The sequence below is a fragment of the Stenotrophomonas sp. K-6 genome, assembly GCF_056861555.1.
Map to the genome: position 1 here is coordinate 1,177,739 of NZ_JBSPUC010000001.1, position 45,149 is coordinate 1,222,887.

The 45,149-nt window shown below is 65.9% G+C and carries 40 protein-coding genes and 1 pseudogene; 21 read left to right on the plus strand and 20 right to left on the minus strand.

Annotation, left to right across the window (positions count from 1 at the left end; genetic code table 11):
- Positions 1-26: 26 nt before the first annotated feature.
- Positions 27-641: a ribosome biogenesis factor YjgA gene (gene yjgA / locus AC13F7_RS05175; RefSeq protein WP_481468806.1), complete on the minus strand. Its 615-nt coding sequence runs from the start codon at positions 639-641 to the stop codon at positions 27-29.
- Between the two features lie 68 nt (positions 642-709).
- On the opposite strand from yjgA, the gene pmbA reads away from it, so the two are divergent.
- Positions 710-2,077 carry a metalloprotease PmbA gene (pmbA, locus tag AC13F7_RS05180; protein WP_482999447.1) on the plus strand — a complete coding sequence of 456 codons (1,368 nt, stop codon included), beginning with the start codon at positions 710-712 and terminating at the stop codon, positions 2,075-2,077.
- A gap of 78 nt (positions 2,078-2,155) precedes the next feature.
- On the plus strand, positions 2,156-2,533 hold the full coding sequence (locus tag AC13F7_RS05185) for a DUF4870 domain-containing protein (protein ID WP_088434456.1): 378 nt from the start codon (positions 2,156-2,158) through the stop codon (positions 2,531-2,533).
- 102 nt (positions 2,534-2,635) lie between these two features.
- Here the strand turns inward: AC13F7_RS05185 and AC13F7_RS05190 are convergent, their stop codons facing one another.
- From AC13F7_RS05190 to AC13F7_RS05210, 5 genes are all read right to left on the minus strand, one after another.
- The gene (locus tag AC13F7_RS05190; protein WP_482999448.1) at positions 2,636-3,514 is read right to left on the minus strand and encodes a polyprenyl synthetase family protein; all 879 of its coding nucleotides are present in this window, start codon (positions 3,512-3,514) and stop codon (positions 2,636-2,638) included.
- On the minus strand, positions 3,511-3,765 hold the full coding sequence (locus AC13F7_RS05195; RefSeq protein WP_123730589.1) for an exodeoxyribonuclease VII small subunit: 255 nt from the start codon (positions 3,763-3,765) through the stop codon (positions 3,511-3,513). Before AC13F7_RS05195 ends, AC13F7_RS05190 begins: the two co-directional genes overlap by 4 nt.
- 36 nt (positions 3,766-3,801) lie before the next feature.
- Positions 3,802-5,091: a tRNA lysidine(34) synthetase TilS gene (tilS, locus tag AC13F7_RS05200; RefSeq protein ID WP_482999449.1), complete on the minus strand. Its 1,290-nt coding sequence runs from the start codon at positions 5,089-5,091 to the stop codon at positions 3,802-3,804.
- Positions 5,092-5,157: 66 nt separating this feature from the next.
- Positions 5,158-5,676: a WG repeat-containing protein gene (locus AC13F7_RS05205; RefSeq protein WP_482999450.1), complete on the minus strand. Its 519-nt coding sequence runs from the start codon at positions 5,674-5,676 to the stop codon at positions 5,158-5,160.
- Between the two features lie 41 nt (positions 5,677-5,717).
- Positions 5,718-7,430, minus strand: a complete 1,713-nt coding sequence (locus tag AC13F7_RS05210; protein WP_481468796.1) for an alkaline phosphatase — start codon at positions 7,428-7,430, stop codon at positions 5,718-5,720.
- A 149-nt stretch (positions 7,431-7,579) separates the two neighbouring features.
- On the opposite strand from AC13F7_RS05210, the gene AC13F7_RS05215 reads away from it, so the two are divergent.
- The 7 genes from AC13F7_RS05215 to AC13F7_RS05245 all read left to right on the plus strand — a co-directional run bounded on the left by AC13F7_RS05215 (position 7,580) and on the right by AC13F7_RS05245 (position 15,132).
- On the plus strand, positions 7,580-8,908 hold the full coding sequence (locus AC13F7_RS05215; protein ID WP_481468794.1) for a dicarboxylate/amino acid:cation symporter: 1,329 nt from the start codon (positions 7,580-7,582) through the stop codon (positions 8,906-8,908).
- A gap of 556 nt (positions 8,909-9,464) precedes the next feature.
- The gene (locus tag AC13F7_RS05220) at positions 9,465-9,995 is read left to right on the plus strand and encodes a hypothetical protein (protein ID WP_482999451.1); all 531 of its coding nucleotides are present in this window, start codon (positions 9,465-9,467) and stop codon (positions 9,993-9,995) included.
- Complete coding sequence (locus tag AC13F7_RS05225) at positions 9,992-10,630, plus strand: hypothetical protein (RefSeq protein WP_482999452.1); 639 nt, start codon at positions 9,992-9,994, stop codon at positions 10,628-10,630. Before AC13F7_RS05220 ends, AC13F7_RS05225 begins: the two co-directional genes overlap by 4 nt.
- Positions 10,631-10,674: 44 nt before the next feature.
- Positions 10,675-12,153: an adhesin gene (locus AC13F7_RS05230; protein ID WP_482999453.1), complete on the plus strand. Its 1,479-nt coding sequence runs from the start codon at positions 10,675-10,677 to the stop codon at positions 12,151-12,153.
- Positions 12,154-12,297: 144 nt separating this feature from the next.
- Positions 12,298-12,996 carry a C39 family peptidase gene (locus tag AC13F7_RS05235; protein ID WP_429000516.1) on the plus strand — a complete coding sequence of 233 codons (699 nt, stop codon included), beginning with the start codon at positions 12,298-12,300 and terminating at the stop codon, positions 12,994-12,996.
- A gap of 9 nt (positions 12,997-13,005) precedes the next feature.
- Positions 13,006-13,770, plus strand: a complete 765-nt coding sequence (locus AC13F7_RS05240; protein WP_482999454.1) for a hypothetical protein — start codon at positions 13,006-13,008, stop codon at positions 13,768-13,770.
- Between the two features lie 48 nt (positions 13,771-13,818).
- A complete protein-coding gene (locus tag AC13F7_RS05245) occupies positions 13,819-15,132 on the plus strand; it encodes a hypothetical protein (RefSeq protein WP_481468786.1) in 1,314 nt (437 codons plus the stop codon).
- Between the two features lie 58 nt (positions 15,133-15,190).
- Here AC13F7_RS05245 and AC13F7_RS05250 read toward each other — a convergent pair whose 3' ends face one another.
- From AC13F7_RS05250 to AC13F7_RS05260, 3 genes are all read right to left on the minus strand, one after another.
- Entirely contained in the window at positions 15,191-16,528 is a 1,338-nt protein-coding gene (locus tag AC13F7_RS05250) for a sigma-54 interaction domain-containing protein (protein ID WP_482999455.1), read from the minus strand.
- A 248-nt stretch (positions 16,529-16,776) separates the two neighbouring features.
- Positions 16,777-17,538 carry a C40 family peptidase gene (locus AC13F7_RS05255; RefSeq protein WP_481468950.1) on the minus strand — a complete coding sequence of 254 codons (762 nt, stop codon included), beginning with the start codon at positions 17,536-17,538 and terminating at the stop codon, positions 16,777-16,779.
- Positions 17,539-17,684: 146 nt separating this feature from the next.
- Positions 17,685-18,224, minus strand: coding sequence for a C40 family peptidase (locus AC13F7_RS05260; protein ID WP_481468782.1), 540 nt, complete (start codon positions 18,222-18,224; stop codon positions 17,685-17,687).
- A gap of 111 nt (positions 18,225-18,335) precedes the next feature.
- On the opposite strand from AC13F7_RS05260, the gene AC13F7_RS05265 reads away from it, so the two are divergent.
- From AC13F7_RS05265 to AC13F7_RS05290, 6 genes and pseudogenes are all read left to right on the plus strand, one after another.
- Entirely contained in the window at positions 18,336-18,815 is a 480-nt protein-coding gene (locus AC13F7_RS05265) for an FKBP-type peptidyl-prolyl cis-trans isomerase (protein ID WP_019182632.1), read from the plus strand.
- Positions 18,816-18,898: 83 nt separating this feature from the next.
- A pseudogene (locus AC13F7_RS05270) lies at positions 18,899-20,309 on the plus strand (DUF418 domain-containing protein).
- Entirely contained in the window at positions 20,306-21,661 is a 1,356-nt protein-coding gene (gorA, locus tag AC13F7_RS05275) for a glutathione-disulfide reductase (protein WP_482999456.1), read from the plus strand. The pseudogene AC13F7_RS05270 and the gene gorA overlap by 4 nt, the downstream one beginning before the upstream one ends.
- A 121-nt stretch (positions 21,662-21,782) precedes the next feature.
- Entirely contained in the window at positions 21,783-22,703 is a 921-nt protein-coding gene (locus tag AC13F7_RS05280) for a DMT family transporter (protein ID WP_481468948.1), read from the plus strand.
- An 11-nt stretch (positions 22,704-22,714) separates the two neighbouring features.
- Positions 22,715-23,062: an MGMT family protein gene (locus AC13F7_RS05285; RefSeq protein ID WP_481468947.1), complete on the plus strand. Its 348-nt coding sequence runs from the start codon at positions 22,715-22,717 to the stop codon at positions 23,060-23,062.
- 89 nt (positions 23,063-23,151) lie between these two features.
- Positions 23,152-23,826: a rhomboid family intramembrane serine protease gene (locus AC13F7_RS05290; RefSeq protein WP_482999457.1), complete on the plus strand. Its 675-nt coding sequence runs from the start codon at positions 23,152-23,154 to the stop codon at positions 23,824-23,826.
- Between the two features lie 100 nt (positions 23,827-23,926).
- On the opposite strand, the gene AC13F7_RS05295 is transcribed toward AC13F7_RS05290, so the two are convergent.
- The 4 genes from AC13F7_RS05295 to AC13F7_RS05310 form a co-directional block, all read right to left on the minus strand.
- Positions 23,927-25,939 (minus strand): M13 family metallopeptidase, encoded by a 2,013-nt coding sequence (locus tag AC13F7_RS05295; protein WP_482999458.1) that lies wholly within the window; start codon positions 25,937-25,939, stop codon positions 23,927-23,929.
- A 144-nt stretch (positions 25,940-26,083) separates the two neighbouring features.
- Complete coding sequence (locus tag AC13F7_RS05300; protein WP_482999459.1) at positions 26,084-28,192, minus strand: M13 family metallopeptidase; 2,109 nt, start codon at positions 28,190-28,192, stop codon at positions 26,084-26,086.
- Positions 28,193-28,420: 228 nt separating this feature from the next.
- Positions 28,421-31,288, minus strand: coding sequence for a TonB-dependent receptor plug domain-containing protein (locus tag AC13F7_RS05305; protein WP_482999460.1), 2,868 nt, complete (start codon positions 31,286-31,288; stop codon positions 28,421-28,423).
- A gap of 189 nt (positions 31,289-31,477) precedes the next feature.
- Complete coding sequence (locus AC13F7_RS05310) at positions 31,478-33,472, minus strand: S9 family peptidase (protein ID WP_482999500.1); 1,995 nt, start codon at positions 33,470-33,472, stop codon at positions 31,478-31,480.
- A 208-nt stretch (positions 33,473-33,680) separates the two neighbouring features.
- Here AC13F7_RS05310 and apbC point away from each other — a divergent pair, with 208 nt between their 5' ends.
- Entirely contained in the window at positions 33,681-34,538 is an 858-nt protein-coding gene (gene apbC, locus AC13F7_RS05315) for an iron-sulfur cluster carrier protein ApbC (protein ID WP_482999461.1), read from the plus strand.
- A gap of 100 nt (positions 34,539-34,638) precedes the next feature.
- A complete protein-coding gene (dcd, locus tag AC13F7_RS05320; protein WP_019182646.1) occupies positions 34,639-35,211 on the plus strand; it encodes a dCTP deaminase in 573 nt (190 codons plus the stop codon).
- Between the two features lie 151 nt (positions 35,212-35,362).
- Here the strand turns inward: dcd and AC13F7_RS05325 are convergent, their stop codons facing one another.
- The 3 genes from AC13F7_RS05325 to AC13F7_RS05335 are packed head-to-tail and all read right to left on the minus strand — an operon-like array spanning position 35,363 to position 36,642.
- Complete coding sequence (locus AC13F7_RS05325) at positions 35,363-35,530, minus strand: LiaI-LiaF-like domain-containing protein (RefSeq protein ID WP_019182647.1); 168 nt, start codon at positions 35,528-35,530, stop codon at positions 35,363-35,365.
- A 15-nt stretch (positions 35,531-35,545) separates the two neighbouring features.
- Entirely contained in the window at positions 35,546-35,968 is a 423-nt protein-coding gene (locus AC13F7_RS05330; RefSeq protein WP_481468939.1) for an HIT domain-containing protein, read from the minus strand.
- Entirely contained in the window at positions 35,965-36,642 is a 678-nt protein-coding gene (locus tag AC13F7_RS05335; protein ID WP_482999462.1) for a dienelactone hydrolase family protein, read from the minus strand. The genes AC13F7_RS05330 and AC13F7_RS05335 overlap by 4 nt, the downstream gene beginning before the upstream one ends.
- 204 nt (positions 36,643-36,846) lie before the next feature.
- Between AC13F7_RS05335 and rimO the strand changes: the two genes are divergently transcribed.
- Together rimO and AC13F7_RS05345 are read left to right on the plus strand one after the other, a co-directional pair.
- On the plus strand, positions 36,847-38,211 hold the full coding sequence (rimO, locus tag AC13F7_RS05340; RefSeq protein ID WP_179458327.1) for a 30S ribosomal protein S12 methylthiotransferase RimO: 1,365 nt from the start codon (positions 36,847-36,849) through the stop codon (positions 38,209-38,211).
- Positions 38,208-39,041 carry a DUF3025 domain-containing protein gene (locus AC13F7_RS05345; protein WP_482999463.1) on the plus strand — a complete coding sequence of 278 codons (834 nt, stop codon included), beginning with the start codon at positions 38,208-38,210 and terminating at the stop codon, positions 39,039-39,041. Before rimO ends, AC13F7_RS05345 begins: the two co-directional genes overlap by 4 nt.
- Positions 39,042-39,112: 71 nt before the next feature.
- On the opposite strand, the gene greB is transcribed toward AC13F7_RS05345, so the two are convergent.
- Complete coding sequence (greB, locus tag AC13F7_RS05350; RefSeq protein WP_482999464.1) at positions 39,113-39,616, minus strand: transcription elongation factor GreB; 504 nt, start codon at positions 39,614-39,616, stop codon at positions 39,113-39,115.
- Between the two features lie 55 nt (positions 39,617-39,671).
- Positions 39,672-41,177 (minus strand): helicase HerA-like domain-containing protein, encoded by a 1,506-nt coding sequence (locus AC13F7_RS05355; protein ID WP_482999465.1) that lies wholly within the window; start codon positions 41,175-41,177, stop codon positions 39,672-39,674.
- Positions 41,178-41,298: 121 nt separating this feature from the next.
- On the opposite strand from AC13F7_RS05355, the gene AC13F7_RS05360 reads away from it, so the two are divergent.
- Positions 41,299-42,903, plus strand: a complete 1,605-nt coding sequence (locus AC13F7_RS05360) for a transglycosylase SLT domain-containing protein (RefSeq protein ID WP_482999466.1) — start codon at positions 41,299-41,301, stop codon at positions 42,901-42,903.
- A 114-nt stretch (positions 42,904-43,017) separates the two neighbouring features.
- Positions 43,018-43,359 (plus strand): ribonuclease E inhibitor RraB, encoded by a 342-nt coding sequence (locus AC13F7_RS05365; protein WP_176989277.1) that lies wholly within the window; start codon positions 43,018-43,020, stop codon positions 43,357-43,359.
- Positions 43,360-43,446: 87 nt separating this feature from the next.
- Here AC13F7_RS05365 and asd read toward each other — a convergent pair whose 3' ends face one another.
- Positions 43,447-44,289, minus strand: a complete 843-nt coding sequence (asd, locus tag AC13F7_RS05370) for an archaetidylserine decarboxylase (protein ID WP_481468930.1) — start codon at positions 44,287-44,289, stop codon at positions 43,447-43,449.
- Positions 44,286-44,936 carry an SCO family protein gene (locus tag AC13F7_RS05375; RefSeq protein WP_482999467.1) on the minus strand — a complete coding sequence of 217 codons (651 nt, stop codon included), beginning with the start codon at positions 44,934-44,936 and terminating at the stop codon, positions 44,286-44,288. Before AC13F7_RS05375 ends, asd begins: the two co-directional genes overlap by 4 nt.
- Between the last annotated feature and the right edge of the window lie 213 nt (positions 44,937-45,149).

The following is a 45,149-nucleotide window of genomic DNA, read 5'->3' on the forward strand; positions in this document are numbered from 1 at the left end:
TGGCGCCGCGGCGTGAGCGCCGGGACTCAGTCCTCGGCGTTCTCGTCGCTGTCGCTGTCCGTGTCGACCGCCTCATCCAGCGCGTCGTCGGACGCGGCGTTCACGCCTTCCAGGCCGAGCGCGGCCGGCAGCAGCAGGGTGCGCAGCACCTGGAAGATCTCGCGGTAGGCGCGCGGCGGCTTGTTCTTGGCCTTCTCGGCCTGGGCATTGCGCACCAGCGTGCGCAGTTCCTGGCGGTCGGCATGCGGATACTCGTCCAGCAGGGCGCCCAGCGCCTTGTCGCCGTCCTTGAGCAGGCGCTCGCGCCAGTCTTCCACGCGGTGCATCGTCGCCACTTCACGGCGCGAGGTCTCGCTGTTGGCATCCAGCGCGTTGCGGATCGCATCCAGCACGGCGTCGTCTTCGCGGCGCATGTGCTTGGCCAGGAACGCCAGCTGGCGCTTGTGGGCGATATGCGCGGTGATGCGCTTGGCCTCGGCGATGTGCGGCAGCAGGTCTTCGGGCACCGGCAGGCGCGCCAGCTGGGCCGGGGTCAGCGAGACCAGCTTCTCGCCCAGGGCCAGCACGTCCAGCGCAGCCCGACGGTTCTGGCTGCGGCTGATATCAAGGAATTCACCGGTTTCTTCGTCGCGTCCGCGCATCGTCTTATTTCCACATCCGTAAACTGTGCCGGCGTCGCGCCGGGCACTCACCTGTACAGGATAAAGCATTGAACGTGATCTCCCCTGAAGTCTCCCCGGCTGACGACAGCCTGCAGCGCCTGGAGCAGCTGGCCGACATCTCCCAGCGTCTGCTGGAGCGCGCCAAAGCCCTGGGTGCCACCCAGGCCGAGGTCAGCTGCAGCGATGAGCGCGGCCTGGATGTGAACGTGCGCCTGGGCGAGGTCGAAACGGTCGAGTCCACCCGTGACCGCGGCATTGCCGTGACCGTCTACTTCGGCCAGCGCAAGGGCAGCGCCAGCACCGCCGACCTGCGCGAGAGCAGCCTGGAGTCGACCGTGGCCCAGGCCTGCGCGATCGCCCGCCACACCGAGGACGACGAGGCCGCCGGACTGGCCGAGGCGGCCCTGATGGCCCGTGAGTTTCCGGATCTGGACAGCTGGCACCCCTGGGAACTCAGCGCCGATGCGGCGCTGGATCTGGCCCTGGCCTGCGAAGCGGCCGGTCGTGAAGCCGACTCGCGCATCAGCAATTCCGACGGTGCCTCGGCCGCGACCGCGCAGAGCCTGTCGGTGTATGCCAACTCGCATGGCTTCATCGGCCGCGAGCGCAGCAGCCACCACTCGATCGGCTGTGCGCTGATCGCCGGGCAGGGCGATGGCATGCAGCGCGACGGCTGGTACAGCAGCGCGCTGGCCCGCGAGGATCTGGACGATGCCGCCTCGATCGGCCGCCGTGCCGCCGAGCGCACCGTCGCCCGGTTGGACCCGCGCTCGATGACCACGGCGCAGATGCCGGTGCTGTATTCGCCGGAGGTGGCCCGCTCGCTGATCGGCCATCTGCTCGGCGCGGTCTCCGGCGGCGCGCTGTACCGTCGCGCCAGCTTCCTGCTCGACAGCGTCGGCACGCGTCTGTTCCCGGACTGGTTCGGCATCGACGAGCTGCCGCTGCTGCGCCGTGGGCTGCGCTCGGCCGCTTTCGATGGTGATGGCGTGGCCACGCGTAATTCGGCGCTGATCCGCGATGGCGTGCTGGAGCGGTACATTTTGGGTAGTTACTCGGCGCGCAAGCTCGGCCTGCCGACCACCGCCAACGCCGGTGGCGTGCACAACCTCAAGGTCACTGCCAACGCGGGCGATCTGGTCTCCATTGCCCGGCAGATGGGTGATGGACTGCTGGTCACCGAACTGATGGGGCAGGGCGTCAACAGTGTCACCGGTGACTACTCGCGCGGCGCTGGCGGCTTCCGCGTGGAGAACGGCGAGATCACCTACCCGGTCGATGGCATCACCATCGCCGGCAACCTCAAGGATATGTTCGCCAGCATCGAAGCGGTGGGCACGGACATCGATACGCGCTCGCATGTGCATACCGGTTCGATCCTTGTAGGACGAATGACCGTAGCCGGTAACGATTGACGTATTCTATGGGGGCTGCCCTGGCAGGCGGGGAGCCTGCCGCGTGCAATACCCATTACCTCGAACAAGGAGTTTCACGTGAGCGATTTCGACAACGTCACCACCCCCCCGCCGCCGGTGAGCGCACCGGCCCCGGCCGAACAGCGCACCATGGCCCTGGTGGCCCACCTGCTGGGTATCTTCACCTGGTTCCTCGGCCCGCTGATCATCTGGCTGATCAACAAGGACGACAGCAGCAAGAGCTTCGTCACCGACCAGGCCAAGGAAGCGCTGAACTTCCAGATCACCATCACCATCGCGATGCTGATCTGCATCGTGCTGACCATCGTCATCATCGGCGGCCTGCTGGCCCCGATCGTCGGCCTGCTCAACGTGATCTTCTGCATCATTGCAGCGGTCAAGGCCAACAATGGCGAAGCCTATCGTTACCCGTTCGCCCTGCGCCTGATCAAGTAATCGATCCGCAGTGCTGGAACGAACAACGCCCGGGATTCCCGGGCGTTTTTTTGTGTCCTGGCGCTGTAGAGCCACGCCATGCGCGGCTGACTGCACTATCGCTCAGTGATCCCGCTCAACCGCCAGCCTGGCCAGCGCACGCAGGGCATCGGCCGTCTCGCCATACCCGGCCAGACCGTCGAACAGCTGCTCGCTCAACGTACGCAGATGCGCCTTGGCGCCGTCCATGCCCAGCAGCGCCGGGAAGGTCGACTTGGCCTGCGCCTCGTCCTTGCCGGCGGTTTTGCCGAGCTGTTCGGAACTGGCCTCGACATCGAGGATGTCATCGCGCACCTGGAAGGCCAGGCCCAGCGACGCGGCAACCGTATCCAGCGTCGCCAGATCGGCGGCCGGTGCGTGCCCGCACAGCGCGCCCATGCGCACCGCGGCGCGGATCAGCGCGCCGGTCTTGAGCGCATGCATGCGTTCAAGATCCTGCAACGGCTGCTGGTGGCCGGTGGCGTCGATATCCAATGCCTGGCCGCCGCACATGCCGGCCGCGCCGGAGGCGTGCGCCAGGGTCTGCAGGCAGTCCACGCGCAGCTGCGCCGGCAGCGCCGCATCGGCCAGCAGGCCGAACGCACGCGTCTGCAGGGCATCACCGGCGAGAATCGCGGTGGCTTCATCGAAAGCGATATGGGTGGTCGGGCGGCCGCGACGCAGGGCGTCATCGTCCATCGCCGGCAGATCGTCGTGCACCAGCGAATACGCATGGATCAGTTCTACCGCCATCGCAGGCGCATCCAGCGCGCGCTCGTCAGCGGTGAAGATCCGGCCGCTGGCATACACCAGGAGCGGGCGCATCCGCTTGCCGCCCCCGAGCACCGCATAGCGCATCGCCTGATGCAGACCACGCGGGGCGTCGGATGGAGAGGGCAGGTTGGTGTCGAGCTGGTGTTCGATCCGGTCGCGCCACCGCGCGAACGTGGCCTCAACCGTCATGGCTGGGGCGGGTCGAAGGGTTCGGCGGTCTCGGGCTGGGCCGGATCGCTGAGCAGGCGCACGCGCAGTTCGGCCTGTTCCAGCGCCTGCTGGCACTGGCGGTACAGACCGACGCCACGTTCGTAGGCGCTGAGCGATTGTTCCAGGCTCATTTCGCCGGTTTCCATCTTCTCCACCAGTTGCTCCAGCTCTTCCAGCGATTGCTCGAAGTGGGCGACGGGGGAGGTTTCATTGGGGGACTTTTTTGCCATGCGACAAGTGTGGGCCGCTGGCCCGGCGGGGTCAATTCACGCCGCGCCCGGGGTCCACTGCAAGTGCGCATGATGGGCCAGCAGCCACGGCTGCAGGGCCGCGCCGATGACGCGGTCGCCCGCGGCCAGCAGCGTGTCTTCATCGAACAGCAGCGGCAGCTGGCGGCGTTGCCACGGCGGCAGGCCCTGCTGCTGCAGCAGATCCTTCAGTGCGTGGGAATGCGTGCGCCCCGGCAGCTGGATGCGCTCGCCCCCGCGCCGCGCACGGATCTGCACGGGCGTATCGAAACCGTCGGTGGTGCCAGCCAGGCGCAGTTCGCCGCCATCGGGCAGCGCCAGCGGCGCACGGCCATCCCAGTGCACGCTCCAGTCGGCCGGCAGCGCCAGACTGGCCGAGAGCAGGTGCAGTTGCCCGCGCCAGCGGCGGATGCGGGCACCCTGCCAGGCAAACTGCGCGTCGGCGTGGTGCGCGGCCGGGAGCAGCTCACGTTCAACCGCTTCCACGCCAGCGGCGGGAAGCGGCGGCAGGCCACTGCCACGCACCCAGTGCCGCAGCAACCGCGCGCGCCGCTCGACCGGTTGGCGCATCAGACGCGCGCAGTCGATCACGCCGGGGCCGACACTGCAGCGTTCCAGCGCATCGCGGTCGGCACTGTCGAGCAGGTGCTGGGACTGCGCGGACAATGCTGCACTGCGTGCGAATGCGGCATCGGCCTGAGGCCAGCGCTGACGCAGTTGCGGCAGCACGTGCAGGCGCAGGAAATTACGGTCGGCGTCATCGCTCGCGTTGCTGGGGTCTTCGATCCATTCCAAGCCTTCGGCCTGGGCATGCGCACGCAGGCTGCTGCGCGGAACCTCCAACAATGGCCGCCACACGGTGCCGGCGCCGAACGCGCTGGTGACCTGCATGGAGGCCAGCCCATCCACGCCGGAGCCGCGCAGCGCCCGCAGCAGGAAGGTCTCGGCCTGGTCATCGCGATGATGGGCCAGTGCCAGCCGCTCGCCAGGCAACAGCTGTGAAGCGAATGCGTCGCGTCGGGCATGCCGCGCGGCAGCTTCCAGCCCTTGACCCTGGTGACGGGGCACCTGTACGCGGATCACCCGCAGTGGAATGTTCCAGCGTGCGCAGACCTGCGTGCAGTGCACGGTCCACGCATCGGCCTGCTCCTGCAGACCGTGATGGATGTGCACGGCGCGCAGGCCGGCGGTGCGCTGGGCCGCCGAGGTGGCCAGCCAATGCAGCAGGACGGTGGAATCGAGCCCGCCGCTGAAGCCCACCAGCACGGGGTGGACGACAGAGGGCGGTGGCGGCAGCAGGGACGTCATGGGCAGGGCGATCTCAGGCAGGCCGGCAGTATCGGTGCTGCGTGGCGAGGATGCCACGCGCGGGGATCACGGCGTGTCGGCATCCATCGCCGGGCGCCCCTGCCGATCAATGCGATACCAGGTGCCGCCGACCATCGCGATGTGGCCATGATCGTCCGGCGTACCCGGGCGGCAGCCCTCGCAGACGCGGGCAACGCCGTCTTCGAAGGCCCAGCCGAAATCGAACGTGGCCGGGAACGCCTGGCGCAGTTGCGTATCGAAATAGCCGATGCGTTGCCCGACACGGCCGCGCACCAGCCCCTCCACCACGTAGTCCGGGCCGTTGTCGAAGGTGATCACCGGCAGCTGCCGACCGTCGGAACGGACATAGTGGAATCCGCCGCCGGCATAAACGGCGGCCAACCCGTCCTGATCGTAGGGCAACGCCGCCAGCGCCGTGGCATCCAGCATCAGACGCCCATCGCGCCACTGGCAACCGGCCAGCGGTTGCAGGCCCTCTTCCTCGGTAAGCACGGTGCACGCGCTGCCGGTGCCCCACGCCGTGGCGGAGGCCAACAGGCCGGCTGCCAGCAGCAGGAGCCGCACGTAGCGGCCCCTGTTCGTCGTGTTGCAGGTCGGCAGACGCATTATTGGCTGTCGCCGGCCTGGCGCTCGAACGCGGTCGGCTTGGGCAGTTCGACCGGCACGCCCTTGGCGTCGCAGGTGCCTGCCTCGCACAGGCGCTGACGCAGGCGCGGGGTGGCCTGCACGATCATGTGGTAGATCGTGTTCTGCTCCATCGTGCCGCGCACGGCCTTGCTGCCCGGGCCACGCGCCCAGATGCCGACGTCTTCGCCGCCATGCGATTCGCTCTTGGCCGGCACCAGCGCTTCCTGCATGTAATCGGGATGCTCGGTATCCACCGCGGTCAGGTCGGGCCGGCCGGTGGTCGGGTCGAAGCTGCTCGGGTTGTGCGGGTACCGCTTCGGGCCGCCCGGCTGCTGGTTGGTGGCACCGGTGTAGCCCGGGCCGTTGGCGTAGGTCAGCGTGGTGTAGGGCAGGCCCAGGCCATCGCGCGCCAGTTCCAGCTTGCCCGCACCGTCTTCGCCGCCCTTGTCCTTGACCTTGCCCAGGATCGGATTGCCACGTGCCGGGTAACCGACGAAGTTCAGCGTGTGCGAATGATCGGCGGTGACGATGATCAGCGTGTCCTGGTCGGAGGTCGCCTCGACAGCCGCGCGCACCGCATCGGACATCGCCACCGTATCGGTCAGTGCCCGGTAGGCGTTGCCGCTGTGGTTGGCGTGATCGATGCGCGCGCCTTCCACCATCAGCACATAGCCTTCCTGGTGACGCGACAGGTTGGCGATCGCCGCCTGGGTCAGCTCGGCCAGGCTCGGCTCACCGGCCGGATCGTCTTTGCGCTCGGCTTCATAACGCATGTGGTCCGGCTCGAACAGGCCCAGGATCGCCGGTGCCTTCGCGGCTGCCTGCAACTGCTTGGCATTCCACACGTAGGCACCCTGCGGGTGGGCCTGCTGCCACTCGGTCACCAGGCTGCGCCCGTCCAGGCGCTGGCCGACCTTGTCGTCGTATTCCGGGTCGCGTTCTTCCACCGTGGTGAACTCACCGCGGCCGCCGCCCAGGGCGACCAGCGGGCCGCGCCCGAAGCGCGAGGTCGATAGCAGTTGCTGGGCAATATCGCGGCAACCTGCGGCCTTGGCCTCTTCGGGCACGTCGGTATCATTTTCCCAGTTGCGCTCCGGCGAGTGGGCGTAGGTGGCCGCCGGGGTGGCATGGGTCAGGCGTGCGGTGGAGACCACGCCGGTGGCCATGCCGGCGCTGTCGGCCAGCTGCAGCCAGGTCAGCAGCCCCTTGTTCAGGCTGTCGGCGCAGTCATTGCGGGTGCCCGCGCTGACACCGATCGCGCCCATGTGGGTCTTCACGCCGGTGGTGATCGCCGTCATCGTGCCGGCCGAATCCGGCGTCTGCGAATCGGTGTTGTAGGTCTTGCTGAACGCCGTGGCCGGGAAGCGCTCCCAGGACAACAGGTTTTCCTCGCCCGGGCGGCCATTGCGCTGACCTTCGAAGATGCGCGCCGCCGCCACCGTGGTCAGGCTCATGCCATCGCCCAGGAACAGGATGACGTTCTTGGCCTTGCCGTCCATCGCCCCGGTGCTGGCTGCACGCGCCGCGCCGCTGCGGTACCACCACTGCGGGGTTTCCCCGGCGGGGTGGGCAATGGCCGGCACATCGACCTGGACCGCGCCGGCAGCAGCGCTGGAGGAGGGAGCGGTACTGGCGCAGGCGCCGAGCAGCAGGGTGGTGACGGCGGCCACCAGAGGCGTGAAACGGGACATGGACGGGCAAATCTCACATGTGAAACGGGCGTTCATTATGCAGAACGCTGCAAGGCACGCCGATGACACGCTGATTTTCCGTGTACGCCTCGTTCCGACGCCCCGCTTGGGCTAAGGTGCCTAGCTGTCAAATCATCTCTGGAAAGCGCATGAAGCTGGTCTCTGCCTGGCTGCGGATCCCCTTCTGGCAACGGGTCCTGGGCGGCTTCGTGCTGGGTGCCCTGGCCGGCTGGCTGCTCGGGCCCGCCGCTGAAACCTGGTTCGGCCCGCTCGGCGATCTCTACGTCACCCTGATCAAAATGATCGCGGTGCCGCTGGTGTTCTTCGCCGTGATCAACGCCATCTCCTCGCTGCACGGGCAGAAGTCCGTCGCCGCCCTGGGCGGGCGCACCTTCCTGTGGTTCATCATCACCGCCGCCCTGGCGGTCTGCGTGGGCCTTGCCGTGGGCACCGTCATGCAGCCCGGCAGCGGCGCGCTCAGCCTGAGCATGGACCACGGCTACACCCCCCGCGAAGTACCCAGCGTGATCAAGGTGCTGATGGATGTCGTGCCCTCCAACGTGTTCTACGCGTTGACCGGCATCGGCACCCGCATCAACAGCGCCGGTGAAACTGTCCTGGCCGCCGGGCGCGGCTCGATCCTGCCGGTGATCTTCTTCGCCGGACTGCTCGGTTTTGCCATGGTCAAGCTCGGCGACAAGGTCAGCGAAGCACGCAAGCTGACCGGGCAGATGAGCGAGATCATGATCCAGGTGACCCGCTTCGTGCTGGAGATCACCCCGCTGGGCACCTTCGGCCTGATCGCCGGCCTGGTCGGCAGCTACGGCTTTGAAAAGCTGCTGCCGCTCGGCAACTTCGTGCTCGCCCTGTACATCGCCTGCGCCGTGCACATCGTCGTGGTCTACGGCAGCCTGCTGCTCATGCACGGCCTGAACCCGCTCAAGTTCTTCCGCGGCGCCGCCCCCGGCATGCAGGTCGCCTTCGTCAGCTCCTCCAGCTTCGCCGCCATGCCCGCCGCGATGCGCTCGATCACCCACAACCTCGGCGTCAACAAGGACTACGCCTCCTTCGCTGTCCCCCTAGGCGCCAGCATCAAGATGGACGGCTGCGGCGCGATCTATCCCGCCTTGTGCGCGGTCTTCATTGCCCAGTACACCGGCGTCCCGCTCAGCCCCGAGCAGTACATCGTCGTCCTGATCGCCTCGGTCCTGGGCAGCTTCGGCACCGCCGGCGTCCCCGGCACCGCCGTCGTGATGGCCACCGTCGTCCTCAGCGCCGCCAACCTCCCGCTGGAAACCATCGGTTACCTCTACGCCATCGACCGCATCCTGGACATGATGCGCACCATGACCAACGTCACCGGCCAGATGCTGGTCCCGGTCATCGTCGCCAAGGAAACCGGCCTGCTCGACCGCGCGGTCTACGACAACCCATCCACCAACCTCGGTGTGGACGAAGGCGAAGAACGAACGTCCTGATGCAGGCACCAGATCAGAACAAAGAGACCGGCGAAAGCCGGTCTTTTTTTTCCGCTTGGGGTCGTCGCGAGCGTTACGCCCCGAAACGACCGGCAGGCCCCTCGGCAAATGTCCCCCGGCCGCCGCCTGGCGGCGACGGCCTCCTCCTTGATTTTGCCCAGGAGCCTGCCGGCCGCTTCGGGGCTCGTGCGCGGTGGTAGGTGTACTGCAAACCGGTGCTTGCCGTGAGGCGCCAGTGGCCTGGCCCATCGCTCGGCGCACCCGCCGCCTCCGCCAGTAAATAGTGAAGCGATACGCTCGTCAGCAAACCATCCTGAACCCGCACCGTAACCGCGTGTATCACCCGGTGTAACACCTTTGATACACCCGCACCACGCCTGCCTCTCAGCGCAACCCCATCCACCGCCCGACCTATTCATCCGCCAAAGCGCTAACGCCGCTGTAACAGCAATGTTGCGTGCGATTAACCCCAACCGCACGAAAGCCCAGCAAACACGGGCATCCGGAACTTGGCACGAATGCTGCTCCACCCCTCCGCATGTAATCGGAGGTCGCCATGGACAGCGTTGCCGCACACCGCACACGACACACCCCACTCTGGCTGCTCGCCGTTGCACTCATCGTGCCGGTGGCCGCCAACGCCTCCGGCGCACGCCAGGGCGTCAAGGCGCAGCCCGGCGAAATGGTGCTGCTGCGCGATGTCTCCGCGCGGCCTGCCTACCGCCCGGCACCGCCCGGCATGGCGCTGATCGCCGATCCGTCGCCAAAGCGCGAAGTCGGCCAGGCACTCGGCACCTCCACCGGCATGGACGAACTCAGCGACGACGACTACGCCTCGCTCGGTTCCAACACCGGTGCCGGCATCCCGCGCAGTGCCACCACCATCGAGCGTATCACCGGCCATACCGTCAACGGCACCCTCGGCAAGGTCACCGACAGCGGCATGCTCTCCAGCGGGCAGCTCAGCAACACCATCGGGGGCCCCATGGGCGCGGTCGGCAACGCCACCCGCGGCATCGGCGACCAGGTGCGCGGCGCACTCGCGCAGTTCCCGCTCGGGCAGCCTGCAGGTGGGCCCGGCAAATGAACATCGCCCTGCGCAACATGGTGCTCACCAGCCTGCTGCTCGCACCACTGGGCGCGCACGCCCAGCAGAGCAGCGATTATGCGGCGATGCTCTCCTACCTCAATCAAAGCCGCATCGACGGCCGCACCCTGGCCGGCACCGATGGCGCCATCACCGTCAACATGGCTGCCGGTGATCTCAACCAGCAGGCCAACCTGATGGGCATCGCCAACGGCCGCAACGCCCACATCAATGTGGATGCGCGCCAGCAGCAATCCAACAATCTCAGCCTCAGCGATACCGCCATGGACGCCAGCGCCACGCTTGGCGGCCAGGCACTGAACGGCGCGCGAGGCGTCGCATCGATCAACCAGGCCAGCGGCAACGGCAACGCGACGCTCAACGTCGTGACCGCCACGCTGGCGCAACAGGGCATACGCGAGACGAACGACGAGGCTTTGGCCGCGTCGGGCGCACTCGCGTCAGCAGGGGGGCAGGGGGCCGTCAACAGCGGTCGGTCGGCCGGAACTCGCAGGGTGGCGGTCGAAGCCTCCGCGCTGCAGGGATTCGACGGCGTCCTGCAACTCAATCAGATCGCGGGATCCGGCAACGCCACCGCAAACCAACTGAGCATTTCGGTGCAGTCCACCCCGTGAGTAGTCACATCCACCCGATTGTCTGTGATGAGAGAGAGGGCACCATGAACACCAACATGAAACGGACCGTACTGGCCATCGCCGTCGCCGCTGCATCCGCCTCCGCCGGCGCCAATGGCTGGGGCAATGACCGCGACAACCAGAACCAGAGCGCCAACATCAACCACCTGCACAACGTGGCTGAAACGCGCACCAACACCAATACCGATACCAACACCGAAACCAATACCACCACCAACACCGATACCGATTCGCGCACCTGGAACCGGACCTGGAACAACACCCGCAACAACAACAGCACCACCAACACCACCATCAACGACAACGTGACGAGCAACACCAACGTCACCAGCAACCGCAACGTGACCAGCAACCGCAACGTCACCGAGAACGTCAACAAGACCAGCAACATCCAGGCCGACGAACGCCAGGAAAAGAACAATCATGGCGTTGACGTGAACATCGAAAAAGACCTGCGCCTGAGCTCGGACATCAGCTTCTCGGGTGATCCGGAAATCACCGGTTCGATCGACATCGATTCGGCCGCTATCGCCGTCATCGACAACCGCCAGTCCGTCACCAACAATCTGGCCGGCAATACCTTGGTGACCAACAGTGCCTCGATCGCCGACGACGTCGGTGCCGATGCCTCCGGCAACCTGGGCTTCAACGTCGCCGCCGGTGACAACAACGCGCAGGACAACGCCGCGTCGCTGTCCGCGGCCGATGCGTCCTTCAGCTTCGGCATGGCCGATGCGGAAGTCTTCGTCAACCAGTACGGCGGTGGCAACACCACCCTCAACTCGGGCGTGACCAACGCCGCGGGCCTGGGTGGCAATGCCTTCAGCGGTGCGTCCGGCAACATCGGCGCCAACGTCGCCTCGGGCAACAACAACGAGCAGAAGAACGCGCTCGCCGCCTCGGTCGCCACCAGCGCCTATGCGACCTCGAGCATCAGCTCCAACCAGGTGTCCTCCGGCAACACCGTCAGCAACGCCGGCTACCTGCAGTCGATGACCGACACCGTGGACGTGAGCCTGAGTGGCCGCGTCGCCGGCGGCACGTTGGCCGTGGGTGCGGGCCGTTACAGCGGTTCGGGGAGTGCCTACCAGAAGGACAACTACTACCTGGATACCTGGAGTGGCGCGCTGGATCACCCGAGCGGCAGCGAAACCGGTCATATCGACATGGATAGCGATATCCAGAATGCCACCGCCAACCCGAATCGTCCGGGCGTGGGCGGCATTGCGTTCGACACCGAAGAGCGCGGCACCAGCCAGTTCGTTGAACTGGGCGTGGCCGACCTCTACGCGAGCCTGAGCGGCACCGTGTCCACCACCCGTTGGGTGAACGTGGATGCCACCAACACCGCGGCATTGTCCGGCAGTGCGTTCTCCGGCGCCTCCGGCAACATCGGGGTGAACGTGGCCTCCGGTACCGGCAACCTGCAGGCCAACAGTCTGGCCCTGGCGGTTGCGCAGCCCTCCACCGGCGGCGGTGGTGGCGGCGGTCCGGAACAGTAAGTCTGTCCGTTTTCGCAAGCAGTACGCGTTGAGCGCAACAAACCCGGTCATCCGCCAATGACCGGGCTCCCCGGGAGCCCCTGTCCCTTCTCCCCCTTGGGGCAGGGGCTCCTTCCTGAGCCGGAGTACTGCATGTCCAGTCGTATGCGCACGTGGATGCTGGTGTGGACACTGTCGATGCTGATGATGCCGATGGGCAGCGTACGCGCCGGCGATGTCGGCTTCAGTGGCGTACTGCCCAATGGGGCGGTGCTCACCCAGCGCGTGGAAAGCATGCAGGAACGGCGCTTCCGCAACGTGGTACGGCAACACACCGATTACAGCTGTGGCGCAGCTGCCCTTGCCACGATCCTGCGTTACGCCTACCACCTGGAGGCGGATGAGAGCACCGTGATCGAAGGGATGATGGGGGTCTCGGATCCACAACTGGTCCACCAGCGCGGCTTCTCGCTGCTGGACATCAAACGTTACGTCGAATCGATGGGCATGCGCGGACGCGGCTACCGCGTCAACGAAGAGCGCCTGCGCTCACTGCGCGTGCCCGGGCTGGTGCTGATGGATGTGCGGGGCTTCCGCCACTTCGTGGTCCTCAAGCAGGTCCGTGGCGATCTGGTGGATGTGGCCGACCCGATCCTGGGCAACCGCAGCATTCCCGTCAGCGAATTTCTCCAGGCGTGGCCGTCGCGCGCCGTGTTTGTCGTGATCGGGAGTGACTTCGATCGCAACACGGCACTGCTGCAGCCCGGCGAACGGCCGAGTGCCCGTTCGCTGTATGCCAGGCAGGGACCGATCACCGACGCGGAACTGGTCGATTTCGGATTCACCCATGCCGATCTGTTTTAAGGAGGCACCATGAACATCGCAACCTGGACGCCCGGCATCGTGCTGCTTGCCCTGTTGGGCATTGCGCCGGCACATGCCGACGACAGCCGGCCCGGCAAGGGATTGAGCGAAATCCCCGATCCGGAATTGAATCTCATGCGGGGGCGTTACACCGTCGGTGGCAACACCGTGGCGTGGTTCGGCGTCACCATGGTCTCGCAATGGCAGACCGCCGGCGGGCAGTCCGCACAGAGTGCGCTGAAGCTGGGCATGGATTTCAGCCACGGCGCCAGCACACCGAAAATCAGCTTCGCACCGAGCGTGAGCGTGACCGCCGCCGATGCGCCGCTGCCGGTGACGCCGGGGCGCAGCGTGGACTCCAGTGGCCTGCAGAACGTGGCCGGCCTCAGCCAGAGCATCCAGGTGGCCGGCGACGCCAACCTCGCCAGCAACGCCACCCAGCTGACCGTGCGCGATGGCGTGGCACCCACGCCCACCGGCGAAAGCGTGAACCTGGCCAGCGTGCAGCAGGGCGGTGTCAGTGCGCTCGCCCAGCTGGAAGGCAACACGGCCAAGGTGCAGTTGCAGATCGAGGGTGTCGGTGCGGTCCAGCAATGGATCCGCAACGGCAGCGTCGGCCAGAGCATCGCGCTGGGCAGTGATGGACAGTCGGTCACCAATCGGCTGCAGATCGACCTGGTGAGGCAGTCGCTGGCCAACAACGTTCCGCTCAATCAGAACGTGGCGCAGGCGATGACGCTGGTTCGCGGCGTAGGCATGGGGCCGGGCCAGTGATCCATCGGCCCGGCAGGGGGAGCGTCAACACAACAGTGGGCCAAGGCAATGCACACGATGATCCGCGCAACACCGCTGGCGCTGGCGGCGCTGGCACTCATGGCGGCTGCGTCCGCCCAGGCACAGGCGCAACAGCCTGCGCCCAATGACGAGGCCGATGTCAGGGCACTGATGGCGCAGCTGGAAAGCCTCAAGGCCAACTACGCGCAGGAAGTGCGACGTCTGCGCGAGCTGGACATGCAGGTGCAGGCGATGCAGGCAAGACTGACCGGCAAGACCGCGCCGGTCGCCGGTGCTGCTCCCCCTCAACAGGCCTTGCCGGCTGGCACGCCCGTAGCGCCGCCCAGCGCCGACGGTTACGCCAGTTCGGCGGCCGAAGCGCAGCAGGCCAAACAGGAATCGCGGCGCAGCGTGGATGACGTCAAACAGCAGCAGGCCGCGCTGTTCAGCCGCCGCTTCACGATCGAAAACAGCCTGTCCTACGCGCGCTATGACCGCAAGCAGCTTAGCCTCAACGGCTTCCTGGCGCTGGACGCGATCTTCCTGGGCAACATCGCCATCGAGAATGTCGAGTCGGACACGCTGACCTACAACCTGGCCGCGCGCTGGGGTGTCAGCCCGCGCCTGACCTTGAACCTGGATGTGCCCTACCTGGCCCGCAAGACCGTGTTCCAGAAAGGCGGTGCCGGCGGTTCTGCCGCGGCCATCGCGCAGGAGGAAACGACCGGCAATGGCATCGGCGACGTTGGCGTGAGCGCCAACTACCGGCTGTTTGCCGAGCGTGGGCGGCTGCCCGAAACCGTGCTGACCGTGGGCGCGACCGCGCCGACCGGGCGTGCGCCGTATGGGCTGGACTGGAAGGTGCTTGAACGCGATGACGATGACTTCATCCGTTTCGCGGTGCCCGAACAGCAGCCCACCGGCAATGGCGTCTGGCAGGCCAACGTCGGCCTGTCGGCGGTGAAGACCGCCGACCCTGCGATCCTGTTCGCCAACATCGGCTACATCCATTCCTTCCCGCGCAGCTTCGATGACATCGACGCCAACCCGGACACCACCAACCCGGGAGATGTGAAGCTGGGCGGCTCGTACTACTTCGGTGCCGGCGTGGCGTTCGCCTTCAACGAGCGCACCAGCCTGAGTATCTCCTTCAGCGACAAGCTGAGCGCGCGCGCGTCCACGCGCTACAAGAACGGCCAGTGGCTCAAGGTGATCGGCAGCGATGCCAATGCCGCCACGCTCAACCTGGGCATCACCTATGCCCTGAACCAGAAGACCACGCTGGTCAGCCTGCTGGGCATCGGCCTGACGCCGGACGCACCGGACTTCACCTTGGCCTTCAAGGTGCCGTACAGCTTGTAAGCCGACGGTAGGGTCGCGCAGTGCACGGGTTCGATGCGATGGTCTGCGGGTCTGCGGGTCAGCGCAGTTCGGGTAGTGCGAGTTGGTGCTTGCGGCAGAGCCGATAGACGGTCACCCGGGAGACCTGCATGTGGCGCGCGCAGGCGGTGATGTTGAAATCGGCCTGGCGCAGCGCATGCAGCAGCGTCTCGCGTTCGGCCACCTGCTTTGCACCCTGCAGGCCACGATCGACCGTCGCCTGCAGTGGTTGGGTCAGCTCCAGATCCGCCGCGGTGATCAGCTCGGCATCGCTGACGATCGCCGCGCGCTGCACCCGGTTGAGCAGCTCGCGCACATTGCCCGGCCAGCCAAACCGCTCCAGTGCCTGGACCGCATCGGCGGTAAATCCGCGCGCACGGGTGACATGGCGGTGCCGGAAGCTGGCGAGGAAGTGGTGCGCCAGCAGCGCGATGTCGCTGCCGCGCTCGCGCAGTGGTGGCAGTGGCAGCCGCAGTACGTTGAGGCGATAGAAGAGGTCGCGACGGAAGTGACCCTGCTCGACCGCTTTCTCCAGATCCACGTGGGTGGCGGCGAGCACGCGCACATCCACCTCCAGCGGCCGGTTGCTGCCGACCCGTTCCACCGTGCCTTCCTGCAGTACGCGCAGCAGATTGGTCTGCGCGTCCAGCGGCAGATCGCCGATCTCGTCCAGGAAGACGGTGCCGCCACTGGCCGATTCGAACAGGCCCAGGCGACGGGTGGCCGCACCGGTGAAGGCGCCGCGCTCATGACCGAACAGTTCGGACTGGACCAGCGCTGCCGGGATCGCGCCGCAGTTCACCGCCAGGAATGGACGCGCATGGCGCGCGGACAGTGCATGCAGGGCCTGGGCGGCCAGTTCCTTGCCGGTGCCGGTTTCGCCGGTGATCAGCACCGGCAGATCCACCGGTGCGTACTTGCGGATCGCCGCACGGGTCACCTGCAGGACGGCGCTGTCGCCGATCAGGGACTGCGGGCCGTGGGTGGCGGGCAGGGGTTCGGCGCCGGCGAGCTGCTGCAGCCGCTGGACGACGCGGGGCAGGTCGATCGGGGCGGTGTAGGTGTCCACGCACGCGGTGAGCAGTGCATCGAGCACCGGCGAGGGGCGAAGTGGGGCAGCGGGCAGCAAGGCCAGCAGGCGCATATGACGATGGTCCACCAGCAACTGCTGCAGATGGGCCAGGTTGGCCGGGACCACGGTGCGCAGGTCCAGCAGGCCCACGACCTGGTCGCTGCCGCGCATGCCGATGCCCGCGCATTGTTCCGGGGCCACGCCCCGCACCTGCCAGCCGGCCGCAGCCAAGGTGGCCCGTTCAAGCGGGTGAGGTTGCCCAAACCAGATCACACACCGGGCAGGAAAATCGGGGACAGCCGCCATGCGTCACCTTGTCGACGAGAAGCTCGGGCGGTGTCTGCTGCCTGATCGGTTGCCGCGCACGTGCCGCCCCACGTCCGGGTCCTTCCCCCGCCACGGCGCGGGTGCGCTGGGCGCGTCGCCCGCCGGAAAAACGGCGGTGACAGAGAAAGGAACGCGGGTTGGGCCGGGCAGCGGCCATCGCCGGGCGGCCCAAAGAAAAAGGCCGCTGCAGGGCAGCGGCCTTCGATCTGTGGGTTCAGCAGGGCGCGTCAGAGATCGACGCGGCGGGCCTGCATGAACTTGCCGCCCCAGTACCCGCTGACCAGGCTGTCCACGCGGACGTCCTTGCCGGTGCTCGGGGCATGCAGGAAGCGGCCTTCACCGACGTAGATGCCGACATGGTCCACCCGGCCCTTGCGGCCGAAGAACACCAGATCGCCAGCGGCCAGGGCGTTGCGATCATTGATCAGCTCGGCGGCGCCGTCATGGGCCATCTCGCGCGACACGCGCGGCAGCTCGACGCCCAGCGCAGTCCGGAACACATAGCCGACCAGGCCACTGCAGTCGAAACCGCTGTCCGGCGAGGTGCCGCCCCAGCGGTACGGGGTGCCGAGCAGGGTCATCGCACGGCGCAGCAGGGACTGGACCTTGCCGTTCTCGGCGGCGTCGCCGGCCACGGTAATGGCACCGGTGCTGGCATCGTAATTGGCGAGCAGGCGGCTCAGATCACCGGCGAACATCGCCGAGCGGTCCATGAGGGGAATGGTGTCATTGGCCGCCAGGTGCGGAAGCAGGGCGGCGAGGGTGGCGCTGGCAGCGGCATCGGCCTTGCTGCGGGCCGGCGCATCAGCCTTGGGCTTGGCCGGCGCGGGTGACTCGGATGCGACGGTGACGGGGGGTGCAGCGACCTCGGGGCCCGTCGTCGGTACGGACTGGGCCCATGCCGGGAGGCTGGCCAGGCAGAGCGCTGCGGCGATGAAGGCGGGTCGGGCGCGACGCCGAAGGGCGGCGGTCTGGCCTTTGCAACTCAGGTCGTCTGTCGTCACGCGGCGGTCACTGAATAAAAACGATGGGTGATGATGCCGTGTAAGCGCGGTGATTAGGTACAAATTCCGTTAATTTTTCGTTTACAGCTGTGTGATGTGCATCACAAATTTGTCCCTTACCCCTGTTCAGCTTAGTTAAGGACGCGTTTCGCCCCGGTGTAGTGGTCTTTCCAGTACGGTCCGCCCAATGAGTCCAGCCGGACCGTGCCGCCGGTGCTGGGGGCGTGCACGAAGCGGCCTTCGCCCACATAGATGCCCACGTGGAAGACGTTGCCCTTGTTGCCGAAAAACACCAGGTCGCCGGGCGCCAGGCGCTTGGGCTCGATCTTCGGTCCCTGCACGGCGGCCAGATCGCGTGAGGTGCGGGGCAGGCGCAGATCCAGCATCTCGCGGTACACGTAGGCGACCAGGCCGCTGCAGTCGAAACCGGATTCGGGTGTGTTGCCACCGTAGCGGTAGGGCGTGCCGACCAGGCCGATCGCACGCATCAGCACCGCGTTGGCCGCCTGCGGGTCGTTCGGGGTCACGCTGGGCCAGACCTGGGTGGAGGCGGGCGGCGGGGCCGGACGGGTGGTCTTGCCGCCGCCACAGGCACTCAGCAGGGCGATGATCGCCAGCAGGGCCAGGTGGCCGGGCAGGCGGGTCAGGCGCGAAACTGGCGTCATGTGCATGTTGTCCGGATAATGCGCGACCTTAGAAGGCCGTCATGATGGCGGCGTATCCGGCAGGCCACAACCCGCCTCACCCGTCTGCCCTCGGCAGTCTCCAGACCAGAGTTGCGCATGAAGATCGAAAAAGACCGCGTCGTCCGTTTCCATTACACCGTCGCCGAGCAGGGCCAGGAGCCGATCGAGAGCTCCAGGGACCGTGATCCGCTGGCGATCCTGATCGGCCACGGCAACATCATCCCGGGCCTGGAAAACGCCATGATGGACAAGGAAGCCGGCGCCACCTTCGAAGTGGACGTCAAAGCGACCGACGCCTACGGCGAGCGCCGCGAAGGCCTGACCCAGCGCGTGCCCAAGAAGCACTTCGGCACCAGCAAGCTGGTGCCGGGCCAGCAGGTCGTGCTGCAGACCAACTTCGGCCCGCGCGCGGTCACCGTCGAGAAGGTCGGCATGAGCGTGGTCGATGTCGATCTGAACCACCCGATGGCTGGCAAGGACCTGCATTTCAACGTCGAGATCGTCGACGTGCGCGAAGCCAGCAAGGAAGAGATCGAGCACGGCCACGTGCACGGCGATGGCGGCCACCAGCACTGAGTGCTGCAACCCCGCGTTGATCCAACGGCCCGCTTCGGCGGGCCGTTTTCGTTTCTGCGGCAGGCTTCCACGCGCACGGCATAATGGCGGACCTGGTCAGCGGATTGCCTGTGAACGCAGCTTCTTCTCCTTTGCAGCCGGTAGGCGCCCACGAGCGCATCGCCGTCATCGACATCCTGCGCGGGTTTGCGCTGCTGGGCATCCTGCTGATGAACATGGAGGCCTTCAGCGGTCCGCTGGACCTGTCCTTCACCGGCATCGATCCGCACTGGCAGGGCGCGGATTACTGGGCCGACGCGGCCATCTACGTGCTGGTTCAAGGGAAGTTTTTCACCCTGTTCTCGCTGCTGTTCGGCGCGGGGTTCTCGGTCATGGCGCAGCGCGCAGAATCGGCCGGCCGCGCATTCGTGCCGTTCTATCTGCGCCGCAGCGCCGCGCTGCTGCTGATCGGTCTGTGCCATGCGCTGCTGGTGTGGTCCGGCGACATCCTGGTGATCTACGCCTTGATCTCGATGCTGTTGCTTGCCTGTCGCGAGGCGCCGCGCAGCTGGCTGCCGGCGATGGGCGCGATCAGCTACCTGGGCGCAGTCGCCCTGGTGCTGCTGCTGGGCGCGCTGATGAGCTGGATGGCCACCATGGAACACGCGCAGGACTCGCTGCGTGAGGCCATCGCGCAGGCCCAGCGGACCATCGAACTGCAGCGCCAGGCGTACGCGCATGGCAGCTGGGGGGAGGCGGTCGGCCAGCGCCTGCGCGATCTCGGCGCGATGTTGTCAGGCATCTTCGTGATCGGCCCGGAAGTGCTTGGCATGTTCCTGATCGGCAGCTGGTTCGCCCGCAGTGGCGCGCTGGCTGAGCCCGAGCGGTTCGCACGGCTGTATGCGCGGCTGCGCTGGATCGCCTTGCCGGTGGGCCTGGTGCTGATGCTGGGCAGTGCGATCTGGCACCCCTATCAAGCGCCCGGCACGCTCGATCTGCGCGGCGGCGTGGCGTATGCAACCAGTGCGCTGGCCGGGCTGCTGATGTGCCTGGGCTATCTGGCCTGGATCGTGCGCTGGCGTGCGCGCCTGCAGGTGCTGGCCCCGATGGGGCGGATGGCGCTGACCCATTACATCGGCCAGTCGCTGGTCTGCACGTGGGTGTTCTATGGATACGGACTTGGCGCGTTCGAAACACTGCCGCGCCTGTGGCAGATTCCGTTTGCGCTGTCGCTGTTCGCGCTGCAGGTGGCGATCAGCCATGTATGGCTGCACTACTTCCGCTTCGGGCCACTGGAGTGGTTCTGGCGTGCAATGACCTATCTGCAGTGGCCGCCGCTGCGTCGGGCCTGAATCCGTAGGCGCCACGCGGCACCCTCACGTCTGGATCGCGGCCGGACATGGCATGCTCGGGACGCGCATGCGCGTCGGCACCGGCCAGTGGACGGCAGACCGGATCCCCGGCCGCACGCAGGCGATCGATCGTGCCCCTTACCGAGTTGAGCGATACCAATGACGACGCAATACGACTATGACCTGATCGTGCTGGGCGGTGGTTCCGGCGGCCTGGCGGCAGCCTTCCGCGCGGCGCAGCACGGCCAGCGCGTGGCGATGCTGGAGCCGGGCGAACTGGGCGGCACCTGCGTCAATGTCGGCTGCGTGCCGAAAAAGGCGATGTGGCTGGCGGCCGATCTCTCCGGCCGGATCGGCCTGGCCGCCGCAATGGGCTTCGATGTGCCGGTGCGCCCTTCGCTGGACTGGAAAGAACTGGTGGTGCATCGGCAGGCCTATATCGCCAACATCCATGCCAGCTATCTCAAGCGACTCAATGAGAACAAGGTGGTGCGTGTACCGCGCCGTGGTCGGCTGGTGGATGCGCACACCGTGGAGTGCAGTGATGGCGTGCGCATCAGTGCGGCGCACATCCTGCTCGCGACCGGTGCGTATCCGCAGCGGCCGGAGATTCCCGGCGCCGAACTGGGACTGGTGTCCGATGACTTCTTCAACCTCTGCGGCGCGCCCGAACGGGTCGCGATCGTGGGCGGTGGTTACATCGCGGTGGAGCTGGCCGGGCTGCTGCAGGCGCTGGGCAGCCGCGTGACGCTGCTGGTGCGCGGTGAACGGCTGCTGGAGCGCTTCGATGCAGAACTCACCGAACAGCTCGCCGAGAATCTGCGGCACCAGGGTGTGCAGGTCCATTTTGGCTATCGCCTGCGCGAGCTGCAGCGTGATGGCGATGCCGTGGTCGCGTTCGGTCATGATGGCCCGGCCGACGGTCATTTCGATGCAGTGTTCTTTGCCACCGGGCGACGCGGCAACAGTGCCGATCTGGGGTTGGAAGCGCTCGGCGTGGTGATCGGTGACAAGGGCGAGGTCGAAGTCGACGCGTGGCAGACCACCGCAGTACCCAACGTGCACGCAGTCGGCGACATTGCCGGCAAGGTTGGCCTGACCCCGGTGGCGATCGCCGCAGCGCGCAAGCTGATGGACCGCCTGTTCGGCGGTCAGCCGCAGGCGAAGATGGACTACGAGAATGTGGCCAGTGTGGTGTTTTCACACCCAGCGCTCGGTGCGGTGGGCTTGAGCGAAGAAGAGGCCTGCGCCAAGTACGGCGACGTCCGCGTGTACCGCAGCAACTTCCGCCCGATGCTGCAGGCCTTGGCCGATGGCACCCAGCGCAGCCTGTTCAAGCTGGTCTGTGTGGGTGAGGAGGAGCGTGTGGTCGGTGTCCACCTGCTGGGTGAGTCTGCCGATGAAATCCTGCAGGGGTTTGCACTGGCGGTGAAGATGGGCGTGACCAAGGCCCAGTTCGACGACACCGTGGCGATCCATCCAACCTCCGCAGAAGAAGTCGTACTGATGCGCTGAACGCGCATCGGCGGCGTGCAGCTGCCGAAGCCGCAGCAGGGATCCGGTAGTGCCGCCACGCATGCGACAATGGCCGCCCCACCTACTGCCCAGCCGCCCTGCGCGGCTGTCCGCCGTCCTGATGTCCTCTCCCGCCTCCTCGCTGCCCACGTCCTCCAGCCGTATCGCCGCCGGCGGCATCGCACTGGCCGCGATTGGCGCGATCGCGGCCTCGGGCAAGGCGGTCATCGTCAAACTCGCGTATCGGCATGGGGTGGATGCCACCACGCTGCTGGCGCTGCGGATGCTGATGGCGTTCCCGCTGTTCGCGGTGCTGGCGGTATGGTCGGCGCGGCGCGCGCCGGCATTGTCATGGGGCGACCGGGGGCGCGTGGTGTGGCTGGGCTTCACCGGCTACTACCTGTCCAGCCTGCTGGACTTCCAGGGCCTGCAATACATCAGCGTCACCCTGGAACGTCTGATTCTGTACTTGAACCCGACGCTGGTGCTGCTGATCAGCCTGGTCCTGCTGAAAAAGCGCCCCGGTCGCTGGCAGGTGGCGGCGCTGGTGCTCAGTTATCTGGGCGTACTGCTGGCCTTCGGCCATGACCTGCAGCTGGAAGGCGGGCGCATCGTGCTGGGCAGTGCATTGGTGTTCGCCAGTGCGCTGAGCTATGCGCTGTATCTGTTCGGCAGTGGCCAGGTGGTGGCCCGGATCGGCGCGATCCGGCTGACCGCCTATGCCAGCTGCGTGGCCTGCGTCCTGTGCGTGCTGCACTTCGCGGTGCTGCACCCTATGTCCGCGCTGGGCCAGGCGCCCACGCCGGTGTACTGGCTGTCGCTGATCAACGCCACGGTCTGCACGGTGCTGCCGGTGATGGCGATCATGCTGGCGGTCAAGCGGATCGGCTCGTCGCTGGCCGCCCAGGTGGGTATGCTCGGTCCGGTCTCCACCATCGTGATGAGTCTATGGCTGCTCGACGAACCCATGGGGCCGTGGCAGATACTCGGCACGGCCCTGGTCCTGCTCGGCGTGCTGCTGGTCAGCCGGGTGCGCGCGTGAACGCGGCCGCCGTGGGCGATGACCCGGCGGCGCAGGCGCGTGCACGGATTCTGGCGGTGATCCGTGCGATTCCGCGTGGGCAGGTCATGGGCTACGGCCAGGTCGCCGCAAAGGCGGGGCTGCCGGGCAGGGCGCGGCTGACCGCACGCGTGCTTGGCATGAATGACGATCCTGAGCTGCCGTGGCACCGCGTGCTGCGCTCGGACGGGCGCATTGCGATGCCCGAAGGCTCGGCTGGGTGGAAGGAACAGAGCCAGCGGCTGCGCGCCGAGGGCGTGGTGATCGAGCGGGGGCGGGTGAAGGGCATGCCGGTGGCCGGCGCCAACGATCTGGATGCCGCCCTGTGGGGACCGGGCTGACGCTGCCTGTCGGTTGAACGCGGGCGCCGCCACGCAGATTGCGGCCGGGCGCTGCGGCTATGATGGGCGCAGTTCCAAAGGATGCCCCCATGTTTCCGCGACTGCCTACTGTCACCAAAGCGTTGTTGATCGCCAACGCCGTGCTGTTCCTGCTGCAGCAGCCGTTCCTGCTCGGCAACGGCACCTTCGAGCCTTTCATGCTGCAGCCGTTGGGCGGCGGCTTCGATCCGTTCTCGCCGGGCGGCAACTTCCAGCCCTGGCAACTGCTGACCTATGGCTTCCTGCATGGCAGCTTCGGCCATCTGTTCTTCAACATGCTCGCGCTCTTCATGTTCGGCGCACCTCTGGAGCAGACCTGGGGTGAGAAGCGCTTTTTGATCTATTACCTGGTGTGTGTCGCCGGTGCCGGTCTGTGCCAGCTGCTGGTCGGGCTGATGCTGGCCGATCCGGCCACGGTGCTGGGGGCATCCGGCGGCGTGTTCGGCCTGCTGCTCGCGTACGGCATGCTCTTCCCCAACCAACGGGTGATGCTGCTGTTCCCGCCAATCCCGATGAAGGCACGCACCTTCGTGATCGTGTTCGGTGCGATGGAGCTGATGCTGGGCGCCACCGGCTGGCAGCCGGGCGTGGCCCACTTCGCGCATCTGGGCGGCATGTTGTTCGGCTGGCTGCTGATCCGCTACTGGCGCGGCCAGCCACCGTTCAACAACCGCCGCCCGCCGGGCCCGCCGAAGCGACCCAATCACCTGCGCAGCATCAAGTGAAGCAAATAACAGGGACGGAGGTAGTTAATAACCACCTCCGTCCCCGTTAAATGAAAAGGGCGCCCAGTGGGCGCCCTTTTCGTTTGCTACATAGCCAGGCTCAGCGCCAGACCTTGATCTGGTCGTTGTCCACGCGCTGCATCGGCTGCCCGGGCTTGCAGGTGAAGGTGGCACCGAAGGCCGGCAGGTTGGACAGCGGGCCGTTGGTGCGCCAGCGGCCCGGGGCCAGGATGTCCGAGGTCAGGCGCTGGGCGGCGACGTTCGGCGACAGCTGCTGCGGCCACAGGCTGGCCCAGCCGCGGAAGAAGCCCTGCTGCGCGGCCGGCTTGGCGGCCGGTTCTACGGCCTTGTAAGCCTCCCACGCCAGTTCCAGGCCAGCCAGGTCGGCCAGGTTCTCTTCGCGGGTGAGTTCGCCGTTGACCTTGGCACCCTTCACGCCCGGGTAGTCGTAGCCGCTGTACTGGGCGGCGACGCGGTTGCCGAACAAGGTCCAGGCGGTCTTGTCGGCCGGGGTCCACCAGCTGCGCAGTTCGCCCTTGGCATCGACCAGCGCGCCCTTGGCATCGATTGCACGGGTCAGCTCATGGGCGACCAGCGCACCGTAGCTGCCAAACAGCTCGGCGGTATCGCCCTTGGCGTTGAACACCGGACTCTGCAGCACGGCGGCAGTGACGATCAGGCGGTTCTGCGCGATGTCATACGCCAGTGCCGGCTGCTGCGGCAGCACGTCCCAACGACGGTCGGCGTTGCCCTTGCCGATGCGCTTCATTTCTTCGCGGTGGCGCCAGGTGGAGGCGATCAGCATGTTGCCGCCGAAGCTGCCGCGGCCCATCGGCTGCACGGTGTAGTCCAGATCGCGCAGCGGAGTGCCGATCTCGATCTTCAGCGCGGCCAGCTTGGCCTGTGCTTCGGTCTTGGCCTCATCGCTCATCCAGGCGCTGCGCTTGACCGCATCGATCTGCACTTCGCGGATCTTGTCCACCACCAGCGCCGCCTTGCGACGGTCATCGGCCGACAGGTGCTTGGCCGCGTACTCGCGACCCACCATCGGGCCGGCAGCGACGTTGATCGCGTCCAGCACCTGCTCCCAGCGCGCCGGCGGCAGGGTCTGGCCACGGATCACACGGCCGCGGAATTCGAATTCGGCATCGCGGTAGGCCTTGGACAGGTACGGGGCCATCGCATCACCCACGCGCCAGCGCAGATAGACCTTCCACTGTTCCGGCTTGAGGCGGGTGACCATGCCATCGAGCTGCTTGAACAGTGCCGGATCGGACAGCGAGACCAGGTCGTCGTTGACGCCCTGCGCCTTCAGGAAGGCCTCCAGCTGCAGGTTGCGGTAGCGGCTGTTGAGCTCCTTGGTGGAGATCGGTGCGTAGTTGTTGAACGGGTTGTTGATGCCCGCCAGCGACTGCGCATTGCGCGCCAGTTCGGTTTCCAGGGCGATCACCGACTGCGACTCGGCATCGAGCTTGTCGGCCGGGGTGCCGGTCAGCGCCAGAACCTGCTTGACGTAGTTGCGGTAGCGACCCATCAGCGCGACGGTGTCGGCGTCGGTACGGGTGTAGAACGCCGGGTCCGGCAGGCCCATGCCGCCCTGCATGAAGTAGCCGATGTGGCGGTCCAGCGCCTTCAGGTCCACGTCCGGGGCGAAGTTGAAGGCCACCGGGATGCCGACCTGGTGCAGCGCAGCGATCGAGGCCGGCACGTCCTTGGCCTTCTTGATCGCGTTGATGCGGGTCAGCAGCGGGGCGATCGGGTTGGACCCGTCGGCTTCCACCGCGGCCTCGTCCAGGCCACTGGCCCAGAAGTCGCCCAGCAGCTTCTGCACGTTGCCCTGCGGCGCCGTCATCGCGCCATCCAGCAGCTCGCGCTGCTGCTGGCGGGTGCGGTCGGCCAGCTGGCCGAGCGCGGTGGTGGCGCCGGTCTGCGGCACCGGGTTGGCCTTCAACCAGGTGGCATTGGTGGTTTCGTAGAAGTCGCTGCACTGCGCGCTGACAGCCGGCGCACGGGCGGCGGCCTTCTTCTTCGGCGCGGCGTGCGCATCGGGAGCAGCGACCAGGGTGACCAGGCTGATGCCCAGGGCGATGGCAAGCGGACGGAGGTTGGACATGTAAAGCGAATCCAGCGGAATTGGGATCGCGCGAGTGTACCAAGCAAAGCGAAAAGAGCGTGATGGGCAGCGGCCGCCCCAAAAGCAAAGGCCCGGAAGATTCCGGGCCTTTGCATGCATCACCTCACGCGTCGGCGTGATGGCTTACCAGATCACGACCTGCTGGTCGCCGGCGCGCACCATCGGCGAACCGGCCTTGCACTGGAACGCAGCGGCGAAGGTCGGCAGGTTGGACGGGGCACCCATCGCACGGAACTGCGCCGGGGCATGCGGGTCGGTCGCCAGACGGACCTTCATGTTCTCCGGGGTGTACTTGGTGCGCCACACGGTGGCCCAGTTGAAGAAGAAGCGCTGGTCGCGGGTGAAGCCGTCGACCTTCGGGTCTTCCTTGCCGGCCGAGGCCTTCTGCAGGGCGTCGTAGGCGGTGGCCAGGCCACCCAGGTCGGCGATGTTCTCGCCCAGGGTCAGCTTGCCGTTGACCGGCTGGCCGTCCACCTTGTAGCCGTCGAACTGCTTGATCAGCTTGCCGGTCAGGCCGCTGAAGTTCTTGGTGTCCGCCTCGGTCCACCAGTTCTCGAAGTTGCCGGTCGGCCCGAAACGGCTGCCCTGGTCGTCGTAACCGTGGGTCATTTCATGGCCGATCACCGCACCGATGCCGCCGTAGTTCAGTGCATCATCGGCCTTCGGATCGAAGAACGGCGGTTGCAGGATGGCGGCCGGGAACACGATCTCGTTCTGCAGCGGGTTGTAGTAGGCATTGACCGTCTGCGGGGTCATGCCCCACTCGGTCTTGTCCACCGGCTGGCCGATCTTGGACAGCGCGAACTTGTAATTGAATTCGTTCGCCGCGCGCACGTTGCCCAGGTAGCTGTCGCGCCCGGTGCTCAGGCCGCTCCAGTCACGCCACTTGTCCGGGTAGCCGATCTTCGGGGTGAAGGTTTCCCACTTGGCGATCGCCTTGGCCTTGGTCTCGTCGCTCATCCAGGTCAGGCCCTGGATGCGCTCCTTGAGCGAGGCGGCCAGGTTCTTGACCAGTTCTTCCATCTTGGCCTTGGCTTCCGGCGAGAACGCGACCTTGACATACAGCTGGCCGAACGCATCACCGGCATCGTTTTCGATGGTGCCCAGCACGCGCTTCCAGCGCGGCTTCTGCTCCTTCTGACCGTTCAGGGTCTTGCCGTAGAAGTTGTAGTTCTCATTGACGAAGGCATCGGCCAGGTACGGCGAGGCGCTGTCCACGGTGTGGAAGCGCAGGTAGGCGCGCCACACCGACGGATCGGTGTCGCCCAGCGCCTTGCTCACTTCCTGGTGGAAGCTCGGCATGGCCAGCGAGAACTTCTCCGGCGCGGCGATGCCCTGGGCCTTGAAGAACTCGGTCCAGCTGAAGTTCGGGGTCAGCTTGTCCGCATCGGCCACCGTGACCGGGTTGTAGAACAGCGAGACGTCGCGCGAGAGCTCGACGCTGGACTTGGAGGCCTTGGCCAGGCGGGTTTCGAACTTGACCACATCGGCGGCCTGCTTTTCAGCATCGGCCGTGGCCACGCCGGCCAGTTCCAGCACCTTGGCCACGTGGGCCTGGTAGGCCTTGAGCTTGTCGGCGTTCTTGGCGTCGGTGTAATAGGTGGTATCCGGCAGGCCCAGGCCGCCCTGGCTGGCGTAGGCCAGGTTCATGCTGGAATTCTTGAAGTCCGCTTCCGGACCGAAGCCGAACAGCACGTTTTCGCCCTTGGCCGCGCTGGTGCGCAGGTAGTTGGCGATCGCGTCCTTGTCCTGCAGGCCGTCGATGGCGGTCAGGTCGGCCTTGATCGGCTCGATGCCCTGGGCATTGATCTTGGCCTCGTCCATGCCGGTGGCCCAGAAGTCGCCGACGATCTTCTCGATGCCCACGGGGTTCTTGACCGCCGCGACCTGCTCGGCGAGCTGGTGCTGCACGGCCACCGAGCGCTCGTCCAGGATGGTGAAGGCGCCCCAGCTGGTGCGGTCGGCCGGGATTTCATTGGCGGCCAGCCACTTGCTGTTGACGTAGTCACCGAACGCACCGCAGGCGTCCATGCTGGTGTCCAGATCGGACGGGTGGAAGGCGTTGTAGGCCGGCAGCTTGCTCTCGTCGAGCTTGTACTCGGTGGCGGCGGGGGCCGCCGGCGCGGCGGTGGAGGCGGCGCTGTCCGGGGCGGGGGTTTCGTTCTTGCCGCAGCCGACCAGCGCGGCCGAAACGGCCAGGGTCAGCAGTACCAGTTTGGGTGTACGAGTCACTTTGTTTGGCCTCCAGGCCGCGTTATAGCTGAGAAAGGCCCCGCAGGGGCCGTAGGGCGGACGATACGCCTTCAACCCTGCCCGCAAGGGTGTCGAAGGTCATGTTGGGACGCAAGTGGGCGGATGGGCAGGGTCGGCAAAGCGGCCACATACTCCGTTCGACTTACGCCCATTAAAAAAGGAGGCGACCGGGGGTCGCCTCCTTCAGGTGTCACACTGCGATGCCTATCAGAACTTGTACTTCAGACGCACGTACGGGGTGCGGCCGTAAAGATCGTACTGAGTGGCGAACGCAGCCGTGTTGCCGTAGCGCGTACCGGCGCCGGTGGAAATCAGCGCAGGCTTGGTGTTGAACACGTTGGACACGCCCACCAGGATTTCCCAGTCCGACTGCTCGTAGCTCACCGAGGCGGTGTGGTACAGGCGAGCGTCGGCAGTCAGGTCGCGATAGGAATTCGGACGACCTTGGTAGGTGAACACATTGTCCAGATCCTTATTCTCGGTCGAACCGATGTACTGGGTCAGCCAGTTGTAGCTCCAGTCACCACGGGTCAGGGTCAGGCCCAGATTGGCCACGATGTCCGGTCGGCCGATGTAGCCAAGCTGATCCGAATCTGCCAGGCCACTGGCCTCGGCCGTGTCGAAGATCTGTGCCACGTCCTCGATGGTGTAGGTGACCTGGGTGTCGATTGCTACCGTACCGAAGCCGAACTCGCGCTCCCAGTTAGCCGTCAGGTCCCAGCCGCGCGTACGCTGCTGGTTGATATTGAGGTACTGGGCGTAGATTTCGCGGATCGAGTTGGCATCCGGACCAGTGGTCGGGTTGCGCACCAAAAGATCGCAGTAGCGATTCGGGAAAGTGCTGGAGGTGTAGCAGCCATCCACGATGTCGGCCGAACCCAGCGCGGTGATCTGTCCTTTGACCTTGTAGTCGAAGTAGTCGATCGCAATGCTCAGATCAGTGAAGGACGGCGTGAACACAATCCCCGCACTCTTGGCCCGCGAGGTTTCCGGCGAGAGGTTGCCCGCGCCGCCGCTGGTGAACACCGTGGCGCTGGAGCCTGCACCGGTGTAATCCGACGGAATGCCTGCCGCGCCGCAGTTGGTCTGCAGGTTGGTGTTGCTGCTTTCGCCCCAGCGGATGCATGGATCGATCGCCGTCTGAGCCTGGAAGCCGGTCTGGTTGCCCAGATACAGCTCATAAAGGCCTGGTGCGCGATACGACGTGCCCAAGGTCCCGCGCACACGGAACGCGGAATTGATCTGCCAGTTCAGGCCCAGCTTCCAGACGGAATCGCTGCCATCGACCGAGTCGTATTCGAAGATACGGCCGGAGGCGTTGGCGCTCAGCGATTCGATGCCAGTAATGCCCTTCAGCAGCGGAATGTCAAACTCGACGAAGGCTTCCTTGACCTTGTCCTCGCCCTTGGTCTGGTCGGCGGTGGATGCGCCCCACAGATCCTTGTACTCAACGCCCGGCTGATCGTTGATCTTGTAGTTGCGGTACTCAAAGCCGATCGCCGTGCCCACGGCGCCGGCCGGGAGGTTGAACAGCTCACCCGTGAAGACAGCATTGATGCTGTACTGATCGTAGGTGGTCTTGCCCGGGGCCCACACACCCAGAATGTCGACCAGCTCATCAACCTTGGCACCGCTCAGGTAGCCCGGGTCGAAGTAGTTGGCTGCCGGCGTTTCGCCAGCGCCTTCAGTGAGCAGGTCACCGGTGATCGAGTTCTTGATGCCCAGGGTGTTGTACTTGCCGCTGGAACGGCTGTAGTTGCCGTTGACTTCCCAGCCCCACGTATCGGTGCCCTTGAACAGGCCATCGAACTTGGTGGCGCCGTAGAAGTAGTCGACTTCGGTGTGCGACTGCGACTTGAACGGCAGGACTGGCTGGGCGTAGCCGTTGGTGGTGCCCGGCGCTTCCACGGTCGGGAAGAACTGGCGCCACTGGAAATTGTCAGTGGTGCGATTGTTGTAGAGGAACTGGGTCTTCCAATTGAACGAATCGAAGCCGAAATCGGTGGCCAGGTAAGCCGACTTGCGCTCCTGGCGGTTCATGATGTGGCTTTCGCCCCAACGCGAGAAGTTCAGCGGTTCCTGGTAGAACGCAACCGGGTTGCCACCGGCATAGGTCTGGTTGGCACGCGGGCGATAACCGGCGAACGGACCGACCGTGCTGCCATCGGCAGAAGGCACGTAGCGGATCGGCGAATCGTATTCGTCGATGACGTTGTGCAACATGTTGTTGCAGTTCGCCAGCGGGGTGCCGGCGTTGATGGAACGATCCTGGCGATCAATACGGTTGCCGTCGGCATCCTTGATCAGGTCTTCGCCGCACTTGAGGTAATCGCGGTCACCGCGGGTCAGCTCGTTGTGGCGGTACCATTCGACCGCAGCGACCACGCTGCCGGTTTCGAAGTTCCAGCCATTGGCCAGCGACGCGGCGAACACTTCACCGCCACCCTGGGTCGGGATGCGCGAGGTCACGGTCAGTTCCGGACGATCGAAATTCTTCTTGGTGATCAGGTTGACCACGCCGGCGACGGCGTCGGAACCGTAGATCGAGGACGAGCCGTCCTTCACGATCTCGGCGCGCTGCAGCACCGCGGTCGGGATCACGTTCAGATCGAAGGCGCCCACGGCGCCGCGGGTGCCGGCCGGACCAGGACGCTGGCCGTCGAGCAGCACCAGGGTACGGTTCGCGCCGAGGCCGCGCAGCGAGAACGTCTGTACGCCAGTTCCGCCGTCGACGACGAAGCCGCCGAACTGGTGGGTGATCTGCGTTTCCGCCGCGCCGATGGCCGAGCGCTGCAGGAATTCGCCAACGTTCACCTGACCCTGAGCGGCATTCTTCTCAGTGTCGATGGTGAACACGGGGGAGGAGGTCTCGTAATCCGCACGGCGGATCAGGGAGCCGGTGACAGAAACTCTGTCCAGATCCCGGGTCGTCGGCTGAGAGGTGGCGGCCGTCGACGTAGGCGTGTTGCTCTGATTGCTCTCCTGCGCGAAAGCAGGGGTGGCGCTGAGGCAGGCCAGCACGGCGAGGGTCAGAGGGACACGGCTTGGCGAGAGGTGGCGATTGGCTTTGCGCATTGCGTTGACTTCCCAGTTGTTATGCTCCGGTTAACCGAGTCTATGTGCGGATTTAGTTAAATGCAACGTAAATGTTCTAACATTTTCATCACAGTGTCGTAATCACCAATTCAGCTTCACGGACAAAAAAAGCTCCGGCGAGGTGTCCGCCGGAGCTCTTGATCTTTTGATGTGCTGGCCGGATGAAAGTTAGAGGCCGCCCGGGCCGCAGTCCTTGGCCAGGAAGTCGGACATCAGCGGCAACGTTTTTTCATAGTGGCTGGGATACCAGGGCATGCTGTGTGGCATGTCCGCGATCAGCTCGAACTTTGCAGGCACTTTGCCCTGTACCGCGTTATAGAAGCTGCGCGCGTGGAAGGACGGCGTGCGGACATCGCGGTCGCCCACGTACAGGAGGACGGGGATGGTGGCTTTCGCGGTGTTCTGCATGGGATCCATTCCCTTCACTGTTTGGCCTTGCAGGATCCGCTGCAGGCGGTTCTCGCTCCAGGAAACGCCCAGCCGCGCCAAGTCGGTCACCGGTGCACCGGCGATCGCACATTGGTACGGCGAGGGGCTGCGCACGGTAGCCGCTGCTGCGGCGAATCCGCCGTATGAGTAGCCGAAGATCGCAATGCGCTCCTTCGCCGCGATGCCTTGCTCCACCATGTACGCTGCAGCGTCGTCGTTGTCGTCCTGCATCTTCTGGCCCCACTCACGGTCACCGGCAATCCAGTGCTCACGGCCGAAACCGGTCGAACCGCGGTATTGCGGACGGATCACCGCATAGCCGCGCGAAGTGAAATAGGGCACCCATCCCGAGCGGTCCCAGCCTGTGTAATCGCGCGCCCACGGCCCGCCGTGCGGATGCACCAGCGTGGGTAGCGCGGTGCTGCCTTCTTTCCACCCGACCGGTAGGTCGATGATGGCAGGAATCTTGCGGCCATCACGTGCGGTGTAGGTCACCCAGCGCTGCTCGCCGATCTGCTTGCCATCGATCCACGGCCGTTCGCTGCCAAGCGTGGTCACGCTTTTATGGTCGCGAAGTACGTAATAGCTGACTGGCGACTGCGCGCTCTCGGTGGTGAACAGCACGCGCGATAGATCGTCGTTGTAGCCGGTGATAGTGACATCCAGGCCGGGGTATGCCTGCTTCAGTCCATCCTGCAACGCTTTCATCTGTGGGTCGACGTAGATCGTTTCACGCGTCGGGCCGTCCACGTGGAAGCCAAGCACCTGGTTGAAGTTGCTCGGGCGCGTGCCCAGTACCAGGCCTCCGATCGGATAGGTAGGGTGCGCGGCCAGCGGCTCCGGATCGAACTGACGGGTAGACGGGTCGTACAGGCGTGCCTGTACTTGCGGGGAAAATCGGTCGGTCAGGATGTACAGCTTCCTCGACGCTTCGTCGATGCCGATGACATCCATGGTGTAACGATCGGTCAGCTTGGTGGTGAGTGGATCGTGCTTCTCGAACTGCCCTGAGGTCGGGTTCTTGATCAGGATCTGCTGCTCATACTCATTGGTGCCAGCTGGCTCGATCTGCACGCGGGTCAGAAGCTCCCCATCACGTGGATTGAACAGGCCTGGCGAGGAGCGGGCGCCGCCGCGGAACAGCAGCTCGGTCTTGCCTGTGCGCAGGTTGAAGAGGTAGTAGTTGGCCGATAGGGTGGTCTGGTTTACTTGAGAAATGACGACCTTATCCGGGTCCAAGGGCAGGGCATGTACCAGGGAGGCGGAGCCGGCGATTTCCAGGCAGCGCTGGGTCTGCTCACTGATGCCCAGCTTGCGGGTGTTGTCGGCGAACGCCTCGTCGAACTTGACCTGGCTGGCGTCGGTCAGGTACGCCTTGGTCAGGAAGGTCTTCGTGGAGCCGATTGAGTTCCCCTCGCCGCAGCCGGCAAGCTGCGCAGTGAGTTCCTGGCGGCTCAGCACCAAATTCTTGCCGGCTTTCAGCGCACTGGCAGCGACAAATTTCATTCGGTCTCCGGAGGGAGTGATTGCCACCGGCCCGGCTTCGAGCTTGTCCATATCCCAGTTGGCTAGCGCGGTATCGCCGTTATTGCTGCCCGGAGCAGCGATGATGGCAACCAATTGCTTGCCATCGGCGCTCATGGTGACCGACTGAATGGCCGGAATCTTTGAAAAATCACCGACTGGAAGCTGGGAGGCTGTCGCTATCGAGACAGAGAGGGAGAGCAGGGACATGGCGGCGCTGAAACGCAGCGTACGGTTGATGCGCATGAATTGAGGCGTCCATTGCAATGATGTGACGAAGATGAACGATGCGTGAGTGTGAGTCAACGTTCTTTGGGGACGGTCGGACGACATGGAGGAGGAGCGCCTTGCAAACTGATTGACAGGCCTCAGCACGCGTATCATCTCCCGGCCATCCCCTTTTCTCGGAGTATCCGCAGTGAGTGCCAGCCAGTCGCGTCGTCCCCATGCCAGCCAAGTGCAGAAGGGGTTGTCGCCGCACCCGCGCGTGCGCAACGTGATCGCGGTGGGCTCGGGCAAGGGCGGCGTCGGCAAGTCGACCACAGCGGTCAACCTGGCCGTCGCGCTGGCCAAGCTCGGTGCGCGCGTGGGCCTTCTGGACGCGGACATCTATGGCCCCAGCGTACCGGCGATGCTCGGCTTGAGCGGCCGTCCGGAAAGCCCGGACAACAAGTCGATCGAGCCGATGCGCGCGTTCGGGGTGGAGACCATGTCGATCGGTTACCTGATCGAGGACGAGACGCCGATGATCTGGCGCGGTCCGATGGCGACCTCGGCAATGACCCAGTTCTTCAACGACACGTTGTGGGACGATCTGGATTACCTGCTGATCGATCTGCCGCCGGGCACCGGCGACATCCAGCTGACCCTGACCCAGAAGATTCCGTTGGCCGGTGCGGTGATCGTCACCACGCCGCAGGACATCGCCACGCTGGATGCGAAGAAGGCGCTGAAGATGTTCGAGAAGGTCGAGGTGCCGGTGCTGGGCATCGTCGAGAACATGGCCGTGCATACCTGCAGCAACTGCGGCCAGGTGGAGCATCTGTTCGGCGAGGGCGGCGGCGAGCGTATGGCTGCCCAGTACGGCGTACCGCTGCTCGGCTCGCTGCCGCTGGAAATCGGCATCCGCGAGCAGGGCGATGCTGGCACGCCGATCACCGCCGCCGCACCGGAATCCCTGGCGGCCCAGGCCTATCTGCGCGCTGCAGAGCGCCTGATCGAGGAAGTGGGCAAGCGCCCGCGCGCCAGCATTCCGATCCTGTCCTCGCTGATCTGAGCCGGGGCGGTCGCCGCGGCGGCCCCGCCTGCGCGTGCCGGGGCAGGGGGGCTGCGGCATAATGGCGGCCCCGAACCGGCGCAGCCCAGGACCCCCTTACATGAGCATCAAGAGTGACCGCTGGATCCGTCAGATGGCCGAGCAGCACGGCATGATCGAGCCGTTCGAAGCCGGCCAGGTCAAGCAGGCCAACGGCCAGCGCATCGTCAGCTATGGCACCTCCAGCTACGGCTACGACGTACGTTGCTCGCGCGAGTTCAAGGTGTTCACCAACATCAACTCCACCATCGTGGACCCCAAGCACTTCGATCCGGGCAGCTTCGTGGATATCGTCGGCGATGAGTGCATCATCCCGCCCAACAGCTTCGCGCTGGCGCGCACCGTGGAGTACTTCCGCATTCCGCGCGACACCCTGGTGGTGTGCCTGGGCAAGAGCACCTACGCCCGCTGCGGCATCATCGTCAACGTGACCCCGCTGGAACCGGAATGGGAAGGCCACGTCACCCTTGAGTTCAGCAACACCACGCCGCTGCCGGCGCGCATCTACGCCAACGAAGGCGTGGCACAGATGCTGTTCTTCCAGGCCGACAAGGACGATATCTGCGAAACCTCGTACAAGGATCGCGGCGGCAAGTACCAAGGCCAGACCGGCGTCACCCTGCCGCGGACCTGATCCCACGTCCCGGTGGTGCCGGCAAACCTACCGGTAGTGCCAGCCCACCTACCGGTAGTGCCGGCCGCTGGCTGGCACCAGACAGGACACAAGAAAAAAGCGCGGATCACTCCGCGCTTTTTTTTGATCCGTTGCCGGCCAGCGGCCGGCACTACTTGCCGCGGCCGAACAGCAGGCCAATACCAACGGCCACCAGCACCACCGGCCACCAGGTGAGGATCAACTTCCCCATGTTCATGTTGGTCCAGCCCAGGTTGCTGGCCAGCAGGAACAGGCCGACGAGGATCAGGACGATGGCGGCGACAAGGTTGGAACGCATCAGGGGCAGGGTCCGCTAGGGCTGGGGCGAATATCCTAGCCGTTCCTTCCAGTGCGCGACACGCTCGGCAAGCACCTGTGGCTCAAAACGATGTGCCTGCCCCTGGCCCCAGACGGGGCCCGGCCACGCCGGATCGCCGACATGGCGCCCGATCACGTGGAAATGCAGCTGACGCACGATGTTGCCCAGCGAGCCGATGTTGATCTTCTCGACCCCATCGGTGCCTTTGAGCGCCTTGCACGCCCGGTTCAATTCGGTGCGCAGCTTGTCCTGCTGCTCGCCGTCCAGATCAATCCACTCGGTCACGCCACTCAGGCGCGGGACCAGGATCAACCAGGGGTACCTTTCATCGTTCATCAATCGCACTTGCGATAACGGCCCTTCTGCGACCAGTACGCTGTCGGTGGCCAGGCGTGAATCCAGTTCGAACTCGCTCATCCAAGATGCTCCGCAAAGAAGTCCAGGGTGCGTTCCAGCGCCAGGTGGGCGCTGTCTGGATCATACGCATGTCCGACGCTGCGGTTGAAGGCGTGATCGGCCGGGTAGACGAAGGTGGCCATCTGCGGCAGCTTCTCGCGGTGGGCCTTGATCGCCTCCGGCGGGATGCTCTTGTCCTGCGCGCCGAAGTGGAACATGACCGGCGCTTTGGGCGTCTCGTCCAGATAGTTCACGTTGCGGGCGCCGTAATAGCTGACCGAGGGCAGCCCCAGGCGCAGGGCCGAGAGCAGGGCGATGCTGCCGCCCCAGCAGTAGCCGACGGTGCCGACCTTGCCGGCCGGGGCCAATCTCGAGGCGGCCGCCCGCACGATCTCCAGCGCCTTTTCGACCCCGAGCGCGTCGACCATGGCCAGGCCGGCGGCGACACCATCACTGTCGTAAGGCAGTTCCGGCGGTTCGGTGCCGTCCGGGGCCGACTCGGCCAGATCGAAGAACGACGGGGCCAGCACGGCATAACCCTTGGCGGCGTAATCGTCGGCCACCGCCCGGATGTGCGGGTTGGCGCCGAAGATCTCCTGGATCACCACCAGGCCCCCGCGCGGCTTGCCTTCCGGCGTCGCCTGCCAGGCGCGGACCGGTCCGTAATGCGTATCGAGTGTGATCCACTCACCCATGGTGCGAGACTCCCGTTGGTTCAGGCATTCATTATCGGCCCCGCGCGGGTTAGCGCGATGTCAGCGGGAATGCCGGATCTGGCGGGATGGGCCCGATCCGGTTCAGGGGCGCGGGCTGAACGCCGGTATACTTGCCGCCGTTTCCGGCCCCAGGTCCCCACGCCATTCCGGCATGGGCCCAGGCCCCCAGAGTCCTTGCGATCCATGTCCCAGCTGAACCCCAAAGTCGGCTTCGTCAGCCTTGGCTGCCCGAAGGCCCTTGTCGATTCCGAGCGCATCCTCACCCAGCTGCGGTCCGAGGGCTACGACATCGTTCCCTCCTACGATTCGGCCGACGTGGTGGTGGTCAACACCTGCGGCTTCATCGATTCGGCCGTGACCGAGTCGTTGGATGCGATCGGCGAGGCGATGAACGCCAACGGCAAGGTGATCGTCACCGGCTGCCTGGGCAAGCGCCCGGAGCAGATCCGCGAGGCCTACCCGAACGTGTTGGCGGTGTCGGGCCCGCAGGACTACATGAGCGTGATGGAGGCCGTGCACGCCGCGCTGCCGCCCAAGCACGATCCCTTCGTGGATCTGGTGCCCGACTATGGCATCAAGCTGACCCCGCGCCATTACGCGTATCTGAAGATTTCCGAAGGCTGCAATCACACGTGCAGCTTCTGCATCATCCCCTCGATGCGCGGCAAGCTGGTCTCGCGCCCGGTCGATGAAGTGCTGCGCGAAGCCGAACGCCTGGTGCGCGGTGGCGTCAAGGAACTGCTGGTGGTCTCCCAGGACACCTCGGCCTATGGCGTGGACGTGAAGTACGCCGAGCGCATGTGGCGCGACAAGGCCTACCAGACCCGGTTGAAGGCGTTGTGCGAAGGCCTGTCCGAGCTCGATGCCTGGACCCGCATGCATTACGTCTACCCGTATCCGCATGTGGACGAGATCGTGCCGCTGATGGCCGAGAACCGGATCCTGCCGTACCTGGACATCCCGTTCCAGCACGCCAGCCCGCGCATTCTCAAGCTGATGAAGCGCCCGGGTGCGGTCGACAAGACCCTGGAGCGGGTGCAGCGCTGGCGTCAGCTCTGCCCGGACATCACCGTGCGCTCGACCTTCATCGTCGGCTTCCCGGGCGAGACCGATGCCGAGTTCGAGGAACTGCTGAGCTTCCTGGACGAGGCGCAGCTGGATCGCGTCGGTGCGTTCGCCTACTCACCGGTCACTGGCGCGACCGCCAACGATCTGCCCGGTGCAGTGCCCGAAGAAGTGAAGCAGGAGCGTCTGGCCCGCTTCATGGAACGCCAGGCGGAGATCTCCGCCGCTCGCCTGGAAGCCAAGATCGGCACCGTGCAGCAGTGCCTGGTCGATGCCATCGAAGACGGTATCGCGGTGGCCCGTTCGAAGGCCGATGCGCCGGAGATCGATGGCCTGGTGCATATCCAGAATGCCGACGAAGCCAAGCTCCGTGTCGGTCAGTTCGTGGATGTCGAGATCACCGAGAGCGACGATCACGACCTGTTCGGTGACGCGATCATCGCGGCAGAAGCGCGCAAGCCGTTCGATCTGCAGGTGCTGTGATCGCAGTGGCGACGGCTGCCGATATCGGCGGTCGTCGCCGTTTCATCGCCCCGGCGCGAGATGCGGTGGATGCGGCCTGTTTTGCACAGCCGATCTACGCCGGGCTGGGCGACGTGCAGGATCTGATGGTGGCGCCGAACTGGCCCACCGTTGCATCGCTTGACGCACGCCTGGCGTTGCCGGACAAGCATCTGGTGGAGCAGGACGAGACGCTGCTGGCCGACGGCCTGCACTATGAAACCCGTATTGCCGAGCGCGGCCAGATCGCCACCCGTGCAGACAACTGGCACGACCTGTTCAACGCCCTGATCTGGGCGCGTCACCCCGACATCAAGCGCGCGCTCAACCGGCAGCAGTGCCGGCACATCGCGGCGATGGCGCCTGGGCAGCGCAACCGCGCGCAGGCCGCGTTGACCCAATTCGACGAGGGCGGCGTGATCGTGCGTGTGCGCGAACCGACGCTGCTGCGTGCGTGGGACCGGCATGATTGGGCGGCGCTGTTCGTGGACGGGGCAGAGCAGTGGCGACACGGCGGCATCGCCGTCGCCGCCGTGATCGGGCATGCGCTGCTGGAGCAGGCCTTGGTGCCGGAGCGCCTGCTGGTCGGCAAGTGCGTGGTGGTGAAGGGCGATGACGATGCCAGTGCGATTGCGTTGGTCGCGCAGGCAATCGCGGACGGTGTGCTGCTCAATGATCCCCTGGAACTGCGGCCGCTGCCGCTGGCCGGGATTCCAGGGTGGCACGCGCGGCAGGACGCGGGCTTCCATGCGCGGGCCGACTACTTCCGCCCGTTGCGCGAGGGCCGTGCGTATCCTGCAGCGCTGGGGTGATGCGGCGGCTGCTCTACCCCGCTGGTTTCCGGCGTTACGTGTAGATCCACGCCATGCGTGGATGCACCCTGTCAGCCGGGGTACGCCACCGACAGGATGGCAAACCCATGGCGGCCGCTGGGCAGCTCCACCTCGAACTCATCGTCCACGCGCTTTTTCAACAACGCGCGCGCCAATGGCGAATCGATGCTGATCCAGCCCGCACCGGCATCGGTCTCGTCCGGGCCGACGATGCGATACACGTGGATGTCGCCCGAGTCGACGTTCTCCAGCTCGATCGTCGCGCCGAAGAACACCGCGTTTGGATCGGTCGGGGCGGTCTCCACGATGCGCAGTGCTTCCAGTCGCTTGGTCAGATAGCGCACGCGCCGGTCGATCTCGCCCAGCTGCTTCTTTCGGTAGGTGTACTCGGCATTCTCTGAGCGGTCGCCTTCCGCAGCGGCTGCGGCCAGGGCCTTCACTACCTCCGGGCGCTTGTGCCGCCACAGTTCGTCCAGCTCGGTCTTCAACCGCTGATGGCCCTGTGCGGTGATCAGGGCCGTGCTTTTTTCCGCGGGGGGACGCCAACGCGACATCAGGTCTGCTTGTGCTCGTCAAAAGGTGCCGCGCCACAGGGCGCGACACGAAGTATCAGCGCTTTCCGCCGAAAATACCGCCCAGCAGGCCACGCACGATCTGGTTGCCCAGCTTGGTGCCGACGGTGCGCGTGGTCTGCTTGGCCATGGTTTCGATCATGCCCTGGCGGCGCTTGGTGCCGAAGATCGCATCCTTGATGCTCTGGCCGAAGCCGCCTTCCTGCGCCTCGTCCTGCTGGCGCGTACGGGCCTTCGGTGCATCGGTCTGCTCAACGGTCTTCTGCGCGCGCTGCGCCAACAGTTCGGCTGCCGATTCGCGGTTGATCGCAGTGTCGTAGCGGGTGCCCACCGGGCTGCCGGCGCGTACCTGCGCACGTTCGGTCTCGGTGATGGCACCCATCCGGCAGCGCGGCGGCGCGATCTGGGTCTGCTGCACGGGCGAGGGAATGCCCTTGTCCTGCAGCGTGGACACCAGCGCTTCACCGGTACCCAGCTTGGCCAGCGTGGCGGCCACATCCAGCTTCGGGTTGGGCACGAAGGTTTCGGCGGCGACCTTCACTGCTTTCTGGTCGCGCGGGGTGAACGCACGCAGCGCGTGCTGCACACGGTTGCCGAGCTGGCCGAGGATGTTGGCCGGCACGTCATCCGGGAACTGCGAGCAGAAGTACACGCCCACGCCCTTGGATCGGATCAGGCGGACGACCTGTTCGATGCGCTGCACCAGTGCCGGCGGTGCGTCATCGAACAGCAGGTGCGCCTCGTCGAAGATGAAGACCAGTTTGGGTTTTTCCAGATCGCCGACTTCCGGCAGCGTTTCGAACAGCTCCGAGAGCAGCCACAGCAGGAACGTCGAATACAGCCGCGGCTTGAGCACCAGCTGGTCGGCGGCGAGGATGCCGATCACGCCGCGGCCATCGTGGTTGACGCGCATGAGGTCGGCCAGCTCCAGCGCAGGCTCGCCGAAGAAGGCTTCGCCGCCGTCCTGCGACAGGCGCAGCAGCGAGCGCTGGATCGCCGCCACCGTCTGTGCGCTGACCAGCCCGTATTCGGTGGAGATGTCCTTGCGCTCCTCGGCGACCAGGCCGAGCAGGGCACGCAGGTCCTCCAGATCAAGCAGCAGCAGGCCGCGGTCGTCGGCCAGCTTGAACACGATGTCCAGCACGCCGGCCTGGGTGTCGTTGAGTTCGAGGATGCGTGCAAGCAGGGTCGGGCCCATCTCACTCACCGTGGTGCGCACCGGGTGGCCGAGCTTGCCGTACAGGTCCCAGAAAACGGTCGGGCTGGCGGCGGGCGCGTAATCGGCCACGCCGAGGTCGGTCGCGCGCCGCAGCAGCGCCTCGGTCCCGGCGCCGGCCACGGCCAGGCCGGACACGTCCCCCTTCACATCGGCCAGGAACACCGGCACGCCGATCCGCGAGAAGCCCTCGGCCAATGTCATCAAGGTGACGGTCTTGCCGGTGCCGGTCGCGCCGGCCACCAGGCCGTGGCGGTTGCCCAGCCGCGGCAACAGGGTCACGGGGATGTCGTCGGTGATGCCTTTGCCGAGCAGAATCGGGTCCATGGTCAACTCGCAGTGTGAATAGGCGGAATTCTAAATGTCGGCATGGGCTGGCCGGCAGACGGGTTGCCCCGATGCAAGCGGCGCGGCTACTCTGCCCCATCGTTCGCACACAGTGCCAAAAATGCCCGTTCCTGTCTTGCTTGTCCGTGGTTGGCCGCTGTTGGCCGTTGCCGCGATGCTGTCGATCGTCCCCGAGGCCCATGCCCAGCGCGTCTCCGCCCGCGACAAGGCCAAGGTCGAAGCGCTCGACCAGCGCATGACAGCCGCCGAGCGGCGCTACAACGCTGCGCTGGTGCTGGTGAACAACGCCGACCCCAAGGGCACCAACGAGGCCGACGCCGCGCTGGAGGACATGGAGGATGTGATCAGTGCCTGCGTGGCCCAGAAGGGCTGCCAGGTCAGCAATCTGCTGCCGACCTACAAGCGCCTGCTCAAGAACAACGCCGACAGCCAGCAGGACAGCGAGGACGGCACCGTCATCGCCGACGGCACCCTGCTGGAGGCCGACCCGGACCATGTCGGTCCGCTGGCCGCCGATGTGCCCGAAGCGGCGCGCGCCGCAGCGCTGCTCAATGACAAGCGGCACGCCTTCGACACCATGGTCGAGTACAACCCGGCCGTGCAGGCGGGCATCCGCCGCTGGCTGACCGACATGCGCCCGGCGCTGCTCACCAGCTATGAGAACTACCAGAACCTGCGTGCGGTGATGTGGCCGGAGTGGGAAAAGCGCGGCCTGCCCGAGGCGCTGCTGTTCGGGATCATGGCCAAGGAATCCAACGGGCGTGTTCACGCCTCCTCGCGCGCCGGCGCCGCCGGGCTGATGCAGTTCATGCCGGCCACCGGCCGCCGTTTCGGGCTGGGCCCGGACGGTACCGGCTTCGATACCCGCTTCGACGCCCGCAGCGCGGCCGAGGCCAGCGCGACCTACCTCAACGAACGCATGCGCGAGCTCAACAACAGCGTCGAGCTGTCGCTGGCCGGTTACAACGGCGGCGAAGGTCGCGCCATCCGCGTGTTCCGCCAGAACCCGGGGCAGGGCTTCTGGACCGACAGCGTCTACAACCAGTTCCCGGGCGAGACCAAGGACTACGTGCCGATGGTGATCGCCGCGGCGTGGATCTATCTGCACCCGCAGCAGTACGGCGTGGAATTCCCGAAGATCAGCGCGCAGCCGGCGACCATCCGCCTGGCCAAGTCGACCACGATCTACGAGCTGACCATCTGCCTGGGCAGCACCGGCACCCGCGACGGCTACATGCGCGCACTGCGCAACCTCAACCCACGCTATGAGGCCGACGGCTGGATTCCGGCCGGCACCATCATCAACGCGACCACCCGCATCGCTGGCCTCTACAACCGTTTCTGCGTCAGTGGCCCGCGCGCCGATCTGGCCCGCACCCTGATCACCGCCGATCTCAACGCGGCGATCGTTCGCCCCACGGCGGTGAGCTACACCGGCAACGTGGCGGTCGGCAGCGTGGTCCCGGTCGCCCAGGCCCAGGCGATGCCAGCGGTGACCCCGGCCGCCCCGGTGGCGGTCCCGGCCGCCAAGCCCAAGGCCAAGCCGGCGCGCAGCTACAAGGTCGGCAAGGGCGAGACCCTGGGCAAGATCGCCGCCAGGTTCCAGTGCGACGTGCCCACGTTGGCGCGGGCCAACGGCCTCAAGGCACCGGCCTATTCGCTCAGGCAGGGCCAGAGCATCAAACTGCAGGGCTGCGACAAATAAGCCATAACCGGGTAGGCTCGCCGACATCCCGCCTGCGGCCGCCCGGCCCAGCACATCCATCGCAGCGTCGGCCACGTGCCGGCGCTCGCCGCAACACGCATACAGGACAGCCAGATGGATATCACCGCAATCAACGAGATGTTCGCCAACATCCGTGAAAACACCGATTGGGACCTCAACGGCCCGATGCTGTGGGGCTACTTCTTCGTCAACACCACCCCGGAGCCGCTGCACGGCCTGGGCGAGAAGCTGGTCGAACTGGGCTACACCCTGGTGGAAGTGTTCGAACCGGATCTGGAAGAAGGCGAAGCCCCGTACCACGTGCTGCACGTGGAGCGCGCCGAGGTCCACACCGAAGCCTCGCTGGATGCCCGCAACCACGAGCTGCAGGCCCTGGCCGAAGCGAACGGCGTGGAAGACTACGACGGTATGGACGTAGGCCCGGTCGAGATCTGATCGGCGCGATCCGATCGAAACGGACACAACGAAAAACGCCCCGGGAAACCGGGGCGTTTTCATTGGTGCGGATCGCATGGTCTACCGTTACTTCAGGGTGGCCAGTGCCTGCCCCAGCTGCACGGCATGCTCGGCATCCAGATGCGGCGCGAAGTCGGCCACCCCCGGCGGCAGCAGCACGATCACGGTCGAGCCGTAATTGAAGCGCGCCATCTCCGCGAAGCGCTCCAGGGTGATGCCCTTGCCGCGGTAATCCTTGCGCGTGATCGTATCGCCGTAGGCCGGAATCTCCTCGCCGCCCCACACCGTCTCCACGCCGGAGACCAGCAGCGCGCCGACCATCACCGAGACCATCGGGCCGAAGTCGGTATCGAAGTGACAGACCAGGCGTTCGTTGCGGGCGAACAGCCCCGGCACCGTGTTCACCGCGGCCGGGCCGACACTGAACAACCGCCCCGGCACATGCACGGTCTCGCGCAGGGTGCCGGTCCACGGCATATGCACGCGGTGGTAATCCTTCGGCGACAGATACACCGTGGCGAACAGGCCGTGGTGGAACACCTCGGCATCCTTGGCATCGCCCAGCAGCTCGGCGGCAGTGAAGGATTGGCCCTTGGCCTGGAAGATGCGGCCATCTTCGATCTTGCCCAGCTGGCTGATCCGGCCGTCGGCCGGCATCACCAGCGTGCGCGGATCGGCATCGGCCACGCGCGCGCCCGGCTTCAACGCACGGGTGAAGAACTGATTGAAGGTCGGGTAGCTGCGCGGGTCCGGGTTGGCGGCTTCGGCCAGATTCACGCCGAACTTGGCGGTGACGGTGTCGATCAGCCAGCGCGAGACCCGCGGGTTGCTGGAATACGCCAGTCGGCGCGCCATCGACGACAGCAGACGATGGGGCAGGGCGTAGCTCAGCGTGGTCATCAAACTCATGGGGCGGATTTCTCGGTCAGCAGTTGCAGGTCGCGGGCGATCGCCTGCGCTTGGAAAGGAGGGCGGATCAGGCCGGCCAGGCGACCTTCCGGATCCAGCACGGCCAGGCTGGCCGAGTGTTCGAGGGTGTAATCCTCGGGATTCTCATCGAAGTGCTTGCCCGGCACCTTCTGGAACACGAAGCCCAGCGAGGTGGCGAAACGCTCCAGCGAGGGCACATCGGCCGTCGCGGCCAGGGTGTCCTTGTGGAACGCGTGCACGTACTCGCCCAGCCGTGCCGGCGTATCGCGCTCGGGATCGACCGAAATGAAGACCAGCCGCGGGCGCAGCGTCTCGGGCAGGGCCTCCCATTGTTTCTGGGCCTGGGCCAGATCGGCCAGCGTGGTCGGGCAGACATCCGGGCAGAAAGTGAAGCCCAGGAACACGAGGGTCCAGTGGCCCTTCAGCTCGCCCGGGATCAGCCGGGTGCCATCGGACTGGCTCAGATTGAAATCGGGCAGCGGTCGCGGCTGCGGATAGAACGTGATCGACTCGGTGGCGGGGCGGTCACCGCCCGGCTTGGGCGCGAAAACCTTCTGCGCCACGACCAGCCCCAGCCCGGCGGCGAGGGCGATCAGCAGGATGATGCCGACATTGCGGTTGAACATAAGGGCCCCGTCCCGGAAGTGGCCACCATGATAGAGGGATGCGGGCTGTGGAGCGAAGCTGCCGACTTTCGGCTCAGGGCGTCGGCACGGGTGGGTTTCCGGGACCCGCCGTGAATCCATCCCTGGAGTGATGCGTGATTCGTGCGCAACCCGCCTTGGCCTTGGCTGTTCCCGAAAGAACCAACTCACTGTCAACGGCGTGGTGGGGGTGGG

Coding starts and splice junctions, on each gene's coding strand:
- AC13F7_RS05235 (WP_429000516.1), top strand. CDS start 12,298: ATGCGCACGTGGATGCTGGTGTGGACACTGTCGATGCTGATGATGCCG.
- AC13F7_RS05280 (WP_481468948.1), top strand. CDS start 21,783: ATGTCCTCTCCCGCCTCCTCGCTGCCCACGTCCTCCAGCCGTATCGCC.
- AC13F7_RS05220 (WP_482999451.1), top strand. CDS start 9,465: ATGGACAGCGTTGCCGCACACCGCACACGACACACCCCACTCTGGCTG.
- AC13F7_RS05375 (WP_482999467.1), bottom strand. CDS start 44,936: ATGTTCAACCGCAATGTCGGCATCATCCTGCTGATCGCCCTCGCCGCC.
- yjgA (WP_481468806.1), bottom strand. CDS start 641: ATGCGCGGACGCGACGAAGAAACCGGTGAATTCCTTGATATCAGCCGC.
- AC13F7_RS05225 (WP_482999452.1), top strand. CDS start 9,992: ATGAACATCGCCCTGCGCAACATGGTGCTCACCAGCCTGCTGCTCGCA.
- AC13F7_RS05330 (WP_481468939.1), bottom strand. CDS start 35,968: ATGAGCGAGTTCGAACTGGATTCACGCCTGGCCACCGACAGCGTACTG.
- AC13F7_RS05240 (WP_482999454.1), top strand. CDS start 13,006: ATGAACATCGCAACCTGGACGCCCGGCATCGTGCTGCTTGCCCTGTTG.
- AC13F7_RS05190 (WP_482999448.1), bottom strand. CDS start 3,514: ATGACGGTTGAGGCCACGTTCGCGCGGTGGCGCGACCGGATCGAACAC.
- AC13F7_RS05335 (WP_482999462.1), bottom strand. CDS start 36,642: ATGGGTGAGTGGATCACACTCGATACGCATTACGGACCGGTCCGCGCC.
- AC13F7_RS05260 (WP_481468782.1), bottom strand. CDS start 18,224: ATGCACATGACGCCAGTTTCGCGCCTGACCCGCCTGCCCGGCCACCTG.
- AC13F7_RS05305 (WP_482999460.1), bottom strand. CDS start 31,288: ATGCGCAAAGCCAATCGCCACCTCTCGCCAAGCCGTGTCCCTCTGACC.
- AC13F7_RS05210 (WP_481468796.1), bottom strand. CDS start 7,430: ATGTCCCGTTTCACGCCTCTGGTGGCCGCCGTCACCACCCTGCTGCTC.
- AC13F7_RS05265 (WP_019182632.1), top strand. CDS start 18,336: ATGAAGATCGAAAAAGACCGCGTCGTCCGTTTCCATTACACCGTCGCC.
- AC13F7_RS05295 (WP_482999458.1), bottom strand. CDS start 25,939: ATGTCCAACCTCCGTCCGCTTGCCATCGCCCTGGGCATCAGCCTGGTC.
- AC13F7_RS05355 (WP_482999465.1), bottom strand. CDS start 41,177: ATGGACCCGATTCTGCTCGGCAAAGGCATCACCGACGACATCCCCGTG.
- AC13F7_RS05250 (WP_482999455.1), bottom strand. CDS start 16,528: ATGGCGGCTGTCCCCGATTTTCCTGCCCGGTGTGTGATCTGGTTTGGG.
- AC13F7_RS05215 (WP_481468794.1), top strand. CDS start 7,580: ATGAAGCTGGTCTCTGCCTGGCTGCGGATCCCCTTCTGGCAACGGGTC.
- AC13F7_RS05245 (WP_481468786.1), top strand. CDS start 13,819: ATGCACACGATGATCCGCGCAACACCGCTGGCGCTGGCGGCGCTGGCA.
- AC13F7_RS05195 (WP_123730589.1), bottom strand. CDS start 3,765: ATGGCAAAAAAGTCCCCCAATGAAACCTCCCCCGTCGCCCACTTCGAG.
- asd (WP_481468930.1), bottom strand. CDS start 44,289: ATGAGTTTGATGACCACGCTGAGCTACGCCCTGCCCCATCGTCTGCTG.
- greB (WP_482999464.1), bottom strand. CDS start 39,616: ATGTCGCGTTGGCGTCCCCCCGCGGAAAAAAGCACGGCCCTGATCACC.
- gorA (WP_482999456.1), top strand. CDS start 20,306: ATGACGACGCAATACGACTATGACCTGATCGTGCTGGGCGGTGGTTCC.
- AC13F7_RS05325 (WP_019182647.1), bottom strand. CDS start 35,530: ATGCGTTCCAACCTTGTCGCCGCCATCGTCCTGATCCTCGTCGGCCTG.
- AC13F7_RS05365 (WP_176989277.1), top strand. CDS start 43,018: ATGGATATCACCGCAATCAACGAGATGTTCGCCAACATCCGTGAAAAC.
- AC13F7_RS05290 (WP_482999457.1), top strand. CDS start 23,152: ATGTTTCCGCGACTGCCTACTGTCACCAAAGCGTTGTTGATCGCCAAC.
- AC13F7_RS05360 (WP_482999466.1), top strand. CDS start 41,299: ATGCCCGTTCCTGTCTTGCTTGTCCGTGGTTGGCCGCTGTTGGCCGTT.
- tilS (WP_482999449.1), bottom strand. CDS start 5,091: ATGACGTCCCTGCTGCCGCCACCGCCCTCTGTCGTCCACCCCGTGCTG.
- AC13F7_RS05230 (WP_482999453.1), top strand. CDS start 10,675: ATGAACACCAACATGAAACGGACCGTACTGGCCATCGCCGTCGCCGCT.
- rimO (WP_179458327.1), top strand. CDS start 36,847: ATGTCCCAGCTGAACCCCAAAGTCGGCTTCGTCAGCCTTGGCTGCCCG.
- dcd (WP_019182646.1), top strand. CDS start 34,639: ATGAGCATCAAGAGTGACCGCTGGATCCGTCAGATGGCCGAGCAGCAC.
- AC13F7_RS05310 (WP_482999500.1), bottom strand. CDS start 33,472: ATGTCCCTGCTCTCCCTCTCTGTCTCGATAGCGACAGCCTCCCAGCTT.